This window comes from Streptomyces sp. NPDC006733 (assembly GCF_040636125.1).
Lineage (GTDB): Bacteria > Actinomycetota > Actinomycetes > Streptomycetales > Streptomycetaceae > Actinacidiphila.
Genome location: NZ_JBEYJD010000063.1, coordinates 1 through 41,639, shown reverse-complemented (window position 1 = coordinate 41,639; position 41,639 = coordinate 1). Strand labels below are relative to the sequence as shown.

Below are 41,639 nucleotides of genomic sequence, written 5' to 3'. Positions count from 1 at the left end.
CCGGTGCTGCAGGCGGTCGACGACGACCAGAGACAGCGGCTTGCCCCACTCGTGCCACGGTTCGCTCGCACTGTCGGTAATGGTCTGCGCGTCCACCCCACGTTTTCCGGCCGTCGACGCGGGCCCGCACGGGACGCGACCGCTCGCCGGCGACTTCTCCGCCGTGCGGCGATGCCTCCTGCCGCACGCCCGCTCCCGCCCCGATGTCTTCTCCTACCGACCTTGGAGATCGCCATGCCGGCTCACCCCCTCAGCCGCCGCACCATGATCAAGGCGACCGGTGTCGCGGCGGCGGCCGCAGTGGCCGGCCCGACCCTCGGCCCCGCCGCGGCCGCGGCGGAGGCTCCCGGGGCCCGGGCCGATGCCGGCGTGTCGACGCTGCCGTTCGACCTGGGTCAGGTCCGGCTCACCGGCAGCCGATGGCTCGACAACCAGAACCGCACCCTGACCTACCTCCGCTTCGTCGATGTCGAGCGGCTGCTGTACAACTTCCGCGCCAACCACCGGCTCTCCACCAACGCCGCGACGCCCACCGGAGGCTGGGACGACCCGGCCTTCCCCTTCCGCACCCACGTCCAGGGCCACTTCCTCACCGCCTGGGCGCAGGCCTATGCCGCGCTGGGGGACACCACCTGCCGCGACAAGGCCGAGCGCATGGTGGCCGAACTCGCCCGCTGCCAGGCCAACAACGCCGCCGCGGGCTTCTCCGCCGGCTACCTCTCCGGCTTCCCCGAGGCCGACTTCACCCGCCTCGAAGCCGGCACCCTCACCAACGGCAACGTCCCGTACTACTGCCTCCACAAGACCATGGCCGGCCTGCTCGACGTGTGGCGCCTGATCGGCAGCACGCAGGCCCGCGACGTGCTCCTCGCGCTCGCCGCCTGGGTCGACCGGCGCACCGCCCCCCTCAGCCGCAGCACGATGCAAGCGCTGCTGGGCGTCGAGTTCGGCGGCATGAACGCGGTCCTCGCCGACCTCTACCAACAGAGCGGCGACGCACGCTGGCTGACCACCGCTCAGCGCTTCGACCACGCCGCGGTCTTCGATCCCCTCGCAGCGAACCTGGACCAGCTGAGCGGCCTGCACGCCAACACGCAGGTGCCGAAGTGGATCGGAGCGGTCCGCGAGTACAAGGCCACCGGAACGACCCGGTACCGCGACATCGCCGCCAATGCCTGGACGATCTGCACCACCGCGCACACCTACGCCATCGGCGGCAACAGCCAAGCGGAACACTTCCGGGCCCCGAACGCCATCGCGGGCTTCCTCGTCAACGACACCTGCGAGCTCTGCAACTCCTACAACATGCTCAAACTGACCCGGGAACTATGGCAGCTGGACCCCGGCCGGGCGGCGTATTTCGACTTCTACGAGCAGGCGCTGCTCAACCATGTCGTCGGCGCCCAGAACCCGGCCGACCCGCACGGGCACGTCACCTACTTCACCCCCCTCAACCCCGGCGGCCGCCGCGGCGTGGGCCCGGCGTGGGGCGGTGGCACCTGGAGCACCGACTACGGCACCTTCTGGTGCTGCCAGGGCACGGGCGTGGAGTCCAACACCAAGCTGATGGACTCCATCTACTTCCACGACGGCACCACCCTGACGGTGAACCTGTTCCTGCCCTCCGTCCTGAACTGGACCCAGCGCGGCATCACGGTCACCCAGACCACCTCCTACCCCGCCGGCACCACCACGACGTTGCAGGTCACCGGCAGCGTTGGCGGGACGTGGTCGCTGCGCGTCCGCATCCCGGCATGGGCCGCGGGCGCCACCGTCAGCGTCAACGGCGTCACCCAACCCGTCGCGGCCGACCCGGGCACCTACGCCACCGTCACCCGGTCCTGGGCCGCCGGCGACACCGTCACCGTCACCCTCCCCATGCGGGTGACCCTGCGGACCGCCAACGACAACCCCGGGGTGGCGGCGGTCACCTACGGTCCCGTCGTCCTGGCGGGCAACTACGGCAGCTCCTCGCTGACCTCCCTCCCGGCCCTGGACCCCTCCTCGGTCACCCGGACCAGCAGCACCGCCCTGGCCTTCACGGCCACCGCCGACGGAACCCCCGTCGCCCTGGCCCCGTTCCACGACGCCCAGGGCTTCAACTACAGCGTCTACTGGCGGACCGGCAGTCCCGCCTTCCGTCTCGCCAACGCGGCCAGCGGACTCGTCCTCGGGATCCGGGACATGTCCACCGCCGACGGCGGCGCCGCCCTGCAGTGGACCGACTCCGGCACCGCCGACCACGACTGGGTCCTCATCGTCGACGGCACCGCCCTGCGGCTGCGCAACGCCAACAGCGGCAAGGTCCTTGGCGTGCAGGGCATGTCCGGAGCCGACAACGCCCCCATCCTGCAGTGGGCCGACAACGGCACCGCCGACCACCGGTGGACCGTGGTCGACGCCGGCAACGGCTACCACCACCTGCGCAACGTCCACACCGGCAAGCTGCTCGGCATCGCCGGCGGCTCCACCTCCAACGGTGCGGCCGCCGTGCAGGTGCCCGACACCGGTGCCGCCGCCCAGTGGGGGTTCGTCCCCAGTGGCGCCAAGCGCCTGCAGAACGTCGCCAGCGGCCGGGTCCTCGGGGTGAGGGACATGTCCACCGCCGACGGCGCGCTCGCCGTGCAGTGGGACGACAGCGGCACCGCCGACCACCTCTGGACGGCCGTGGTCGACACCGGCGGATACCTGCGCTGGCGCAACGCCCACAGCGGCAAGGTGCTCGCCGTGGAGAACGGCGGCACCGCCAACGGCGCCCGGATCGTGCAATGGGCGGACACCGGCACCGCGGATCACCGGTGGCGCCTGCGGCACGCCGGGGGCGACACCTTCCGGATCCAGTGCGCCGGCGGTGGCCGCGTCCTCGGCGTCTCCGGCGCCTCCACCGCCCAGGGAGCGCAGATCGTCCTCTGGGACGACAACGGCACCGAGGACCACCGGTGGCGGTTCATCTGACCTGGCGTCTGCCGCCGCTCCCCCGGCGGCAGACGGCCGGCAGACCGCCGCGGGGCGAAGGGGCCCATCCGCGGCCCGACCGCACCACCCCTGCGCGGAACCCTCGCTGCGTACCGCTCAATATCTGCGACTGCGGGATGAGGATTTGACGGCCCGCGCAGAGAGCGTTCCTGCGGCATTGGACAGAAGGTAATTCTATGGGCCATATGGGCCGCCCGGCCATGCTATCGTCGACTCAAGATTGCATTCATGATCTTCGAAACAGCATCGTCCTCGTCGCCACCTGCAGCCCCGGGAAACAGTTCTTCATTTCCCGCCGCTCATTCCGACAGGACAGCGTCGCGACGGCCCAATATCTCCGTACCGAGAATTCCGGCGTACGGGTCCCAAGGAGTAACGACATGGCGTCCGGCACCGTGAAATGGTTCAACGCGGCCAGGGGCTTCGGCTTCATCGCGCAGGACGGGGGCGGCACCGACGTGTACGCCCACTTCTCGAATATCGTGGGCCAAGGGTTTCTCGCACTGACCGAGGGCCAGCAGGTCGTCTTCGACATCGCGCCGGGCCCCAAGGGTCCGCACGCCGAGAACATCGCTCCCGCCTGAATACCGGCGGGCGCCCGTTCCGGGGCCGCCACCCGCTCCCCCGGCCGCCTTCTGACGGCTGTCCTTTCCTTTCCTCCTGCTCATACCGGCCCCGGTCGCCTATCTCTGACCCGCGGTGCACGGTAGGCCGCTGGGCTTGCTGACGGTCCCGCCGCTTCGCGTCCGCCTCCTTCGTGAGGCCGCAGGCTGCAACGTGAGCGCAACCGCCCGACAGCGCCACGGCCCGGACAGCGCTTTCGTCGTCAGGGGCGGCCTTGGCCAGTTCCTACGTGCCGCAGTGCTCGACGATGGCGCCGACGAGATGGTCCCGTGTGACGCCACGTGTTGCGGGCCGTGCATCGGCGTCCGGACCGACCAGATTGCGGGCGGCTTCACCAGCGGCGCACCTTGAACCTCAGATGCAGCACCCGGTTGCCCTGGATGACCACCTGGGGATCCTCCAGCAGCTGCTGGGAGACCACGACCACGTGGTCGCCCGCGGGCGGGCGACCCTCCCAACCGTTCACCAGGTCGAACTGGTGGCGGCCCATCACGATCACACCGATCGAGTCCCACACCGGCTGGACGTACGCCGCCGAAACACGTGAGAGCTTGAAGCCGCTCCCATCCTGGGAGTGGTCGTAGCCCCCGTCCCCGGCGCCGGTTTCCGTGAGCGGGGTGTCCCCGCTGAAGTACCAGTCGTGGAGCGGCCCGACTCCGTCGTTCTTGTCGGCGATGAAGCCGTCTACCGACACGACATTGTGCATGATCGCTGAGCCCATGAAGGTCTCCCCAAATCTGCAGGAATGGTCACCTCCGATTCTGTGGGCCTCCAGAAGCGTTGCGCTTGTAAAAAATCAAAATGCAGGCATCGGACCGTCGTCCGGCGGGAAATCCCGCTCGGGAGGGATCCGGCGTCTCAGCGCCAGGTACTCCGTCGGGGTGTGGCCGGTGAAGTCCTTGAACTCCTTGCTGAAGTGGGCCTGGTCGAAGTAGCCCGCGATGAGGGCGAGCTCCGTCCAGTCGACCGGGCGCATGGCGTCCACGGACCTGATCAGCTGTGCGAAGCGGTACCTCCGAGCCACCTTCTTCGGGGTGACCCCGACGTTCGCCTTGAACTGCGTGGCCAGGGTGGCGCTGCTGACTCCGACGGCGTCGCTCAGCGCACCGACGGGGACCGTGCCGTGGGAGGTCTCCAGCCATCCGCCGGTGTGCTGGACCAGGTCGAGCCCGCGCGACGGTGCCTCGGTCAGGCGCGAGCGCAGCTCCTCCTCCAGGATCCGCAGCGTCTCGGCGGTGGACCTGGCCTCGCCGACCTGGTTGCGGATCCGGTCCACGGACCCTTGCCACACGGCGTCGATGGGCACCCAACGGTCCCGCAACTCGGTCGCCGGCATGTCGACGAACGCCGCCATCCCCCAAGGCTTGAAGTGCACCCCGACGAGCCATACCCGCGTGGGGTACTCATAGAGGAAACGCCTCGTCCACAGACCCACGAACCACCCGTCCGACACCGCTTCCGGAGACACCGAAGGGTCGGAATCCCACAGGCGAGCAGGTTCACCCAGGTTGATGACCAGGTGCGCCGACGGCATCGGCGGGACGGCCATACGGCGGTGACCCGGCGCCCCGGTCAGGCAGTAGATGTCGTCGATGAACCAGTCGAGCGGCGGGGCGGGCACCCGGCCGACGTACTCCATGGACCCAGTATCGCCGACGCGGGTGCGGCCCGCCTCAGGCGTTTCGCACTCCGGCAGGCATCAACGATCGCATGACCTCGGTCGCTGCTTCGCACTGTGAGTCGGGGACAGGAGGCCGGGGCCTACCCGCGCGAAGCACCGGCGCGGGAGTTAGCCGGCGCCGTGGCACCGCCCTCCTCGTCGGACGGGATCGGCACAGATACGGGGACGCGCGGCCGGCAGGGGTGGGCCGGTCGCCGTCAGCGCGCTGACCAGACGGGGCAATCGAGCGCATGCGTGCGCGTCTCCAGAACCGTGCCCCCCAGCATGATCCGCCTGTCGAGCCGCGCGTCGCAGCAATCCACTTCGTGCGCCACCGCGACGGGTTCCGGGGCGTCCCGATCGGCCGACGGCGCTTTGGGGAGCTCTGGGGCCGGGGCGGACGTGGGCGCGAGTTGTTCATGCCGGGCGCGGGCCGAGCGCTGATGCCGTCGTCTCATACGCCCCATTGTGACCATATACCTCCCGTTGTTCGGCCCATGCGCGCCGTACACGGCATCCGGGCGCGTCGCCCCGCCGACCCGGGCCGCCGTCACCCTGCACGACGATGCCCGCCTGCGCCTGCTGACCCGGTCGCGGCAGCGACCGCGGGCACCGCCCCGTACCGTCGCACCTGTGACCACTGGCCTCGGCCGCTCGAGCAGGAAGACCGCATGATGACCCAGCAGATCCTTGACCGTGCCGCCGGATACGAGCGCCGGTTCAACGCGCTCTTCGAACAGTACTTCGCGACAGTCATCGCCGGGCTCAATGCGCCGTCGTTCAGCCGCTTCACCCCGGAGTGCATTCAGTTGCTGCGGGAGTTGTCCCTGCGCGGCGGAAAGCGGATGCGGGTCGTTCTGCTCCACGAGGCGGCGCGCCTGGTCACGGCGGACCCGGTCGCTGGCCTGGACGCCGCCGCACTGAGCATCGAACTGCTGCAGACCCACGGGTTGGTGCACGACGACCTCATCGACGACAGCTCCACCCGTCGCGGTGGGCCGTCCACCTACTACGCCTACCGCGAGCGCTTTCCCCGCCACCCGCAGACGGCCCTGGGGCTGACGGTGCTCGCGGGGGACCTCGCGCTGGCCCTGTCACTGCGGGTGCTACTGGAGGCGAAGGTTCCGGTGGGGGTGCGGCAGGCCATGGTCGCGGTGCAGACGCGGGCGGCAACCGACACGTTCATGGGTCAGATCATCGACCTGGAACGGGACTTCACTACCGCACCGGAGGAAGGGATCCTGCACTGCGTGGCCGACTACAAGTCCGCCCGCTACTCGATTCTGGCCCCCCTGCAGCTCGGCCTCCTGGCCGCGGGTGAGCAGCCGGCGCTCTTCGACCAGGAGCTGCGCGACTACGCACGGCTGGTGGGGATCTGCGGGCAGATGCGCGACGACTACCTGGACCTGTACGGGGACGCGGCCACCCTGGGCAAGCCGATCGGCACCGACCTCCGCGACGGCCGGCACAGCTACACCGTCCAGGCCCTGCTCGCTGCCGCCGACCCCGCCGAGCGGCGCACGGTGGAAGCGGTGCTCGGCGACCCGTCTTGCACGCCGGACGCCCTCGCCACCGTTCGGGCCATCGGCGAGCGCCGGGGCGTACCGGACACGATGCAGGCGGAGATGCACCGCTACGCGCAGCAGGCGGTCGCCGTGGCCGCGAGCTGGCGGCCACGGTGGCGGGACGAAGCGGTCACCTTCTTCGAGCAGGTGCCGTGGTGGATCGTCGGGCGCACCAGCTGACCCGTCGACGCGGGGTCGGGCATCAGGTCCTGCTTCGGCGCACTGTCGCAGGGTTGTCCGGCCCGCCGCGGCAGCGGTTCACCGGCGGTGGCGCCGGGAGCGGGCCGCGGCGACCACCCCCAGGGCCGCGCCGACCGCCAGGACGAGCAGCCCGCGCAGCCACACATCGCGGTCGATCTGGGTCGCGAGGACGACGCAGGACAGGGCGCCCAGGACCGGCACAGCGGTCGGCGCCCGGAAGTGGTCCTGGGGGACCGCGTCACGGCGCAGCACCAGCAGGGCGGTGTTGACGAGGAAGAAGACGACGAGGAGGAGCAGGACCAGGGTGGAGGCGAGGGTCGACACGTCGCCGGTCGCGGCGAGGAGCAGGGACAGGCCGGTGGTCGTGGCGATGGAGGCCCAGGGAGTGCGCCGGCCGGGTAGCACCTTGGTCAGGAAGCGCGGCAGGAGACCGTCCCGGGCCATGCCGTAGGCCAGCCGGGACGACATGATGCCGGTGAGCAGCGCGCCGTTGGCGACCGCGACCAAAGCGATGGCGCTGAAGAGTTGCGTGGGGATCCCGCCGGCCGCGCGGACGACCTCCAGCAGCGGTCCGCTGGACTCGACCAGCGTCCCGGTCGGCACGGCCGCCGCGGCGGCAGCGCCCACCAGCGCGTACACCACCCCTGCGGAGACCAGGGCGCCGAAGAGGGCTCGCGGATACGAGCGCCGGGGGTCACGGGTCTCTTCGGCGACGTTGACGGACGTCTCGAAGCCGACGAACGAGTAGTAGGCGAGCACGGCGCCGCTCAGCAGGGCGGCCAGGGGGCCGTCGTTCGCGGTGCCCAGATCCGTCAGCCGTCCCGTGTCGCCGTCGCCCCGCAGCACGATCCACGCGCCGAGCCCGATCACGAGCAGCAGTCCGCCGACCTCGATGACGGTGGCGACGACGTTGGCCCGGGTCGACTCGCTGATGCCGCGCGCGTTCAGCAGCGCCAGCGCGGTCAGAAAGACCACCGTCACCAGCGCCACGGGCAGCGAGACGAACTCGGTGAGGTAGTCGCCCGCGAAGCCGCGGGCCAGGGCGGCGACCGAGACGACGCCGGCGGCCAGCATGCAGAAACCGGCAAAGAAACCGGCGAACGGCCCGTAGGCCAGCGTCGTGTAATGGGACGCGCCGCCCGCGCGCGGGTACTTGGTGACCAGCTCGGCGTAGGAGGCTGCGGTCAGCAGGGCCAGGCACAGCGCCGCGAGCATAGGGGCCCAGACGGCACCCCCCGACTTGGCCGCGACCTGGCCCACCAGGACGTACACGCCCGCGCCGAGGACGTCGCCGAGGATGAAGAAGTACAGGAGCGGGGTGGTCAGGGCTTTCTTGAGCGCTGCTGGAGCGTCCGGTTGCGGGAGAGTGGTGGGGGAAGTCTTCACCGGGTGCCGCCTACCCGGTGAGCGGTCCGGTACGCGGGCCGTCCCCCGGATGCCCGCGAGGCGGGCGGGCGCCGGAAGGGGCCAGGATCGCGCCCCCCACCCGGCCCCGCTACCGCAACCGGCGGCCACGTCACCCTGATGCGCGCCGACCCACCCGCCCCCGGCCCCACTGACAGGCTTGTTCGAGCATGCGATCGTGAAGGCCCCGCCGATCCTCAGGAGATGGAGGCACCGATGGCCCTGTCCATCCTCCCCATTCCCGTACTGATCTGGATCATCGCCGCCCTGATCCCGATGCGCAGCGCCGCTGCGCGCCGGACATGGGCCGCTCTGATCATGATCGTCACGGTCATCGCCATCGTTTGGGCCATCAACTACGGCATGCAGCACGCCAACTCCTGGGCCGACGACGGCGACTACCCGGTCCCCGCGGAATGGGCGCCGGCGTTGTTCACCGCGGTCGGCCTGGGCCCCGGAGCCCTCGTGGCGCTGCTGCGCCTGGCGTTGTCCAAGCCCGACCCCGCACCGCACTACCCGCCACCGCTGTACTACCAGCAACCCCAGTCCCCACCGGCGTACTACCAGCCGCCGCAGTCCCCACCGCCCTACTACCAGCCGCCCCAGTCCTCGGTGCCCTATCAGCAGGCTCCGCACCCTCCGGCTTCCCCGGCGCCGCACGCCCCGCCACTCCCGGACCACCCGCCTACCGCATGACCACAGCGCTCCGCGACCGGCGCTGCCACCTGGCAGAGCACCCCCTCAACCTTCGCAAGCCCCGACACCACCGGCCATCTCCGATACGCTCGCACATCTGCTCAGAGCCTCCCCTGCGCCGCCGGGCGCCGTCCATGACATCACAACCGCGTGGCGGCACTGCCCGCATCACCGGCATCGCCAAAGCCGTCAGCGGCCGGAAGCGGACTGCGGCGTCCGTGACGGTTGTGAGGCGTCGGCGAGATCGGCGCCGGTGGCCGCGTCCCGCTCGGAGTGGCCGAGGCCGTGCCAGTCCAGGCACATGACGGTCGCATCGTCCTGCAGGTGTCCGTCATTGGCGCTGACGATCGCGGCGATGAGGGCACGGGCGGCCTCGCGGGGATGCAGTTCCCGGGTGCGCACGATCAGGTCCGGCAGATCCAGGCTGGCCGCGTTGCGCTCCAGCATGCCGTCGGTCAGCATGACCAGCCGGTCCCCCGGTCGCAGGTCCAGGGACTGGACGCGGTAGGTGTGCGCGACCGGGAAACCGAACGGCATGTCGACCTTCGGGGTGATCTCCTGCACTCGCCCGTCCCGCAGGCGCAGCGGCCAGGGGTGTCCGGCGTTGACGAACTCCGTCGTGCCGTCGATCAGGCTGATGCGCAGCAGTTGTCCGGTGACATAGCCCTGGCCGGCGTGCTCGCGCATGGCCTCATCCGCCTGGCGGGCCTGGTCCGCGAGGTCGCCACCCGCTCGCCGCGACCGGCGCAGGGCGCCCACCAGGAGGGTCGCCATGAGCGCGGCCTGGACATCGTGCCCCACGGCGTCGGTGACGGAGAGTTGGACGGTGTCCCGGTCGATCACGTAGTCGAAGGTGTCACCACCGACGAGGTCCGCGGGCTCCAGCGCGCCGGCCACCGCGAACTGCGCCGCCTCACACGCCAGCGACGCCGGCAGCAGCCGGTGCTGGATCTCCGCGGCCAGGCTGAGCGGGGTGGTCCGGCGGCCCCACTGGTACACGTCGGTGTAGGACCGGTTCGCGATGACGATGTACGCCAGCGCGTGCGCCGTCTCGCCGATCTCCCGCATCACCTGGGGGCTCGGTGCCGCGGGCAGGAACAGCTCCAGGAGCCCGATGGCGTCCCCGCGATTGGTCACCGGGGCCACCACGCGCACCAGCGAACCCTCCGCCCCCTGCTTGACGCCGGGCCGCTGGGTGCGGATCACGTCCTCGTACAGGGTGCCCTGCAACGCGATGCGCTGGGCCGGCTCATCGGTCTCCACACTGCCGGCTGCCCCCAGCCGCACGACGGAGCTGCCGGTGAAGTCCGTGATCAGGAATGACACCGATGCGGCACCGAGGTGGTCCTTGAGCATGCGCGCGACCACATCGAGCGACTCCACGGGCGCCGCGGCCTCCGCGGCCTGCAGCGTTCCCGCCAGCGTCATCGCCTGGCCTCGAAGGCTGTTGCCCTCGGAAAGACGTGAGACGTGCCCGCCGTCCCCGTCCGGCTCCCCTGCGCTCACAGCCACTCCTCCGTGCTCAATGACGACCAGGACGCCGTCTCGGATGCTCGCAGTGCCTGCGGCAGGTCCACCTGTGGAGGTCCCACCTCACCACAGAACCGCTGCGGCCCCGTACCTGACCCGGTCGGCCCGTCCCTCCCCGTCCAGGGCGGCGGCACCCGCCCCGGCGCGCGCGGTCCGTCCTGCTGCCCCCGAACAGCGTCAGGAGGCCCGCCAGGAGGAGGGCGCCGCAGCGCGGGGTGTACGGCCGGCAGGGCCAAGGAGGCTCGGGGGGATGGTGTCGGCGGAGCGCGCCCAACCGTCGGCGAAACCTTTACCCAGTACGACTGATCCGCCCAGACGGGTGGATGCGTTCGTGCGCGACCCTGGGGGCAAGGCGCAGGCCCCTATATCTGAGGCCGTCATATCGATCAGCTGATAGGTCCTCGCCATGTTGCAAGCAGCCCTTCGCGCCCTCGCCGCCGCCTCCCTTCTCTCGATCGCCACCATCGCCCCGGCCAACGCCGCCCCCGTCGCGGTCGACGACGAGTTGACGCGGCCCTGCGGACCCACCGTGGAATACCGCGCCTGGGACTGGTACCGCACGACGACCGACCGCAGGATCGACGTGGACGTCGCGGCCGGTGCGGCGGGCGAGCACTGGCAGTGGCGCAACGACACCAACACCCTGTGGCGCGGCGACACCCGGGAGTCCGTCGAGGCGATCTTCGCGTCGGGCTTCACGCCGCGCGGCGACCAGTTGTCGCCGCTCGCCGAGTACATCGTCAAGGGCGGAGGGCAGAACAGCGCGCACCTGAGCACCAGTTGTGAAAAGTGGGTGGCCCAGAAATTCGCCACCTACGGAGCGGCGAAGACCGGCTGGGTCTACGAGATCTACGCGCCCGGCGGCATCGATGTCAACGCCACCGCGCACCTGAACAACTACCAGTCGCCGTACCTGTGGAACAAGGAGGTCGACTTCCCCGGCGGGGTCAAGGGCCAGTACATCAAGGGGGCCTGCAAGTACCACCTGACCGGCACCGACCCGGACACCAAGGTCAGCTCGTGGGAGGAGCTCGGCTGCAAGAACAACGCCGGCTTCGCCCCGTTCAAGCTCGACGTGACCGCTCTCGCCGCGGCGCGCTGAGCCTGCCCCCTGCGGGGCTGTGTGGGTCGGCCGGGGCGCGCCCCGGTCGGCCCTGACCCGATCCCGATGTGCACTCAGGCACGAGTACCGGTCCGCGGGCGCCGCATCAGCCGTCCGCGGACCGGTACTCGCACCAGTCGACGTGAACGGTGCCCTCCCCCGCGTACACGCCGAGGACCCGCCCGGTGAAGCCGCCGGCGACCTCGGTGGACAGATAGCGGCCGTCGAGTTCGGCCAGGGCGACGAAACCGTCAGCGGGGTGGTCAAAACCGAGGGTGACGGTGTCGGGGCCGGTGCGGGCGTCGCGCACGACCTGCGTCGCGACGATCTCGATGCGCAGCACCAGGGGGCCCGGGGGCCGCGGCTGCGCGGCGAGGACGGTCCGCAGCGGGCCGATCCGGGCGACGGCCCGCACCTGCACCGCGTCGGCCTCGATCCCGTAGTGGTGCTCCTCGTCGAGGCGAACGGCCAGGCCGCCACGGCCCTCCGCCGGGTCGAGCAGGGCGCGCATCGCGCACGACGCGTCGGTCTGGCGGCGCCCGAGGAACACCGCGTCCGGGGCGCTCAGGTCGGCGCCGCGGGCGTGCAGCGTGAGCCAGCCGGGCCGGTCCTTGACGGAGAAGTGCTGCGGTGAGCGGTCCCGCAGGGAGATCCAGTGCGGGCGCAGCTCGCCGAGGTGGTCCACGTCGAAGTCGTCGCGGGCCGGGACGGCCGGCGTGGGCTGCAGGGGCCAGGGCAGTGCCGGCAACGTCAGGGACAGCTCGCCGACGACCGGCCAGCCGTCCTGCCAGGTCACCGGGGCGAGGAAGGTCTCCCGGCCCAGCACGTGCCAGCCGGGGCTGCCGCCGGACGGGCGGACGCCGAGCAGCAGCATCCACCACGAGCCGTCGGGGCCCTGCACCAGGTCGGCGTGGCCGGTGTTCTGGATGGGGTGCTCCGTGCTGCGATGCGACTGGATCGGGTTGGCGGGGCACGGCTCGAACGGTCCTTCGGGCGTGCGGGCGCGGGCGATGGAGACGCCGTGGCCGCGTTCGGTGCCGCCCTCGGCGATGAGCAGGTACCAGTAGGCGCCGATCCGGTAGAGGTGCGGTGCTTCGGGGGCCTTGGCGCCGGGTGTGCCGGACCAGAGGCGCCGGGTCGGGCCGAGGGCTCGGCCGGTGGCCGGGTCCAGGCGGCGCTGGGAGACGCCGGCGACCGTGCACCAGCAGGTCCCGTCCTCGTCCCAGGCCAGGTCGGGGTCGATGCCGGGGACGTCGGGTGCGAGGACCGGCGCCGACCAGGGGCCGGCCGGGTCGGTGGCCGTGACGATCAGATTGCCGTCCCCGCTGACGTTGGTGACGATCAGCCAGAAGTGCCCGTCGTGGTGGCGGAGGGTGGGAGCGTAGATACCGCCCGAGGAAGGCGCGTCCAGGGGAAGGCGCAGTTGCTCGGGGCGGTCCAGGGCGTTGCCGATCTGCGTCCAGTGCACCAGGTCGCGGCTGTGGAAGAGCGGGACGCCCGGGTAGTACTCGAAACTGGAGCAGGCCAGGTAGTAGTCGTCGCCCACCCGGCAGACGCTGGGATCGGGATGGAACCCCGGCAGGACCGGATTGGCGGGGGCGGCGGGCGCGGGCGGCGGTGTGGCGGTCGGCATCGCGGTAGGCCCTTCGGGAGGCGGCTGGGGTCGTTCGTGATCGGGACGGGTACAGGACGCGTCGGCCGCCCACGCGCTCTTCCGGATGGAGCGGTTGGGGCCTCTCCCCTGATGCCCCTCCCTCTGCGCTGCGGCCCGGGAGGGCGCCCAGTTGGTGAAGCGCTTCGACGTTGGGTGAGACTAACGATCCGTTGCTGATCCAACAAGGGAGACGGAGGTATCCCGGGCCTTTGACAGGACCTACGGCGCCACATTCCGAGTCGCGGCAGCCGCGCCTGCGGCAGAGACCGGACGGATCGCCGCCGTCGGAGTGGCCTCGACCCGACACGGCAGGACGGTTGATTCGAAGCGCTTCACTGCGGCGCGTCGCGCCGCAGCCGCCGCTCGGCCGGACCCCCAGTCCGACCGCCGCTCCGGCTCGCAAGGCCGATCTGGGTGCCGAAGGGCCGTCGCGGACCGACCGCCAACTCCCGGACCACAGGCCGCTGCCCGCCTATTGACGCCGCATACCCACGATGATTCACTCCAGCCTGAGAGCGCTCTCCCGTGGCTGAGGGACCAGCTGCGGCCGCCCCATCCACCACGTCCAGGGAGAGCTGTGTCTGTCATCCCCACTCGCCGTACCGTGCTGCGCGGCGCTGCCGTCGCCGCTGCGCTGCCGCTGGCCGGCGGCCTCTCCGCCGGATCGGCCTTCGCGTCGTCGTCCGCGTCCAGCTCGCCGTCGCACGGCTCCGTAAACGATTACGGCCACGGCGCCGCAGGACTCGGCCCGAACGTCCTGGTCTTCGACCCGTCCATGGGCGACGCCGCGATCCAGGCCAAGGTCGACGCCGTGTTCGCCCTCCAGGAGTCCAACCAGTTCGGCAGCGAGCGCTTCGCCCTGGCCTTCCGGCCGGGCACCTACCACGTCGACATCAACGTCGGCTTCTACACCCACGTCCTCGGTCTCGGCGCCGCTCCCGGCGATGTGGTGATCAACGGTCATGTCACAGTCGACGCCCAGTGGTTCGAGGGCAACGGCACCCAGAACTTCTGGCGCGCCGCGGAGAACCTGACCATCGTGCCGCCGGACGGCCTCAACCGCTGGGCCGTCGCCCAGGCGTGCCCGCTGCGCAGGGTCCACATCAAGGGCAACGCCACCTTGTGGCCGAGCCCGCCCGGCAACCGGTGGTCCAGTGGTGGGTATCTGGCCGACAGCGTGGTGGACGGCGATGTCGAGTCCGGCTCGCAGCAGCAGTGGCTGACCCGCAACACCACCATCGGCAGTTGGACCGGCGCCAACTGGAACATGGTCTTCGTCGGCGTGCAGGGCGCACCCGCCCAGTCCTTCCCGACGCCGCCCCACACCACCATCGACCGCACCCCGGTCGTCCGCGAGAAGCCGTTCCTGACCGTGGACCGGCACGGCTCCTACCAGGTCTTCGTGCCCGCGCTGCGCCGCAACTCCACCGGCACCACCTGGGCGAACGGACCGGCCGCGGGCCGCACGCTCGCCCTGTCCCGCTTCTTCGTGGCCAAACCCGGCGACTCCGCCGCCGCCATCAACCGCGCGCTGGCCCGCGGGCAGCACCTGCTGTTCACCCCCGGCATCTACAACCTGTCCTCGACGATCCGGGTCACCCGCCCCGGCACCGTCGTGCTGGGCCTGGGCTACACGACGCTGCGCTCGACCCACGGCAACACGCTGATCGAGGTCGCCGACGTCAGCGGCGTCACCGTCGCCGGCGTGCTCGTCGAGGCAGCCTCGGCGCACACCCCGGTACTGCTGCGGGTCGGCGCGGGGCGCAGTCGGCGCCGTCACGACGCGGATCCGACCGCGCTCTTCGACGTCTTCGCCCGGATCGGCGGCGCCATCGCCGGCGGCGCCGGCGTCAGCGTGCAGATCGACAGCAACGACGTCTTCTGCGACCACCTGTGGCTGTGGCGCGCCGACCACGGCCTGGACGGCACCGTCGGCTGGGCGGTCAACCCCGCCGACACCGGCTTGCTGGTCAACGGCGACCATGTCACCACGTACGGGTTGTTCGTGGAGCACTACCAGAAGTACGAAGTGCTGTGGAACGGCGACCACGGCCGCACGTACTTCTTCCAGAACGAGCACCCGTACGACGTGCCCACCCAGAGCGCCTGGGTGCACGGCTCCACCAAGGGCTACGCCGCCTACAAGGTCGCCGACCGGGTCAGAGACCACCATGCGTGGGGTCTGGGCAGCTACTGCTTCTTCAACCTCAACGCGGACATCTACACCGACCGCGCCTACGAGGTTCCCGACACGCCCGGCGTCATCTTCACCGACCTGATGACCGTCTGCCTCAACGGCCCGGGTGGCGGCGGCATCGTGCACTGCATCAACAATGCCGGCGACCCCGTCCAGAACGGCTTCGGGACCTACAACATGAAGGCGTACAGCAACGGCGAGAGCGTCGTCTGACCCCTTCCAACGCACCGACGAACACCGCGGGCGGGCCCTCGAAGGGGCCCGCCCGCGCGCGTCCGGGGGGCGGGCAGGGCGGACGGACGTCACGTGCTCTCCGCGAAGGGTGTCGCAGGGCCTGGGTCCGACCGATTCCCCACGTCGCCTGGCCCGCGCCATCGACCACCGCCACTCCGCCTGGCAGCCTCCACGGCGACATCGCCGGATGGCACGCACCGGCAGTGTGCACCCCCGCTCGCGATAGCGGCCGGACGAACGTGCCGAGCGCCAACAACTGTTCGACCTCACCCTTTCGGCCGTTGCGCGAGCTGTCCAAAAGGGCGCTGTTGTCGTGCCATGGGCGATCGGAGCATCGTTGAGGGCTAGCACGCCGGAGGAGGCTTCATGCTCGACGACTGACACCTGCCTCTTCCCCCTGCCGTGCCGCCCGAGCACGGCCTGCGGTGAGATTCAGCAAGCACGGCGCCGTCCACCGCCCCCACCCTGCCGACCACCCCTCACGCGTCCGATCAGACAGGTAGCGTGCGCCCGCGACGGACCACCGGGTGCCCGGGAGACCGGCCGTGCTCGAGGAGATCTCCCCCGGCCCTACCGCCCGACATCACGCAACAGGAGCGTCCCGCTGGAGGGAACTACGAATGCCGCCCGCACGAACACAACAGCACGAAGCCCTTGTCGAGGCGTTGGTGTCGTCCAGCGCCTTCGCGACTGCCGGGCCGCCCGTGCCGGCGGTGAGGTGAGCAGGTCGGGGCACGATGTCGGCGGCCGCCACCGGGTAGGCGTCCCCGTCGTCCAGCCCCGGGTAGCCGCTCCCGTAGCCCACCACCGTCGGCTGTGTCGCGCCGCGGCCGCCGAGCGCTGCACCCGGCGCGAACCGAACCGGGTGCACACCCGGCACCCCCAGGGAGAGACGCATGCCCCATCTTGCGCTGTACACCTTCGGCATCCTGAAGTCACCTCTCGCCGATCCCACACCCCTCACGCGCGAATTCCAGGACAGCGGTGAGCCGATCTACCGGTACATCGGCCAGCACCCTGGGCACCTCGCTCACGCTGCCGCGGCGGACGGCGCCCGGGGCACGCACTTCGACGCGGACTGGGGTGCATGGGGAGAGTTCGCGGTACCGACCTGGTATGGGAAGGGTCGTACCGCGGAAACCACCGCCCTGGCCGCGACTCTCTCCCTCTGGACCGACCTGCGCTCCGCCTTCGACGCCGTCTACACCGGTCTGCACCGGCAAGCGCTGAACAGGCGCTACGACTGGTTCGAGAAGACAGGACATCCCGGCTACGTGTTCTGGTGGGTCTCCGACGGCGCGATCCCCACCTGGCAGAGCGGGGTTTCCAAGCTGGAACACCTCCACGACCACGGCTCGGCGCCGCACGCCTTCACCTTCCGCCACCCGTTCTCCCCGGAGGGAACCCCCGCCAGGTTCGAAGGCATCGGCCCCCACAGCAAGGCGGCAACTGCCCCGCGACGCCACGACTACGTCGAGAGCGTCGGGCACGCCGCGACCCCATCTCGTCTCGTGGAATAGACAACGTTGTGAGGCCAGATGAAGCGAAGCCCTGACGGGGACCCGCGGGCGGCCTCCCGGCCACCGAGACTGGGCATCGGCCTCGGACGGGGACGGGGTGCCTGTTCGGCGTCGCGCCTACCTCATCGGGCGAAGAAGGCAACCTCGCTGAGCAGCGGTCAGGGTGTGTCCGTTTCGAGCGCCACCAAGCGCTCGCCCACTCGGCGCACGCCGGACATACTTGCTCCGCGTCGGATGCGATCGAGCCGATCCGCAGGGCCGCGTCGAGAACGGAACTTGCCGCGCGCGAAGACGACCTGCACAACGCCCTGGAGGCCTTCATCACCGCTGCAGCCGAGCACATTCGCTGACCCACCAGTGCGCGAACGCATCGGCTGTTCCCCTATCGCGCCTGGCGCCAGCGCGGGGGCTCCCGCCTCGGCCGGCGCTTCCCGATCGCCGGCGTCATCGTCGTCGCATCGGCGGCCAGGTGCGCCATCTGGAGTCACAGCCCGTTCGCTGCGTACTCTGCAGGGCCAGGCCGCCGACGCGAACACCCGTGGGTCGCGACGGCTCGAGCCCCGGGAACGAGCGAGGACGGCGACTGACATGCCCCAGCAGTTCGGTGACTACCAGTACGAGATCTACCTTGGCGGCCTCTCCGGTGTCATGCCGACGCTGCCGATGGATTTCGCGGGGCTGGAGGCGAAGGCACGGTCCGCGCTTCCGCCGTCGGTGTGGTCGTACGTGGCCGGCGGTGCGGGCGACGAGCACACCCAGCGGGCGAATGTCACGGCCTTCCAGCAGTGGGGACTGGTGCCGCGGATGATGGTCGGCGCCGCACAACGCGACCTGTCCGTGGACCTGTTCGGCCTCACGCTGCCCTCCCCGCTGTTCATGGCACCGGTCGGGGTGATCGGGCTGTGCGCCCAGGACGGGCACGGCGATCTCGCCACCGCCCGGGCCGCGGCCAGGACCGGGGTGCCGATGATCGCCTCGACCCTGACCGTCGACCCGTTGGAACAGGTCGCCGCCGAGTTCGGTGACACCCCCGGCTTCTTCCAGCTCTACACCCCCACCGACCGCGACCTCGCACAGAGCCTGGTCCACCGCGCGGAGGCGGCCGGGTTCCGGGGCATCGTGGTCACCCTGGACACCTGGATCACGGGCTGGCGTCCCCGTGACCTGGCCGCGAGCAACTTCCCCCAGCTCCGCGGCCACGCCTTGGCCAACTACACCTCCGATCCGGTGTTCCGGGCCCGCCTGGCCAAAGCCCCCGAGGAGGACGTGCGCGCCACGGTCATGGAGTGGGTGAGCGTCTTCGGCAACCCGCTCACCTGGGACGACCTTGCCTGGCTGCGCTCGCTCACCGATCTTCCGCTGATCCTCAAGGGGCTGTGCCACCCGGAGGACGTCCGCCGTGCCCGGGACGGGGGCGTCGACGGCATCTACTGCTCGAACCACGGCGGCCGCCAGGCCAACGGCGGGCTGCCCGCACTGGACGCGCTGCCGGGCGTGGTCGAGGCCGCCGACGGCCTCCCGGTGCTCTTCGACTCCGGCGTCCGCAGCGGCGCCGACGTCGTCAAGGCCCTGGCCCTCGGCGCCACCGCGGTCGGCGTCGGCCGCCCGTACGCCTACGGCCTCGCTCTCGGCGGCGAGGACGGTATCGTCCATGTGCTGCGTTCGCTGCTTGCCGAGGCCGACCTCATCATGGCCGTCGACGGATACCGGACGCCGGCCGACCTCACGGCACAGGGCGCCCTCCACCGGATCCGGCCCACCGGCGATGCGTGACCGTTCCCGACGGGCCGGGGTGTTCTTCCCCAGCACGCCCCCGGGCGACAGGCGGCGCCGGCCAGGAAGGTGAGCGACTCCTGGAGGCGGCGTCCGTGCTTTCCCTGCGGTCCGGGAGCCCACCTCACATCGGCGGGGGCTGCGGCGTCATAGAGGTATGAACCTGAAATTTCGGTACGTCGACCTCGGCCTGCTGGCCCTGGTGGGCCTGTACACAGGCAGCTGGGCCTACTTCTCCCCGAAGGGGTGGTACACGCGTTTTCCCGGCTTCGGACTGAGCTGGCTGCCGCAGCTGGGGCCGTACAACGAACACCTCGCCAAGGACGCCGGCGCCATGTTCCTGGCGCTGTCGGTGTTGACGCTCATCGCACTGGGCCAGGCGCGGAACAACCGCCTGGTACAGACGGCGGGTGCGGCATGGCTGGTGTTCAATGTGCTGCACTTCAGCTACCACGTACAGCATCTCGGCATGTACGGCACGCGCGACCAGGTGCTCAACGTTGTCTTCCTGGCCGCGCTGGTGCTGCTGGCGGCCCTGTTGCTGGTACCGATCCTCCCCGGCCGGCGAGGTGGGGCGCGATGAAGGAGGACAGCGTGAGCGCGACTGGCAGTACGCGGCGGGAGACGGGCATGCGGGTGGCCGTGGCCGGCGGAACCGGCCTGGTCGGCCGCTATGTGGTCGAGGAGCTGGTCGCGGCGGGTCAGGAACCCGTGGTGCTGGCCCGCTCTCGAGGAGTGGACCTCGTCGCGGGCGGCCCGTCGCTCGACGCCGCGATGGACGGCGTCGCGGCCATCATCGACGTGAGCAACGTGACGACGACAAACGCCAAGAAGGCCGTCGCGTTCTTCGACGCCACCGGGACCCACCTGCGGGACGCGGGGGCGCGGGCCGGGGTCCGCCACCACGTGGTGTTGTCGATCGTCGGCATCGACCGGGTCGGCCTGGGCTACTACCAGGGCAAGCTCCACCAGGAGGACGTGGTGATGAAGGGGCCGGCACCCTGGACGGTGCTGCGCGCCACGCAGTTCCACGAGTTCGCCGAGCAGGTGCTCGATCGCGTCCCGAAACCGCTCGCTGTGGTGCCCCGCATGCGGACCCAGCCGATCGCGGCCCGCGAAGTGGCCCAGTACCTCGTGCACCTCACCCTGGACCCGCCGCAGGGCATGGCTCCCGATCTCGCCGGGCCGCGCGTCGAGCAACTCGTCGACATGGTGCGCCGGCTGCTGCGCGCCCGGCAGCAGCGCCGTCTGCTGGTGCCCGTGACGATGCCCGGTGCCACCGGCGCGGCGATGACCGGGGACGGGCAGCTGCCGGACGGTCCGGGGCCCCGCGGCACCCAGACCTTCGACGCATGGCTCGCCCAGTACGGCACCCAGGAGGGATGACACCGCCGTGACCACCCCACCCGGTCCCGCCCAGGACCCCACTTTCGGTGACCTCATCGCCGAGCGGCGCCGGCTGCTCAACGTCGGATACCGGATGCTCGGTTCGGTGCAGGACGCCGAGGATGTCGTCCAGGAGACGTACGCCCGCTGGTACGCCCTGCCGGAAGAGGGCCAGCGGGCGATCGAGGTACCACTGGCCTGGATGACCCGGGTCGCCTCCCGCATCTGCCTCGACCAGCTCGCCTCGGCGCGGGTCCGCCGTGAGCGCTACATCGGGGAGTGGCTGCCCGAACCCGTTCGGCACGGCGCCCGATGGACCAGCGCCGGCGGGGCGGGTGCGGACGATCCGGCGGACCGGATCACCCTGGACGAGTCGGTGAGTATGGGGATGCTGGTGGTGCTGGAGTCCATCACACCCGCGGAACGCGTGGCCTTCGTCCTCCACGACGTGTTCGGCCTGCCGTTCACCGAGATCGCCGAGACGGTGGGCCGCACGCCCGCGGCCTGCCGCCAGCTCGCCTCGTCCGCCCGGCGGCGCCTGGCTGACCGGCAGCCCGGCAACAGCACCGTGCAGGAACACCGCCGGCTCCTGTCCGCCTTCCGTCAGGCGTGCGAGACCGGCGACCTCGACGCGCTCGTGACGCTGCTCGATCCCGATGTCGAGTCGCACAGTGACGGCGGCGGCAAGGTCCGGGCGGCGCTGCGCCCGGTGGTCGGCCGGGACAAGGTGGCCCGTCTGTTCCTCGGTCTCATGCGCAAGGAACCCGAGATGGAGTTCGTCGAGGACGAGGTGAACGGTACGCCCGGCGCGGCCGTGCGCATCGGGGGCACCACCATCGCCGTCCTCGCCCTGGAGGTGCACGACGGCCTGATCACCCAGTTGTGGCTGGTGGTGAACCCGGACAAGCTCCATGCGTGGACCGGCCACGACACCGCGGCCGGCGCGGGCCCACCGGCCTGAGCCGGTGGGCCTCGGGTATTTCGGGCCGGTCCGTACTCACCGGCCTGGCGGGAGATGCCCGCACGGGCTCACCCGGTGTTCATCACCGCGGCGTCGAGGAGGGGCCCGAGCTCGCGCACGACCGTAGCCAGGGCCCGTGTGTCCTGTTCGGCCCGGGCGAGGAGGATCGCGCCCTCCAGCGCGCTGATCATCAGCGTTGCCAAGGCCTCGGCCCGGCCCGGGGCGACCCCCATCTCCGTCAGGGCCGCGGCGACCGACTCCGTCCAGGTGGCGAAGGCGCCGGACGCCGCTTTCCGGGTGGATGCGACGCTCTCCGCGCAGTCCACCGTCGCCGCGGCCACCGGGCAGCCCCCGGCGAAACCGTCGCGCTGGTACTCGTCCGTCCACTGCCGCACCATCTCGGCGAACAGGCCGCTGGGGGTCGGCTCGGGCAACGCGGCAAGGAAGCGGCCGACCCGGTTGCCCGCGTACCGGCCGCCCCAGGTGACGGCCTCGTTGACCAACTGCTCCTTGCCGCCGGGGAAGTAGTACTGGAGGGAGCCGCGCGGGGCCTGCGCGTTGGCCGCCACCTCACGCATCCCCGCCGCCCCCACCCCGCCGCGCCGCATGAGCTGGGCGGCGCTGAAGACCATGCGCTCGCGCGGCCCGCGCCGGGACGTGCCCTCGCCCGCCATCTCGTTCCTCGTCCCGCTCGGCGCCACTTCCGAGGCAACCCTATGACCGGCGTCATACTTCCTCTACTATGACGACTGTCATAGCCGGAGGTGGCGCCGGCCGGACCTCGGCTCGCGCCCGACAGGAACAGCAGGTGAGCGTGGCGTACGCGGGTTTCATCGGCCTGGGAACCATGGGGCAGCCCATGGCTCTCAACCTCGCCCGGGCCGGAACGCCCCTGATCGTCTGGAACCGCACCCCGGCCCGGTGCGAACCCCTCAGAGCCGCCGGCGCAAAGGTCGCGGCGAGTGCCGCCGAGGTCTTCGCCCGCGCCGACACCGTGATCCTCATGCTGGGCGACGCGTTGGCCGTCGACGCGGTTCTGGGACGGGGCACTCCGGCCTTCACCGCGCACGTCGACGGGCACACCATCGTCCATATGGGCACGACCTCCCCGGACTACTCCGCCGGCCTGCAGAGCGCCGTGCGCGCCGCGGGCGGGCGGTATGTCGAGGCCCCGGTCTCCGGATCGCGCGTCCCCGCCCAGGACGGGGACCTGGTGCTGATGCTCGCGGGCGACGAGCCCACCGTCGCGACCGTACGTCCCCTGCTCGCTCCGCTGTGCCGCGAGATGGTGGACTGCGGTCAGGTCCCGGACGCCCTGCTCATGAAGCTGTCGGTGAACCTGTTTCTGATCACGCTGGTCACCGGCCTGACCGAGGCGTTCCACTTTGCCGACCAGCACCGCGTCGACCGGGGCCGACTCCTGGCGGCACTGGACGCCGGGCCGATGGCCAGTGCCGTCTCGCGCGGCAAGGCGGCCAAGCTCCTGGACCGCGATTTCACCGTCCAAGCGGCGGCCACCGATGTCCTGGAGAACAACCGGCTGATCGCGGAGGCAGCCCGAAAGGCCGGAATGGCGTCCCCCCTCCTCGACACCTGCCACCTCCTGTTCAGCGAGACCGTGGCCCGGGGACACGGACGGGAGGACATGGTGGCCGTCCTGCACGCCCTCGAGGCCCGGACCGAGCGAGCGCACGACCTCCCCCTGCGGGAGGACACCTGACGACGCTGACGGGGACGGGCGGGCCCGTCCCCGTCAGCGAGGCCTCTCGCGCTCGCGTCAGGCGGCGTAGGGATTGCAGGAAGGGCGGGAGGTAGTGCAGTTGTCGAATGTCTTGTCACGGCAGACGGTCACCCGCACGAAGTACATGTAGCCCCCGGAGGTGCCTGCCGGGCAGGAGGGCTACTGCCGCACCGCGGCCCCCGCGGTCATCGCCGCCATCAGCCGTCCCTTTCACTAGAGCTGCGACCGGGATAGTTCACCGTGGTCGGGATACGGCTCACGGGACGAGCGCGGTCCGCGAGGCGACTGGTATTACTGGTGCATGCAGGAAGAAACCGCGCAGTCCGCGATCGACACGTTCATCTCCGCGTTCAACGCCTCGGACGACAGCTGTGTGACTGCGCTGCTCTCCCAGGCCCTGACCTCGGACGTGGTCTTCTGGGGACCGTTGGGCCGCTGTGAGGGGATCGAGGCGGTCGAGCGGTTCGTGCTGGACATCCGGCGCCATCCCGCGGGGACCGGCACGATGGTGCGCTGTTCGGCGGTGGACATGCCGGACGAGTGGGCCCGGTACCAGTGGGTCTTCACGACGCCGGATGGAGGCCCCCGCCTGGCGGGAACGGACGTCGTCCATCTGCGGCGGAGCCTCATCGACCAGGTCATCGTCTTCGCGGGGGAGATCGAGCCGTCCGCCTCCTGAGTCATTCTCCTCTGGCGCCGTCCTTCCCCTGATCCGGCCCTGTTCGGGGCTCCGGGTCTGCCCACCCGAGATCATCTTCACAACGCTTCGGTCGTCCGCGCTTGGCCACGAGCGGACCGATGATGCGCTGCGGCTGTGTAAGTTCGCGACTGGTCAGGCTGCGGTGTTGAAGGGGCGTCCGTCCCCACGGATGCTCTTCTCCCTTCGGATGCGGGCGCGTTCCTGGCGTTCGGCGGCCAGGACGTCGCGGTGGCGGGCGTTGGCGTTGCGCCGGCGCAGACAGGCGTGCAGGGCTCGTGTCTGCACGGGGTGGTTGGGGTGGTTGGAGTTGGCGATGGTGAACTGCCTCAGCGGTCCGAAGTGGGCCTCGATGGGGTTGGCCCAAGAGGCCTAGGTAGGGGTGAAGCACAGCTCGACCTTGTGCTTTGTAGCCCAGCGGCGGATGTCGGTGCCTTTGTGGGCGGACAGGTTGTCCAGGACCTGCGGGTGGTCGCCGTGCTGCGGTCAGGGGCTTGGGCCACCGCTCAAAGAGAGCCGCCGTCCGGTGCGCCGTCGCGCATCGCGCCGAGCAGCTCACGTCCCAGGGCGGTGGTCACGTGCAGCACGGACGAGCCCGAACGGCTGGTCGTGATCAGGCCCGCATCACGCAGGGCCTTGGTGTGCTGGCTGGCCGCCGCGGGGGTGACGCCGAGGCGGCCGGCGAGCGCGGTGGTCCCGCAGGCGTCCATGAGGAGTTGCAGCGCGGCCGCGCGGGTGCGGCCGAGCAGGACGCCGAGCGCCTCGTCGGCGCCGGCGCCGTTGTCGCCCTGCCACAGGGCGCAGGCGTCGGCCAGGTCGGTCACCGCCGGGACGGTCAACCGCGGCACCGACTGCTCGTCGTGCGGGTCGTGGAGCAGGCTGAGTTCGCGCCAGGAGAAGATCGTCGGCGCAAGGACCAGCCCCCGTCCCCCCAGATGGACCTCGACCGGGCGGGGATGGCGCACCTCCAGCACCGGCGGGCACCACCGCACCAGCGTCGGGCACAGCGAGGCGAGCAGCTCCTCGACGCCGCCCTCCAGGAAAGCACGGGCGTACCGCGCGCGGACCGCGTCGAGGCGCGACCGGGCCGCCTGCCAGTACGGCCTGACGGTTGCACGGTGGCTGGACGCGAGGGCGGCCGCCAGCTGCCCGCGCGCTTCGCCGTCTCCCTCGACCAGGGTTCGCGCCCAGGAGGAGCCGGCGGCGTTGAAGCCGACCGCCTCGAACTCCCGGCGGACGCGGGCGCGCGGAACCCGCAGCAGGGAGTCGACGGCCTCGTCGATGTCGGGCGAGTCCCCGGCGAGGGCCAGCAGATCGATCCCCGGGCCGCGGTCCGGCATCAGGACGGTCAGCGGCTTGGCCTCCTGCGGCAATCGGTCGGCGATCTGCGCACGCCAGTGCCAGAACGGAACCGCCAGGCCGCGCCGGCCCAGCAGCTCCAGGCTGTAGTACGTCTCCACGGCCGCGCCGATCGTGGCGGCCACCCGGGTGCGGGCGAGATCGTCCGCGGTGAAATGGATACGCAACACCACTGGCCCCACGGCTCCCGGGCTCGTACGGTGCCGCGGGCTGATCCGAGGCCACTCGCGACCGACCGCTCGCGTGGCGGACGGCGGGAGACATTATCCGGCGCTCCCAAGGGAGCCTTCAACAGCATTTTCGGACCTTCTGTACACCGGCGGACCGCAGCGGCGGTTCAGCCACGGCGGCCCGGCCGGCTTCGCTCTCCTGCGCCAGCGAGCATCTTGGCTCACTGATCGGCCCGCTGCCGCCGGCCTGGATCGACACCCACGGCGACCGCTCCTACGGGGAGCGCCAACTGCTGCGACCGCAGAAGATCCTCGTGGTTGCGGCGCTGGGCCGGAGACCTCCGGACATCGGCCACATCCTGGCCGCGCAGGTGGACGAGTTGAAAGCCCTGCGGCGCCAGCGCCGTTGGCTGCGCGCCGAACGGGACCGGCTCAATGCCCTGGCCGCCGCTGACGTCCGCGCAATCACTGCAGGTGCTGGGGGACGAGCGGCAACCCAGGCAGATCCGTATCGGTCGTCAACACAGGCAGGGGACGGTGCCGTCTGCGCGTCGTCTCTCCGCGGGCGCCAAGGAAGACCTCCGGCTGCGTCCAGGGTTGCTACGGCGGTTGCGTCAGGCAGGGCGTGCCGCATCGGTGACGACCGGCCCTCCCCGCACAACCACGCCCCCATCGCGCACCACCGTGGACCGCACCCCCGACCTGCACCGTGCTCCCCCGCCCAGGTCGGTCCGCGGGCACCGAGGAAGGCACCCGGGCGGCGTCATGGGAACGGCGGGCGCCCTTGGGGAAGGGCGTCCGCCGTCCGTTCGCTCCGCTCGTCAGGGGGCCCAGGGCGCGATCATGTCCTTCATGGCGTCCGTCAGCGCGAACTGCAGCAGCGGGCCGTAGGTGATCCGGCCGACGCCGAGGCGGCGAAAGCGCTCCAGGTCGTGCTTGACGGGGTGGGCGGTGGAGTTGACAGGCACGGCGACGGCGCCGATCACCGCCGTGAGCAGCTCGTCGTTGTCCTGAATGCCGACCGGGTAGACGCTGTCGGCGCCGGCCTGCTCCAGGGCCTGCAGGCGCTCGATCGCTTCCTTGAGGACGTCGGCGGCGTCCGTGGCGTGCAGGAACAGGTCCGTGCGCCCGTTGACCCACAGCGGAACCCCGGCGGCGTCGGCCGCCGCGCGCACACCCGCGATGTAGCTCGCGTGCTCTTGCGTGGTGCGCACGCGTCCGCCGTCCGAGTGGACGGTGTCCTCGAGGTTCAGACCGGCACCGCCGACCTCGATGAGTCCGGCGACGAGGTCTGCGGGCTCCTGCCCGTACCCGGCCTCCAGGTCCACCGACACCGGGACGTCGACCGCCGCGATGATCGGCCGGACGGCGGCGAGGACCTCTTCGAAGGTCTGGCCTTCGTGGTCGGCGGCTCCGCGGGAGTCGGCGAGCGGATGACTGCCGATGGTCAGCGCAGGGAATCCGGCATCGGCGGCGGTCCGCGCGGACCACACATCCCAGACGGTCGGCAGCACGAGCGGCCGGTTGTCGGCGTGCAGCTGCTTGAGGCGTTGAGCGCGCTCAACGGTGATACGAATGTCCATACTCCCGACGCTACCCGTAGATCGTCCTGCGCAACGTGCCGGCCGGAAGGGAGCGTCCCCCGCTTCCCCGCCGCGCCGGGGGCGATCGGCCGGCGCTCGTTCGTCGGCACCGCCCCCACCCGGGGTGCGGTCTGGTGCCCGGCGGTCCTGACTGCCGTCGTGGGCCAGTCCCTTGAGGCCCACCGGACCTCACGGGCCTGCTCCCGGTGCTCACCGCGCGGCAGGTGTGCGGTGAGCCGTCGGCGACGGCTGGGTGGCCCGCGGTGCACGCGCCCGCGCCCCACGGGTGTCAGGTGCCGCAGGCGCAGCCGGCGGCGGCCTTGGCGTCGGTGGGGGGGCCGGGTCGTCGAGGACCTGGTCCTGCTGCGGGCGCTGCTGGCCTCCAGCGATGCCGCCGGGACCGGGACCGTGCAGTCCGGTGTCTTCGCGGAGAACACCGCCGGCCTGGCCCTGCACGCCAGGGCCGGCTTCCGCGTCGTCGGCACCCGAGAGCGTCTCGGCCGCCACCACGGCCGCTGACGCGACGTGGTGCTGTTGGAGCGGCGGAGCTCCGCCGTCTCCTGACGGGGCCCCGGGCGGGCGCGAGGCGGCTGCGGCCGGTACGGGCCACCGACCCGTGCGCCTTCCCCTCAGCGATCAGCCGACGGGCCAGCCGATGAACGCGGCCGCGACGCCCGCGACGCCCGCGCCGAGCAGCGCGCTGACCACGCCCCGGCGGGCGGCGAGCACCCAGAGCGCCGCGAGGGCGAGGACGCCGTACTGCCAGGCGTGCTGGAGCGCGAGCGCCAAGGGGATCGTGGCGCCGGTGATCGCTCCGATCACGGCGGGTCCGGCGCCGGCGAAGAACGCCTGCACCCGGGTGTCGGCCCGCAGCCGGTCGAAGCGGGGTCCGCCGAGGATGACGAACACGAAGGAGGGGGTGAAGGCGACAGCGGCGGCAAGCAATCCGCCGGGGATGCCGGCCGCGGCGTAGCCGACGACGGCCACGGTCTGCACGACGGGGCCGGGGGTGATCTGGCCGAGGGCGACCGCGTTGAGGAACTGAGCGTCGCTCATCCAGTGGTGGACGTGGACGGCGTCGCTCTGCATCATCGGGATGATCACAAAGCCGCCGCCGTAGGACAGGGCACCGACTTTGAAGGCCACCCAGGCCAGAGCGAGCAGGCCGCCGGCGGCGGGCGCGGCAACGGCGGCCAACAGCGGCCAGGCCGCCCGGCGCTGGGGGCGCGGTGCGGCGGCGCGGGCACGGAGGGCGACCTCGACAGCTCCGGCGCCGAGCATCACGAGCACCATCCAGGGACCGATCAGCACCGCCGCCGCACCGCCGGTCAGGAAGTAGCCGATCCACCGGCAGCGGGCACCCCGCCGACGGCCGGCCCGCTGCCAGCTCGCCGGGATCAGCGAGGACGCGGCCTGTACGGCCACCGCGGCGACCGCCGCCCCGGCGCCGGCTGCGGCACCGCTCACCCAGCGCGGCGGACTGCCCGCCAGGAACAGTGCGGCCAGGGCGAGGATCAGCGCCAGGCCGGGCCCGATGAATGCCGCCCCGCCGACCAGCGCCCCCGGAATGCCCCGCAGACGCCAGGCGGTGAAGATCGCCAGCTGGGTGGAGGCCGGGCCGGGCAGCAGGTTCGTCGCCGCGATCCCGTCCTCGAACTCCGCTGCGGCGATCCACCCCCGCCGCTCCACACAGAGCCGGCGCAGCAGGGCGATATGGGTCGGCGGGCCGCCGAAGCCGGTGCAGCCGATCCAGCCCCATTCCCGGGCGATCGTCCCCAGCCCGACCCGCGGCACCGCCGGCTTCGGCTCGCCCGTCACCCGGCCCCTTCCCTGACACTCGTCGGCTCTCGTCGCTGTTCAGCGGCGCGACCCTACCTGCTGGACGTGAACGGGAGTAGGGGTGTTGCAACTGGCCGGTGCACCGGACTTGTGGCACCGGCACGGCTCCCCCGCTCGCGTCCTCCCCGCACCCCGCGTCCCGGCGGGTGCCGGCGGCGGCGATCCCGCCAACACCGGCTAGGCCCGTCCGTGCGGGGCCCCCGGCCAGCGGTCATCCGCGACCCAGGCCAGCGCCCCAGCCGGCCCCTCCTACCGGGCCGGGCCCACGCCGTGTCCCGCCGGCGGCCGGGGGGACGGTCGGTTGCTCATCGGGCCGTCCCACGGTGGGAGGGGTCCTGCTCCTGTCTGCCGACGGGAGCCTGACAGCCGCGCATGCCCGCGTGCAGCATCGACCCCTGATCGACAGAGTCGTGGCCAGGGTCGGTAGCGCGTTCGACATGTTCGACGGCCGGATCCTGGAAATCTTCGGCCGCAGTTCCCGGAGGTTCCATATCCGGACCATGAACCTGCAGGTCATAGAGCCACGGCCGGAAGGGGAGACGAGCGATCGTGATCGTCGCCGGTCCGCCTGAAACCTCAGCGCCGGGCCATCCAGGGCCCCGGACCACACGCCCGCGCATCCCACGACGGACCAACAGGCCTATGACCGCTTCATCTGTTCGCAAGGCAGATGCGTTCACAACGTCGGAGCCATCCGCTGAGAGCACTCGGCGGCCTGCCGCAGGGCAGCCCCGGGAGATAGAACCCCGGGCCGGGGCCGCCCTGAATCGTGGCTACTTTCGCCAGAACAGGTGGTGCGTCACCCCGCTCGGGCTGGGAACCACGTCCAGGTGGAACCGGTCGAGCAGTTCCTCGGGCGACTCCCACAGGCGTACACCGGATCCGAGTTTTACCGGTGAGACGGCCACGTGCAGGGTGTCGACGAGGTCGGCGTCGAGGAACTGCCGGATGGTGGTGGCCCCGCCGCCGAGCCGGACGTCCTTGCCCTGCGCCGCCTCCCGCGCTTGTGCGAGGACGGTGGCCGGGTCGCCGTCGACGAAGTGGAACGTGGTGTCGGACAGGGTGATCGAAGGGCGCTTGTGGTGGGTCAGGACGAAGACCGGGGTGTGGAAGGGAGGCTCGTCTCCCCACCAGCCCTGCCACTCGTAGTCGGGCCACGGGCCGCGTTGGGGGCCGAACTTGTTGCGGCCCATGATCTCGGCGCCGATGTTGCGGGGATAGTCCCGGGTCAGGTAGTCGTCCAGGCCCCGGCTCCCCCCGGGGTCGGTGCGCATGGGCCAGCTCGCCGTGGCGCCGGCCCAGGCGAACAGCTTCCCGGGGTCGACATGCCCGAACGGTCTCTCCAGGGTCTGGTCCTCACCGGCACCGATCCCGTCACTCGAGACGTTGAAATTCTGCACGCGCAGCAGCTGAGCCACCAGTTCCTCCAGTGTTGTCGACAACACAAGTAAGACGTGTCGGGCGAGGAAAACTCATCGCTGCGGCCCGGGTCGGTCAGGAAAGGTGCTTCCTGCGGCCCTGATCCGTGATGTTCGCGTGGGTGGGCTGTGAGCGGAGAGGGCGGGCGCCCCGGGCGAGCTGTTCGCCCCGCCCGGTTGTCCGGAAGGCGGTTGCCGGGCTGGGCCCGCTGCCCGGTTCGAGATCGTCCCAGGTCAGAGACGCCTTGGGCGGCTTCCCTGCCGTCCGGGCCGCGGGACCCGTCCGCTCCCGGACGGGGCCGGCACGGCCCGCCCCGTCCGGGAGAGCGGCTCAGGCCGTGATCGGCAGGTCGACGGCGGGGAAATCGACGTCGGTGCGGGCCACCGAGTTGAAGTAGTTCGTGAAGATGTTCAGGGCCACGGCGCCGATGATCTCGCCGATCTCCCCGTCGCCGTAGCCCGCGGCGCGCACCGCGTCGAGGTCGGCGTCGGCGACGAAGCCCTTGGTGCGCAGCACCGATCGGGCGAAGCGCAGGGCAGCCGCGGCCTTGGGGTCCGACGCGTGCGCGTGTCCGCCCGCGGCGAGGTCCTCGGCGGAGACGCCGGCGCGGGCACCGAGCACGTGGTGTGCCGCGTAGCAGTACTCGCACGAGTTCTCGGCCGCCGAGACGAGGGCGATCTGCTCGCGGAGCGATGCCGGCAGCAGGCCCTTGGACAGCGCACCGCTGAAGGACAGGTAGCCGTCCAGGACCGCGGGTGAGGTCGCCATCGCCCGCATCATGTTCGGTGTCGCGCCCAGGGCGTGCTCGACCTTGGCCAGGAGGCCCTTGGCTGCGGGTTCGGCGCTGGCGGGGTCGACGGTGCTCAGACGAGAAGGCATGGATGTCTCCATTCAGGTTTCACCAGGAAGCCCAGATTGTTAGGACTCCTACGAACAACTCGAACTTAGCTGCGCCTCCAGGCCCGCACAAGGGGTATCGTCAGGATTCCGAAAGACTTCGAGGAGGCCTCGCCGTGCCGACCGCCGACCCCGCCGACGCCCCTCCCCTGGCGCCGCAGCTGCCGCCCGACCTGGCGGCGCAGGAACTGTCCGGGAGCCCGGCAGACCCCTCGGATCTGGACCGGCGCCTGGCCTCCGCGCTCGAACGCGCGGGCCACGCACTGCGCACGCTGATCTGGACCCAGGCCACCGCCCACGGGCTCAGCCCCATTCAGGTCCAACTCCTGCTGCGCCTGGGGGTCGAACCTCCCGAACGGCGCAGAGTCGGCACGCTCGCCGCGGAGTTCGACCTCTCCGCCGCCACCGTCAGCGAGGCGCTGGCGACCTTGCGCCGCAAAGGGCTCGTCGACCGGCAGCCCGTCCCGGGCGACAAACGTGGCCATGTGATGGCGCCGACCGAAGCCGGCCTCACCGCGGCCGCGGCCCTCTCCCGCTGGCCGGACCCGGTCACCACTCACCTGGCGGCCCTGTCCACCGAGGACAAGGGCCAGACCCTGCGCCTGATCCTCGACCTGGTCGGCCATCTCGCCGACACCGGTGTCCTATCCGTCGCCCGGACCTGCACCACCTGCCGCTTCTTCCACCAGGACGAGCACGAGGACCGGCGACGGCCCCACCACTGCGCCCTGCTGGACACCGCCATCGGCGACCCAGAACTCCGCGTGGACTGCGCCGAACACCAACCGGCCAGAGAGACCTGAATGCCTCGGCCTCTGAACGGCCGCGGCCGGGCGTGCCCATGCTGCGCAGCACCGGCGGCAGCCTGCGCGGCAACCAGCACTTCCGTGCAGGCCCCATCGGCTCTGGCTCCGGGTATCTCAACAATCCCAACGCAGATCAGCGCGAGTTCAACCGCCAGTTGCAGAAGATGAACCCCGACGTCGCAATCTCCGTCCCCATCCATATCTCCCAAGCCCGGGAGGACCAACGCGTCCAGTACGCGCCTCCCCGCCCCCGCCGAACCAGGCAGCCGGCGCCCTTAGGGACGTCGCCGGCGGCGAGGCCGCACTGACAATGTCCCCTGCGGACGGCGGACTCGTCGGCGTCACGACAGCCTGCGGGAGGATTCACCTGCCCGCAGCCGCAGCAGGCGGCGCGGCCCACCGGGCGGCGCCGTCTGCTCGCCGGTAGGCCGAGCTGCTGCCCGCGGGAGCCGTGCCGGACCTTTGGGTAAGCGTACTGATGTGCACGACCGTACTCACCGGCGAGGATGGTAGGCGTGAACCTGCCCATCGCTCCCCCGGCGTTTGACGACTTCGTACGGCCGCGCACCGGTCGGAGCGCCGACGTGGGTGCGGCGGTCTGGCTGCTGCTCCTCGAAGTGGTCGCCCTGATGGCGACTTTCGGCCGTTGGCTCGTGACCGCGATGAGTGACGACCCGGACAGGCCCGCGACCCTTGACCCCTTGTGGGGCTACCTCGTTGCCGCCGGCGCCATCGCCGCCCTGGCCCTGCTGGCGGCCGTGGTCACGTCACGATCCCACGCCCTGGTGACGGTGCTGACCCAATGCTGCGTGACAGTGGGGGTGGTCAATGGAGTGGCGGTCCAGCGGCACCAGGACCGGATCGCCGCCCCGCACCCGCCGTCGGTGGCACGGTCCCGTGTCGCAGCGGAGGCGGCACCGCCAGCCACTGCGCGAGCAGCGGCGGCTGAGGCACGGGTACTCCCGTGTCGGGGTGGGCTGTCGTGACGCGCGTGGTGGCGTTGGCGCCAGCGAGGTCGTGGCGGGTGCGTAGCGGTGTTATACCCGCAGCCGGAATGGTCCCATACATACCGGTGCAATACCACGAGGGCATGCTTCATCACGCGGCCCACGCCATCGGCCCGCGGACCGTCCCCACCGGTGGTGAACGCGACGTCGGGGACTACTTCGACCGCCCGACGCGCCCGCTGTCGGCCGTTCCCCACCGCCGAGCGTCCCCGGTGGGTGCGGCGCAGGAGGCGGACGGGTGATCCTGCCGGTCGCAGCCGCGCGTGGGCCGCTGCGACCGGAGGGGGCGAGGATGTGGTGCGCTGTGCTGTCAGGCGGCGGCGCAGGCCTTGACCGCGGCAGCGGTGGCGGTGGCCGCGGTAGTAGCGGCGGCCACGCCGGCCGTGGTGGAGGTCACGGCGGCGGTGGCGGCGGCGGTCGCGGTGCCCAGTGCGGAGGTGATCGCGGTGGCGGGGGATCCGGCGGCGACGGCGGCGGCGAGTTCCTTGACGGCGGCAGCCGCTGCGGCGGCGTCCGTTTCGGAGACCTTGGCGGCGGCTTCGGCGTTGGCGCCCGAGACGGCGGCAGCCGTGGTGGACTGAGCGCAGGACGCCGGGTCGGCCAGGGAGGCGGAGACCTGGTGCCCCGCGGTCGTGCGGGTGGGAAGCGAGGTGGCACCGGCGGGCGCCACGCCCAGCAGGGTGCTGCCCGCCAGGCACGTGCTGACGGCGAACGAGGTGAGGGCGATACGGCGGATCGTCACGAGAGGTTCCCTGTCCGAACGGAGCGGTCCCCCGGTGCCGGGCGGAGGCCGGGCTGCGGGGATGAGCTGACGGACCCGCCGGCTCCCCTGAAGAGGAACACCGAAATCCGTGGACGGCGCGCTCGGAACGCTCCCCACCACGGGCCGCGCGGACGCGGCCTCTGTGCGCCGTCCGCCGAAGAACGCCCGGTCAGGGAGGGTAGCGCGGACACACGGACGAGAATCGGACACATCTGCGAATATCCCCCGATGGACTAGGTCACCCGGTGGCGAACCCGGGCGGGCAGGCCTCCGGCTGCCCTGGCGACGCCCGCGTCCCGGACGATCCCCGCGGGTCGGGGATGCGTCCGAGCACCTCCCGCGACAAGCAAAGCTCGGGGCGGCGTGCGAGCCGGCCTCGTCCCCGTCGCCTGCGGGGTGCGGCCGGGCGGTGGCGACTCGTTCGGCCTCAACAGGATGCGGGTGGGGCGAGAGGGTGTTCAGCTCTGGCGGGGAGCCGTGCCGTGGCTTGCCGCATGACGGGCAGCGCATCGCGTGCTGCTTTCCGTGTGGCTTCGGGCTGCGAGTTCAAGGCCCGTACTGGTGCAGCTTCGTGGGGGTTCATCCCTTCAACTGTCAGGAGTTCAACCATGCAGCTTCGCCGTACCGCCGCCCTGTCCCTGGCCGCCTCGGTCCTGGCGGTGAGCGGTGGGTTGCTGACCGCGCCGTCGGCCGCCGCTGCCGCGCCCGTTCCGCCCGACGCCGCCGCGTGCGTGGGTCTGCTCAAGGACGCGGCCACCGCGGCGGCGGCCTTCGCGGAGGCCAACGTCACGTACTCGGCCAGCATGGCTGCCGCGTTGGTCATCGCCGCCGATCCGGCTGCTGCGCAGGCCACGGCGGCAGAGGCCCTCAAGGCCCAGCAGACCGCCAACGACGCGGCGGCGGCCGCCCTCAAGACCGCGGCCGCCGCGGCAGGTTGTGTGCTGCCGGTGCCCGTCCCGCCGCTGCCGACCGCCTGACGTTCCCGGGGCCCTGGCCCCAGGGGTATGACGGCGCGCGCCGGTGCCACCGAGAGTCGGCTCATCGACCCTCGGTGGCACCGGTGATCAGGGGTCAGCGATCACCCCCGGGGAGCGCGGCAGGTCACGGGGTGCCGTTGGCGCCGTTCGCGCAGGGACTGCCGCCCCCGAAGGTTCCGCCGAGGCCACCGGTGCCGCCGTGGAAGAGCACGCCCGCGGTCGCGTTGCCGCCGGCGCCGCCGATCCCGCAGGCACCGTCGGCGCTGGCACCGGACTTGGCGCCGCCGTTGCCGCCGTTGCCGCCGTTGCCACCGGAGTTGAGGAGGCCGCCGTTGCTGATCCCGCCGGCACCGCCGATACCGGCAGCACCGCCCGGGTACGCGCCGCCGGTGCTGCCGTTGCCACCCTGGCCGCCCTTGCCTCCCTTGCCGCCGTTGCCGGAGGCATTGCTGCCGCCGGCGCCGCCGTTGCCGCCCGCGCCGCCGCCGTGACCGATGCCGCCGTTGCCCGCGTTGCCGCCCGCACCGCCGTCCGATCCCCCTGCGCCGCCGAGGCCGCCGCGGCCGCCCGCGCCGGCGTTGGCACCGGAGTTGCCACCGGCACCACCGGTTCCGCCCGCGCCCGCGTGGGTACCCATGCCGCCGGCACCGCCCGCGCCGCCGGCACCGGTCAGGCCGCCGGCCGCCCCGGTGCCGCCGTTGCCGCCCGCCCCTCCGTTGGGGCCGGCGTTGCCGCCGACAGCGCCCGCTCCGCCCGACCCGCTGCCCAGACCGGTGCCGCCGTTGCCACCGGCACCGCCGCCCCCGCCCAGGATCCCGTTGCCGCCGGGGCCACCCGCGCCCCCGGCGCAGTCGCCACTGCCGGTCGCAGGGCCACCCGCGGTGCCGGGAAATCCGCTGGGGTGCGCGGGGGTGCCGTTGGCACCCGCGACGCCGGCCGTGCCCGCGGTGCAGGCGAGGGCCGATGCCCCGGCCGGAGCGCCGAGGAAGAGTGCCACGCCGGCGAAGAGCGTGGGCAGTGCGAGGAGGACGGTGGTGCGTTTCCTGTTCACGACGAGGTGTCCTTTGGCTCAGGTGCAGTGGGGGTGAGCGGAGCAAAAGCAGGCCGGCACGCACCGGAAAAAGGAAAGAGACGTTCCTCGAACCCTTTTCCGCGACGCAGACCGGCAGATGGCCGGACGATCCGGGACCCCTCTCATAGGACACGTCTTTTTTCATATTTGTAATGGACCAAGGAGTGCGATATTCCTCGATATTTGCCCAGGCCGGCAATGCTCTGCTTGGCGTAGGCAAAGCCACTCCTCAAGGTGTGTTTACTGCTCTGTGCTGCCGCACCCGCGCAGCACCGATGCCGTGACGCACCCGCTCGCAGATGCCCCGGCGGGGCTCCTGAACTGCAGTTTTTCCCCCAGCCCCGGCAACGGGCCGGCTCGTGTGGGACCCGCGCGCCCGTGCCGTGGCGGGTACGCCGGAGCAGCGCCAGTGGCATGACGGCCAGGGGCGTGACGGACGCTACGCCCGCCGCAAGGCGTTTTCGTGTTTATTTCGGCGTCGCTGAATACAGCAATTTTCGACATTCCGCGCCACGGTTATTCGAACGGACCGTGCATGCCCCATGTATCGCGTGCGGAAATATCCTCGACGCCACCACCGGCGAGGGTGTCGTCCCCGTACTACCGCAGGGGATGATGTCCTGTCCGAGGAGCGGACCGCCGTCAGTGAGGTCCGCTCGATCCCGAACGGGGAACGGACCACCCCTGCGCGCTAGGGAAGAGCGTCGACAGGCCGTCACCTCTGCTGGCATCAGTCCCTGGCGTCGTCCGAGGCGCTGAGCAGGTCCCGACCCAGCCGGGTCGGGTGGTGGTGAACGGTCTGGGCGTTGCGGAACGTGGCAATCAGGCCGGCCTCGCGCAGGGCGGTGGCCTGCTGGGAGACAGCAGCGGCAGACAGGCCCTGGACCGCCGCGAGGTCTCCGGTGGTCAGAGCGGTGAGTCCGCCGGGCAGGTCGAGCAGCGGTACGGCGGGCAGGACTGGGACGGCCCGCACTCTGGCGGCTGCTGACCCCATCCGCACGACTCTGGCCGGGCGGGACAGCGGGGGCGGGGGCTCGCCCTCGTGATGTCTGTCGGGTCGATGAGCGTATGTGCAGGCCGCGGGTCCAGGAGCAGGACGTGCCGCCCCGCGCACTGGTTCTGCTCGGTCTGCGGCGTCCGCCTCGCTCTGCACCTGCGCCAGGGTGGCCTGTCAGGTGCCACGGGTCGACCAGCGGCGGTACCGCTGGTCGACCCGTGGCCCGGGACCGAAGCGTTTCAGCAGCTCCGGCCAGGGCTCCCGCGACCTAGCGGGCGCTGGTGGTGTCGATGGCCACGATGCGGTTGTACCGCTCCAGCAGCACGAAGAGCTTGGTCTTCTGCGTGGTCCCACCGCTGCCGAAGGTCAAGGTGACGACGACCTCGTGACCGTTGCCCACAGTGCCGTTGTCGGACACCGTCCACCGCGCCGGGACGTTCTGCGCCCGCAGAATGCCGTCCACCCCGTTGTTCGTCTCCCAGACCGTCAGTTGCTGAGCGAAGGCGGGCGTCAGGTAGTGCTGGCGGAGCGCCGTGGACAGCGCGCCGTCCGGGTCCGTGTAGTCGCCCTTGGCGTCGATGTATGCGCCGTAGAAGTCGGCGACCCGGGTCACCGCCTGGCCGGCGATGCCGCTGACCGCCTGCGGTGCGGCGGCGGACACCGCGGCGGGGGCTTGCGTGGACGCCTGCGCCGACACCTGGGTCGATACGCCGAGTCCGACAGCCAGCACGAGGCCGGCCGCGACGGCCGCGCGGCGGCCCGGGCGGCGGTGTGCGGGGGACGTCGTGTTCATGGTGTTCATGTGCGTGTTCCTCTTCTGATCCGTAGGTGGTTGGCTCGGCCGGCTCCGGGCAGCACGGCCCGCTGGCCGATGCGTCAGGAAGTGGCCCGACGCCGGCCGGCGGCTCGTGGGCGGGTGTGACGGCGTAGCAAGCGCGGTGGCCCGGGAGGCAACCGCAGTGCACGCGGCGCCCGGATGCCGCTCACCGCCGGGAGCTCCCGGTAGCGGTGAATATCGCGGTCGGTGCAACACCACGAGCATCTGCGGTGACCGGAGTCCGGCGCAACGACTGCCGCCCCTTCAGCAGGGGTGGAACCATCCCAGCCCCTCTGACGTGCAGGGATATGAGGGTCTGGGATACCGGATCGTGGGTGGACGGCGGAGGACGGTGCCGATGCGGGACGATGTCGAGGAGTTCGCGGCGCTGCTGCACCGGCTGAAGGACCGGACAGACCGCAGCTACGGCTCGCTGGCCCGCCGCCTGAACATGAACGCCTCCACGCTGCACCGCTACTGCGCGGGTGAGACGGTGCCGCAGGACTTCGCGCCTGTGGAGCGACTGGCGGCCTTCTGCGGGGCGACACCACAGGAGCGGCTCGACCTGCACCGCCGGTGGTTGGTGGCGGTGCAGGCACGCCAGCGGGGAGCCACGGACGGCGCAGCGGCGATCGTAGCCCCGGCGCGGGACCCCGACCGGGCGCCTGCCCAGGACGGCAGCTCCGCGGAGGAGCCCGCGGACGATTCCGACCCGGTCGGGGCTGCCCCTTCCCTCGCTCCCCGCCCTGGGTACCGCCGCCGACGGGTCGTTGTGTCCACCGCCGCCGCCTGCACCCTGTTCGCCCTGTTGAGCAGCACCTCCGCCCCGTCGGACGAGCGCTCCTCGCCCGGCTCCCGGCAGCGGGCGCCCGCCCCGTCCGCGACGCCGGCCGCGGACCTGCCCCTCACCTGGAGTGTCGACTCCCTGGTGTGGGACAAGGGCTGCGGTCACGACTACGTCATCGCCAAGTCGCCCGCACAGGTGCCGGCGCCGCCGGTCGAGCCGAACGCCGGGGCGTGGGCAGTGGCGCTGGGCGCGGTGCACGGACGGCGGACGCGGGTGCAGATCGCGGTGCAGGGGCGCTCGTCCACAGCCGTGGTGCTGCAGGCATTGCACGTCCGCCTCGTCAGCCGCGCCAACCCGGCCGCCGGGAGCGCGTACGCCATGGACCAGGGCTGCGGCAGCGACCTCACGCCCCGCCGCTTCACCGTGAACCTCGATGTCGAACGGCCCATCGCCCGTCCGAACGACGGCGCCGACGGCGAACGCATCATCCCGGCCGCGCACTTCCCGTACCGCGTCTCCGCCGAGGACCCGGAGGTGCTGCTGGTCGACACCACGACCCGGACCTACGACGCCCGCTGGTACCTCGAACTCGACTGGTCCTGCCAGGGCCGCACCGGCACGATCCGCATCGATGACCACGGCCGCCCGTTCCGCACCACCAGCATCACCGGCAGGCCGCACTACTGGTACGGCACGAACGCCACCGGGACGCGAGGCTGGGTCCCGTACGACGGCTAGGGCGGCCGGGAAGCAACGGGCGCGTATCGGGGATTCTTGAGCCCGTGAGGGTGGCGGATGGGCCGACCGGGCAGGCCTCGTCCGTCCCCGGTCGGCGGGACCGACGCTATCGGTGGCTCGTCCTCACGCTCCGGCCTGCAGCCGCAGGCCCGCCAGCGTCAGCTCCAGCCCCGCGAGGAACTGGTCCTTGTCGTCGTGCCCGTCGAACTCGTCGACGATGTCGTGCACGAACGGGTACTCCGTGGCGTCGAGCTCACGCCACGTGGCGGCATACCGGCCGAGGAAGGCGTCGCGGTCCACGGTGCCGTCGAGGACCTGCGGGGGCGGTTCCTGCCCCAGATCGGCGGCGTTGCTGACCACGACGCCCACGATGGCCGATACGGCGTGGAAGCGTTGGCGCGGGGTGAGGTCCAGGCGCAGCAGCGGGCGCCCCAGCTCCTCGTACAGGCGCAGGGAGTTGCCCGGGACGTCGACGTTCTGCATGAAGTGCGCGCCGAGCCAGGGCCGGTCGACGATCGCGTCGAACAGGGTGACGGCCATCACGCGCAGGTCGTCGAACGGGTCGCCGCTGCCGGTCCGTCCTTCGATGGCGGTCAGCACGCCGCCGAGGACGTGGTCGATGGCGCCGTCGAGCAGGTCGTCCTTGCTGGAGACGTAGTAGTAGATGCTGCCGACGCCGGTGCCGAGGCGAGTGGCGAGGGCGCGGAGCGTCAGCGCCGGCGCGCCGGCCTCGTCGAGCAGGGCGACGGCCGCGGTCAGGACGGCCTCGAGGGAGTGCGAAGCGCGTTGCCGCTCTCGGGGCGGGCGGTCGGCGGGGCGCGGGCGCGGACGGGTCATGGGGTCCATCCAATCACGGCTTGCCACATCATCGAACCTCGTTCTATTGTAGAACGTCGTTCGAAAGTCGGCGACGTTACGGAAGGAGGCCCGCCATGACCACCACCGCGCCCGCCCCATCCCCCTCGCGCACCTACCCGTCGCTGCGCGCAGCCTGGATCCCCCTGGCCGCGCTCTGCCTGGCCTTCTTCGTCGAGATGGTCGACAACACCCTGCTGTCGATCGCCCTGCCCACCATCGGCCGCGACCTCGGCAGCGGCACCACCGCACTGCAGTGGGTCACCGGCGCGTACTCACTGACGTTCGGCGGCCTGCTGCTGACGGCCGGATCAATGGCCGATCGCCTCGGCCGCCGGCGTGTCCTGCTGATCGGCCTGGCCGTCTTCGGTCTGCTGAGCCTGTGCGTCGTCGCCGTCAGCACCGCGGGACAGCTCATCACCCTGCGCGCCGGCCTGGGCATCGCCGCCGCCGCGATGGCGCCCATCACCAATTCACTCGTCTTCCGGCTGTTCGACGACGCCGCACTGCGCATGCGCGCCATGACCCTGATGATCGTCGTCGGCATGTCCGGCTTCGTGCTGGGCCCGCTGCTGGGCGGCACCGCCCTCGCCCACGTGCGCTGGGAATGGCTCCTGGTCGTCAACGCCCCGATCGCCCTGATCGCGGCCATCGGCGTCCGCCTGGGCGTGCCGGCCGACCAGCCGCAGGACCTGACCCGCGACAAGCTCGACCTGCCGGGCGCCGTGCTGAGCGTCACCGCCATCGGCCTCGCCTGCTACGCCCTGACCAGCGGCGTCGAGCACGGATGGCTCTCCGCGATCACCCTCGGGTCGATCCTGGGCGCCCTGGCCGCCGGCATCGCGTTCGTGCGGCACGAGCGGCGCAGCCCCTCCCCCATGCTGGATCTGAAACTCTTCTCCAACGGCACCGTCCGCGGCGCGGCCATCGCGCAGATCGGGACGTCCATCGCGATGGCCAGTGTGATGTTCGGGCTGATCCTGCACTTCCAGTACGCCTACGGCTGGAGCCCGGTACGGGCCGGCCTGGCCAACCTCCCGATCATCGTGACGATGATCGCCGCAACCCCCCTGTCGGAATGGCTGGCCAAGCGATTCGGCCACCGCGTCGCCTGCCTGGTCGGCGCGGCCTGCCTGGCAGGCTCCCTGGCCGGCCTCGCCTGGGGCGTCGACCACGGCTACGCCGCCATCGCGCTGTGCATGGTCGTGATGACCATCGGACTGCGCACCGTCATGACGATCTGCGCCATCGCCCTGGTCGACGCGATGCCGGCCAACCGCACCTCCATCGGCACCGCCCTCAACGACACCGCCCAGGAGGTCGGCAGCAGCGTCGGCACCGCCGTGGTCGGCACCCTCATCGCCGCCCTGGTCACCACCCAGCTGCCCGCCGGCACCTGGAGCGACGCCCTCGTGGCCTCGTTCTTCCACGGCGAGCGGATCACCTACGCCGTACTGGCCGTGCTCGTCGGCCTCATCGCGGCAGGCGGCGCCCTGACCCTCACCAACTCCCGCACCACCGAGGAGCACGCCTGAGGCGTCCAGGAGGCCCACCCGACGGCGTCCGCGCTTTCCGGGGCGTCGGACCTGCCGCAGGTCTTTGCCGCGCAGCAGCTCCATCACGATGAACGGC

35 protein-coding genes and 2 pseudogenes are annotated in these 41,639 nt (G+C 71.5%); 20 read left to right on the top strand and 17 right to left on the bottom strand.

Translation table 11 applies throughout. The annotated features are described in order from the left end of the window. Positions 1–234: 234 nt before the first annotated feature. Together ABZ721_RS36525 and ABZ721_RS36520 are read left to right on the top strand one after the other, a co-directional pair. The gene (locus ABZ721_RS36525) at positions 235–2,955 is read left to right on the top strand and encodes a beta-L-arabinofuranosidase domain-containing protein (RefSeq protein WP_358793104.1); all 2,721 of its coding nucleotides are present in this window, start codon (positions 235–237) and stop codon (positions 2,953–2,955) included. Positions 2,956–3,356: 401 nt separating this feature from the next. Then, positions 3,357–3,560, top strand: a complete 204-nt coding sequence (locus tag ABZ721_RS36520) for a cold-shock protein (protein ID WP_358793103.1) — start codon at positions 3,357–3,359, stop codon at positions 3,558–3,560. 371 nt (positions 3,561–3,931) lie between these two features. On the opposite strand, the gene ABZ721_RS36515 is transcribed toward ABZ721_RS36520, so the two are convergent. Both ABZ721_RS36515 and ABZ721_RS36510 read right to left on the bottom strand, forming a co-directional pair. Then, positions 3,932–4,321 carry a hypothetical protein gene (locus tag ABZ721_RS36515; protein WP_358793102.1) on the bottom strand — a complete coding sequence of 130 codons (390 nt, stop codon included), beginning with the start codon at positions 4,319–4,321 and terminating at the stop codon, positions 3,932–3,934. Positions 4,322–4,396: 75 nt separating this feature from the next. Next, entirely contained in the window at positions 4,397–5,239 is an 843-nt protein-coding gene (locus ABZ721_RS36510; RefSeq protein WP_358793101.1) for a helix-turn-helix domain-containing protein, read from the bottom strand. 695 nt (positions 5,240–5,934) lie between these two features. Here ABZ721_RS36510 and ABZ721_RS36505 point away from each other — a divergent pair. Continuing rightward, on the top strand, positions 5,935–7,005 hold the full coding sequence (locus ABZ721_RS36505; RefSeq protein WP_358793106.1) for a polyprenyl synthetase family protein: 1,071 nt from the start codon (positions 5,935–5,937) through the stop codon (positions 7,003–7,005). 78 nt (positions 7,006–7,083) lie between these two features. On the opposite strand, the gene ABZ721_RS36500 is transcribed toward ABZ721_RS36505, so the two are convergent. After that, positions 7,084–8,412 (bottom strand): APC family permease, encoded by a 1,329-nt coding sequence (locus ABZ721_RS36500; RefSeq protein WP_358793100.1) that lies wholly within the window; start codon positions 8,410–8,412, stop codon positions 7,084–7,086. 234 nt (positions 8,413–8,646) lie between these two features. Here ABZ721_RS36500 and ABZ721_RS36495 point away from each other — a divergent pair, with 234 nt between their 5' ends. Beyond that, positions 8,647–9,126 (top strand): hypothetical protein, encoded by a 480-nt coding sequence (locus tag ABZ721_RS36495; protein WP_358793099.1) that lies wholly within the window; start codon positions 8,647–8,649, stop codon positions 9,124–9,126. Positions 9,127–9,315: 189 nt separating this feature from the next. Here ABZ721_RS36495 and ABZ721_RS36490 read toward each other — a convergent pair whose 3' ends face one another. Next, a complete protein-coding gene (locus tag ABZ721_RS36490) occupies positions 9,316–10,554 on the bottom strand; it encodes a PP2C family protein-serine/threonine phosphatase (RefSeq protein ID WP_358793105.1) in 1,239 nt (412 codons plus the stop codon). 508 nt (positions 10,555–11,062) lie between these two features. Between ABZ721_RS36490 and ABZ721_RS36485 the strand changes: the two genes are divergently transcribed. After that, the gene (locus ABZ721_RS36485) at positions 11,063–11,758 is read left to right on the top strand and encodes a hypothetical protein (protein WP_358793098.1); all 696 of its coding nucleotides are present in this window, start codon (positions 11,063–11,065) and stop codon (positions 11,756–11,758) included. Positions 11,759–11,864: 106 nt separating this feature from the next. On the opposite strand, the gene ABZ721_RS36480 is transcribed toward ABZ721_RS36485, so the two are convergent. Continuing rightward, on the bottom strand, positions 11,865–13,391 hold the full coding sequence (locus ABZ721_RS36480) for a glycoside hydrolase family 43 protein (protein WP_358793097.1): 1,527 nt from the start codon (positions 13,389–13,391) through the stop codon (positions 11,865–11,867). 598 nt (positions 13,392–13,989) lie between these two features. Here ABZ721_RS36480 and ABZ721_RS36475 point away from each other — a divergent pair. From ABZ721_RS36475 to sigJ, 6 genes are all read left to right on the top strand, one after another. Continuing rightward, positions 13,990–15,822, top strand: a complete 1,833-nt coding sequence (locus ABZ721_RS36475; protein ID WP_358793096.1) for an adenylyl cyclase — start codon at positions 13,990–13,992, stop codon at positions 15,820–15,822. A gap of 917 nt (positions 15,823–16,739) precedes the next feature. Continuing rightward, positions 16,740–17,363 carry a DUF3291 domain-containing protein gene (locus tag ABZ721_RS36470; protein WP_358793095.1) on the top strand — a complete coding sequence of 208 codons (624 nt, stop codon included), beginning with the start codon at positions 16,740–16,742 and terminating at the stop codon, positions 17,361–17,363. A gap of 588 nt (positions 17,364–17,951) precedes the next feature. Next, positions 17,952–19,136, top strand: a complete 1,185-nt coding sequence (locus ABZ721_RS36465) for an alpha-hydroxy-acid oxidizing protein (RefSeq protein ID WP_358793094.1) — start codon at positions 17,952–17,954, stop codon at positions 19,134–19,136. A 157-nt stretch (positions 19,137–19,293) separates the two neighbouring features. After that, a complete protein-coding gene (locus tag ABZ721_RS36460; RefSeq protein ID WP_358793093.1) occupies positions 19,294–19,719 on the top strand; it encodes a hypothetical protein in 426 nt (141 codons plus the stop codon). A gap of 11 nt (positions 19,720–19,730) precedes the next feature. Beyond that, complete coding sequence (locus ABZ721_RS36455) at positions 19,731–20,522, top strand: NAD(P)H-binding protein (RefSeq protein ID WP_358793092.1); 792 nt, start codon at positions 19,731–19,733, stop codon at positions 20,520–20,522. Between the two features lie 7 nt (positions 20,523–20,529). Then, positions 20,530–21,483, top strand: coding sequence for an RNA polymerase sigma factor SigJ (gene sigJ, locus ABZ721_RS36450; RefSeq protein ID WP_358793091.1), 954 nt, complete (start codon positions 20,530–20,532; stop codon positions 21,481–21,483). Positions 21,484–21,551: 68 nt separating this feature from the next. On the opposite strand, the gene ABZ721_RS36445 is transcribed toward sigJ, so the two are convergent. After that, positions 21,552–22,157, bottom strand: coding sequence for a TetR/AcrR family transcriptional regulator (locus ABZ721_RS36445; RefSeq protein WP_358793090.1), 606 nt, complete (start codon positions 22,155–22,157; stop codon positions 21,552–21,554). Between the two features lie 68 nt (positions 22,158–22,225). Between ABZ721_RS36445 and ABZ721_RS36440 the strand changes: the two genes are divergently transcribed. Then, entirely contained in the window at positions 22,226–23,203 is a 978-nt protein-coding gene (locus ABZ721_RS36440) for an NAD(P)-dependent oxidoreductase (RefSeq protein ID WP_358793089.1), read from the top strand. A gap of 322 nt (positions 23,204–23,525) precedes the next feature. Then, positions 23,526–23,903 (top strand): nuclear transport factor 2 family protein, encoded by a 378-nt coding sequence (locus ABZ721_RS36435; protein WP_358793088.1) that lies wholly within the window; start codon positions 23,526–23,528, stop codon positions 23,901–23,903. Positions 23,904–24,056: 153 nt separating this feature from the next. Here ABZ721_RS36435 and ABZ721_RS36430 read toward each other — a convergent pair. From ABZ721_RS36430 to ABZ721_RS36420, 3 genes and pseudogenes are all read right to left on the bottom strand, one after another. Further along, positions 24,057–24,383, bottom strand: a pseudogene (locus ABZ721_RS36430) (transposase); the annotation flags it as partial. Positions 24,384–24,427: 44 nt separating this feature from the next. Beyond that, positions 24,428–25,450 carry a winged helix-turn-helix domain-containing protein gene (locus ABZ721_RS36425; RefSeq protein ID WP_358793087.1) on the bottom strand — a complete coding sequence of 341 codons (1,023 nt, stop codon included), beginning with the start codon at positions 25,448–25,450 and terminating at the stop codon, positions 24,428–24,430. A gap of 821 nt (positions 25,451–26,271) precedes the next feature. Next, a complete protein-coding gene (locus ABZ721_RS36420) occupies positions 26,272–27,033 on the bottom strand; it encodes an isocitrate lyase/phosphoenolpyruvate mutase family protein (protein WP_358793086.1) in 762 nt (253 codons plus the stop codon). Positions 27,034–27,393: 360 nt separating this feature from the next. Between ABZ721_RS36420 and ABZ721_RS36415 the strand changes: the two are divergent. Further along, positions 27,394–27,552: pseudogene (locus ABZ721_RS36415) on the top strand (N-acetyltransferase); the annotation flags it as partial. 117 nt (positions 27,553–27,669) lie between these two features. Here the strand turns inward: ABZ721_RS36415 and chrA are convergent. The 3 genes from chrA to ABZ721_RS36400 all read right to left on the bottom strand — a co-directional run bounded on the left by chrA (position 27,670) and on the right by ABZ721_RS36400 (position 31,170). Beyond that, entirely contained in the window at positions 27,670–28,851 is a 1,182-nt protein-coding gene (gene chrA / locus ABZ721_RS36410; protein ID WP_358793085.1) for a chromate efflux transporter, read from the bottom strand. A gap of 794 nt (positions 28,852–29,645) precedes the next feature. Then, on the bottom strand, positions 29,646–30,290 hold the full coding sequence (locus ABZ721_RS36405) for a dihydrofolate reductase family protein (protein ID WP_358793084.1): 645 nt from the start codon (positions 30,288–30,290) through the stop codon (positions 29,646–29,648). A gap of 331 nt (positions 30,291–30,621) precedes the next feature. Continuing rightward, positions 30,622–31,170 (bottom strand): carboxymuconolactone decarboxylase family protein, encoded by a 549-nt coding sequence (locus ABZ721_RS36400; protein ID WP_358793083.1) that lies wholly within the window; start codon positions 31,168–31,170, stop codon positions 30,622–30,624. Positions 31,171–31,304: 134 nt separating this feature from the next. Between ABZ721_RS36400 and ABZ721_RS36395 the strand changes: the two genes are divergently transcribed. The 3 genes from ABZ721_RS36395 (at position 31,305) to ABZ721_RS36385 (ending at position 33,243) form a co-directional block, all read left to right on the top strand. Further along, positions 31,305–31,991, top strand: coding sequence for a MarR family winged helix-turn-helix transcriptional regulator (locus tag ABZ721_RS36395; protein ID WP_358793082.1), 687 nt, complete (start codon positions 31,305–31,307; stop codon positions 31,989–31,991). Positions 31,992–32,509: 518 nt separating this feature from the next. After that, the gene (locus tag ABZ721_RS36390) at positions 32,510–32,980 is read left to right on the top strand and encodes a DUF6234 family protein (protein ID WP_358793081.1); all 471 of its coding nucleotides are present in this window, start codon (positions 32,510–32,512) and stop codon (positions 32,978–32,980) included. A 104-nt stretch (positions 32,981–33,084) separates the two neighbouring features. Then, entirely contained in the window at positions 33,085–33,243 is a 159-nt protein-coding gene (locus ABZ721_RS36385; RefSeq protein WP_358793080.1) for a hypothetical protein, read from the top strand. Positions 33,244–33,311: 68 nt separating this feature from the next. Here the strand turns inward: ABZ721_RS36385 and ABZ721_RS36380 are convergent, their stop codons facing one another. Continuing rightward, entirely contained in the window at positions 33,312–33,743 is a 432-nt protein-coding gene (locus ABZ721_RS36380) for a hypothetical protein (RefSeq protein WP_358793079.1), read from the bottom strand. A gap of 629 nt (positions 33,744–34,372) precedes the next feature. Between ABZ721_RS36380 and ABZ721_RS36375 the strand changes: the two genes are divergently transcribed. Beyond that, entirely contained in the window at positions 34,373–34,741 is a 369-nt protein-coding gene (locus ABZ721_RS36375) for a hypothetical protein (protein WP_358793078.1), read from the top strand. Positions 34,742–34,865: 124 nt separating this feature from the next. On the opposite strand, the gene ABZ721_RS36370 is transcribed toward ABZ721_RS36375, so the two are convergent. The 3 genes from ABZ721_RS36370 to ABZ721_RS36360 all read right to left on the bottom strand — a co-directional run bounded on the left by ABZ721_RS36370 (position 34,866) and on the right by ABZ721_RS36360 (position 37,612). Further along, entirely contained in the window at positions 34,866–35,792 is a 927-nt protein-coding gene (locus ABZ721_RS36370; protein WP_358793077.1) for a hypothetical protein, read from the bottom strand. A gap of 751 nt (positions 35,793–36,543) precedes the next feature. Further along, positions 36,544–36,807: a helix-turn-helix domain-containing protein gene (locus tag ABZ721_RS36365; RefSeq protein ID WP_358793076.1), complete on the bottom strand. Its 264-nt coding sequence runs from the start codon at positions 36,805–36,807 to the stop codon at positions 36,544–36,546. A 271-nt stretch (positions 36,808–37,078) separates the two neighbouring features. Further along, a complete protein-coding gene (locus ABZ721_RS36360) occupies positions 37,079–37,612 on the bottom strand; it encodes a hypothetical protein (RefSeq protein ID WP_358793075.1) in 534 nt (177 codons plus the stop codon). Positions 37,613–37,985: 373 nt separating this feature from the next. On the opposite strand from ABZ721_RS36360, the gene ABZ721_RS36355 reads away from it, so the two are divergent. Next, positions 37,986–39,152, top strand: a complete 1,167-nt coding sequence (locus ABZ721_RS36355; protein ID WP_358793074.1) for a helix-turn-helix transcriptional regulator — start codon at positions 37,986–37,988, stop codon at positions 39,150–39,152. A 123-nt stretch (positions 39,153–39,275) separates the two neighbouring features. Here the strand turns inward: ABZ721_RS36355 and ABZ721_RS36350 are convergent, their stop codons facing one another. Further along, positions 39,276–39,989: a TetR/AcrR family transcriptional regulator gene (locus tag ABZ721_RS36350; RefSeq protein WP_358793073.1), complete on the bottom strand. Its 714-nt coding sequence runs from the start codon at positions 39,987–39,989 to the stop codon at positions 39,276–39,278. Between the two features lie 95 nt (positions 39,990–40,084). Between ABZ721_RS36350 and ABZ721_RS36345 the strand changes: the two genes are divergently transcribed. Then, complete coding sequence (locus ABZ721_RS36345; RefSeq protein ID WP_358793072.1) at positions 40,085–41,542, top strand: MFS transporter; 1,458 nt, start codon at positions 40,085–40,087, stop codon at positions 41,540–41,542. Positions 41,543–41,639: the final 97 nt, after the last annotated feature.

What these genes read in the sequence shown, in the direction of transcription:
- ABZ721_RS36525 (WP_358793104.1), top strand. Translation starts at nt 235, where the DNA reads ATGCCGGCTCACCCCCTCAGCCGCCGCACCATGATCAAGGCGACCGGT.
- ABZ721_RS36520 (WP_358793103.1), top strand. Translation starts at nt 3,357, where the DNA reads ATGGCGTCCGGCACCGTGAAATGGTTCAACGCGGCCAGGGGCTTCGGC.
- ABZ721_RS36515 (WP_358793102.1), bottom strand. Translation starts at nt 4,321, where the DNA reads ATGGGCTCAGCGATCATGCACAATGTCGTGTCGGTAGACGGCTTCATC.
- ABZ721_RS36510 (WP_358793101.1), bottom strand. Translation starts at nt 5,239, where the DNA reads ATGGAGTACGTCGGCCGGGTGCCCGCCCCGCCGCTCGACTGGTTCATC.
- ABZ721_RS36505 (WP_358793106.1), top strand. Translation starts at nt 5,935, where the DNA reads ATGACCCAGCAGATCCTTGACCGTGCCGCCGGATACGAGCGCCGGTTC.
- ABZ721_RS36495 (WP_358793099.1), top strand. Translation starts at nt 8,647, where the DNA reads ATGGCCCTGTCCATCCTCCCCATTCCCGTACTGATCTGGATCATCGCC.
- ABZ721_RS36490 (WP_358793105.1), bottom strand. Translation starts at nt 10,554, where the DNA reads ATGACGCTGGCGGGAACGCTGCAGGCCGCGGAGGCCGCGGCGCCCGTG.
- ABZ721_RS36485 (WP_358793098.1), top strand. Translation starts at nt 11,063, where the DNA reads ATGTTGCAAGCAGCCCTTCGCGCCCTCGCCGCCGCCTCCCTTCTCTCG.
- ABZ721_RS36480 (WP_358793097.1), bottom strand. Translation starts at nt 13,391, where the DNA reads ATGCCGACCGCCACACCGCCGCCCGCGCCCGCCGCCCCCGCCAATCCG.
- ABZ721_RS36470 (WP_358793095.1), top strand. Translation starts at nt 16,740, where the DNA reads ATGCCCCATCTTGCGCTGTACACCTTCGGCATCCTGAAGTCACCTCTC.
- ABZ721_RS36465 (WP_358793094.1), top strand. Translation starts at nt 17,952, where the DNA reads ATGCCCCAGCAGTTCGGTGACTACCAGTACGAGATCTACCTTGGCGGC.
- ABZ721_RS36460 (WP_358793093.1), top strand. Translation starts at nt 19,294, where the DNA reads ATGAACCTGAAATTTCGGTACGTCGACCTCGGCCTGCTGGCCCTGGTG.
- ABZ721_RS36445 (WP_358793090.1), bottom strand. Translation starts at nt 22,157, where the DNA reads ATGGCGGGCGAGGGCACGTCCCGGCGCGGGCCGCGCGAGCGCATGGTC.
- ABZ721_RS36440 (WP_358793089.1), top strand. Translation starts at nt 22,226, where the DNA reads ATGACGACTGTCATAGCCGGAGGTGGCGCCGGCCGGACCTCGGCTCGC.
- ABZ721_RS36435 (WP_358793088.1), top strand. Translation starts at nt 23,526, where the DNA reads ATGCAGGAAGAAACCGCGCAGTCCGCGATCGACACGTTCATCTCCGCG.
- ABZ721_RS36420 (WP_358793086.1), bottom strand. Translation starts at nt 27,033, where the DNA reads ATGGACATTCGTATCACCGTTGAGCGCGCTCAACGCCTCAAGCAGCTG.
- ABZ721_RS36400 (WP_358793083.1), bottom strand. Translation starts at nt 31,170, where the DNA reads ATGCCTTCTCGTCTGAGCACCGTCGACCCCGCCAGCGCCGAACCCGCA.
- ABZ721_RS36385 (WP_358793080.1), top strand. Translation starts at nt 33,085, where the DNA reads ATGCTTCATCACGCGGCCCACGCCATCGGCCCGCGGACCGTCCCCACC.
- ABZ721_RS36375 (WP_358793078.1), top strand. Translation starts at nt 34,373, where the DNA reads ATGCAGCTTCGCCGTACCGCCGCCCTGTCCCTGGCCGCCTCGGTCCTG.
- ABZ721_RS36365 (WP_358793076.1), bottom strand. Translation starts at nt 36,807, where the DNA reads ATGGGGTCAGCAGCCGCCAGAGTGCGGGCCGTCCCAGTCCTGCCCGCC.
- ABZ721_RS36360 (WP_358793075.1), bottom strand. Translation starts at nt 37,612, where the DNA reads ATGAACACCATGAACACGACGTCCCCCGCACACCGCCGCCCGGGCCGC.
- ABZ721_RS36355 (WP_358793074.1), top strand. Translation starts at nt 37,986, where the DNA reads ATGCGGGACGATGTCGAGGAGTTCGCGGCGCTGCTGCACCGGCTGAAG.
- ABZ721_RS36350 (WP_358793073.1), bottom strand. Translation starts at nt 39,989, where the DNA reads ATGACCCGTCCGCGCCCGCGCCCCGCCGACCGCCCGCCCCGAGAGCGG.
- ABZ721_RS36345 (WP_358793072.1), top strand. Translation starts at nt 40,085, where the DNA reads ATGACCACCACCGCGCCCGCCCCATCCCCCTCGCGCACCTACCCGTCG.